Annotated in this window: 50 protein-coding genes (1 of these 50 running past the window's edge); 29 read left to right on the forward strand and 21 right to left on the reverse strand. The window is 60.5% G+C overall.

The features are described 5' to 3' along the window. Positions 1-930 precede the first annotated feature (930 nt). Positions 931-1455: a hypothetical protein gene (locus tag AC07UR_RS08795; RefSeq protein WP_209791766.1), complete on the forward strand. Its 525-nt coding sequence runs from the start codon at positions 931-933 to the stop codon at positions 1453-1455. A gap of 577 nt (positions 1456-2032) precedes the next feature. Then, the gene (locus AC07UR_RS08800) at positions 2033-2455 is read left to right on the forward strand and encodes a DUF4864 domain-containing protein (RefSeq protein WP_209791768.1); all 423 of its coding nucleotides are present in this window, start codon (positions 2033-2035) and stop codon (positions 2453-2455) included. Positions 2456-2468: 13 nt separating this feature from the next. Here the strand turns inward: AC07UR_RS08800 and tgt are convergent, their stop codons facing one another. The 5 genes from tgt to coaD form a co-directional block, all read right to left on the reverse strand. Continuing rightward, positions 2469-3599 (reverse strand): tRNA guanosine(34) transglycosylase Tgt, encoded by a 1131-nt coding sequence (tgt, locus tag AC07UR_RS08805; RefSeq protein ID WP_173419984.1) that lies wholly within the window; start codon positions 3597-3599, stop codon positions 2469-2471. Further along, positions 3600-4682, reverse strand: a complete 1083-nt coding sequence (gene queA / locus AC07UR_RS08810; RefSeq protein ID WP_209791771.1) for a tRNA preQ1(34) S-adenosylmethionine ribosyltransferase-isomerase QueA — start codon at positions 4680-4682, stop codon at positions 3600-3602. It lies immediately after the preceding gene. An 80-nt stretch (positions 4683-4762) separates the two neighbouring features. Next, positions 4763-5272 (reverse strand): peptidylprolyl isomerase, encoded by a 510-nt coding sequence (locus AC07UR_RS08815; RefSeq protein WP_173419986.1) that lies wholly within the window; start codon positions 5270-5272, stop codon positions 4763-4765. 23 nt (positions 5273-5295) lie between these two features. Then, positions 5296-5868: a peptidylprolyl isomerase gene (locus AC07UR_RS08820; protein WP_209791773.1), complete on the reverse strand. Its 573-nt coding sequence runs from the start codon at positions 5866-5868 to the stop codon at positions 5296-5298. A 36-nt stretch (positions 5869-5904) separates the two neighbouring features. After that, a complete protein-coding gene (gene coaD, locus AC07UR_RS08825) occupies positions 5905-6399 on the reverse strand; it encodes a pantetheine-phosphate adenylyltransferase (protein ID WP_077503546.1) in 495 nt (164 codons plus the stop codon). A 361-nt stretch (positions 6400-6760) separates the two neighbouring features. Here coaD and AC07UR_RS08830 point away from each other — a divergent pair, with 361 nt between their 5' ends. Then, positions 6761-6889: a hypothetical protein gene (locus AC07UR_RS08830; RefSeq protein ID WP_268833757.1), complete on the forward strand. Its 129-nt coding sequence runs from the start codon at positions 6761-6763 to the stop codon at positions 6887-6889. 133 nt (positions 6890-7022) lie between these two features. On the opposite strand, the gene AC07UR_RS08835 is transcribed toward AC07UR_RS08830, so the two are convergent. From AC07UR_RS08835 to AC07UR_RS08850, 4 genes are all read right to left on the reverse strand, one after another. Continuing rightward, positions 7023-8420: an MATE family efflux transporter gene (locus tag AC07UR_RS08835; protein WP_209791775.1), complete on the reverse strand. Its 1398-nt coding sequence runs from the start codon at positions 8418-8420 to the stop codon at positions 7023-7025. A gap of 143 nt (positions 8421-8563) precedes the next feature. Next, entirely contained in the window at positions 8564-9862 is a 1299-nt protein-coding gene (locus tag AC07UR_RS08840; protein ID WP_209791777.1) for a TCR/Tet family MFS transporter, read from the reverse strand. A 440-nt stretch (positions 9863-10302) separates the two neighbouring features. Next, on the reverse strand, positions 10303-11247 hold the full coding sequence (gene ypfJ / locus AC07UR_RS08845) for a KPN_02809 family neutral zinc metallopeptidase (protein ID WP_173419990.1): 945 nt from the start codon (positions 11245-11247) through the stop codon (positions 10303-10305). Positions 11248-11349: 102 nt separating this feature from the next. Continuing rightward, a complete protein-coding gene (locus tag AC07UR_RS08850; RefSeq protein WP_209791780.1) occupies positions 11350-11871 on the reverse strand; it encodes a DUF2306 domain-containing protein in 522 nt (173 codons plus the stop codon). Between the two features lie 89 nt (positions 11872-11960). Between AC07UR_RS08850 and AC07UR_RS08855 the strand changes: the two genes are divergently transcribed. The 4 genes from AC07UR_RS08855 to AC07UR_RS08870 all read left to right on the forward strand — a co-directional run bounded on the left by AC07UR_RS08855 (position 11961) and on the right by AC07UR_RS08870 (position 18191). Then, positions 11961-12803, forward strand: coding sequence for a LytTR family DNA-binding domain-containing protein (locus AC07UR_RS08855; RefSeq protein ID WP_209791782.1), 843 nt, complete (start codon positions 11961-11963; stop codon positions 12801-12803). Between the two features lie 82 nt (positions 12804-12885). Continuing rightward, positions 12886-13914, forward strand: a complete 1029-nt coding sequence (locus tag AC07UR_RS08860) for a zinc-dependent alcohol dehydrogenase family protein (protein ID WP_209791784.1) — start codon at positions 12886-12888, stop codon at positions 13912-13914. Positions 13915-14132: 218 nt separating this feature from the next. Next, complete coding sequence (carB, locus tag AC07UR_RS08865) at positions 14133-17624, forward strand: carbamoyl-phosphate synthase large subunit (protein ID WP_209791792.1); 3492 nt, start codon at positions 14133-14135, stop codon at positions 17622-17624. 246 nt (positions 17625-17870) lie between these two features. Further along, positions 17871-18191 (forward strand): hypothetical protein, encoded by a 321-nt coding sequence (locus tag AC07UR_RS08870; RefSeq protein ID WP_209791794.1) that lies wholly within the window; start codon positions 17871-17873, stop codon positions 18189-18191. Here AC07UR_RS08870 and AC07UR_RS08875 read toward each other — a convergent pair whose 3' ends face one another. After that, positions 18192-19682: an MFS transporter gene (locus AC07UR_RS08875; RefSeq protein ID WP_209791796.1), complete on the reverse strand. Its 1491-nt coding sequence runs from the start codon at positions 19680-19682 to the stop codon at positions 18192-18194. It abuts the gene before it with no gap. 294 nt (positions 19683-19976) lie between these two features. Between AC07UR_RS08875 and greA the strand changes: the two genes are divergently transcribed. Further along, positions 19977-20453: a transcription elongation factor GreA gene (greA, locus tag AC07UR_RS08880; RefSeq protein ID WP_025427081.1), complete on the forward strand. Its 477-nt coding sequence runs from the start codon at positions 19977-19979 to the stop codon at positions 20451-20453. An 85-nt stretch (positions 20454-20538) separates the two neighbouring features. Further along, positions 20539-21594 carry a glycosyltransferase family 4 protein gene (locus AC07UR_RS08885; protein ID WP_209791798.1) on the forward strand — a complete coding sequence of 352 codons (1056 nt, stop codon included), beginning with the start codon at positions 20539-20541 and terminating at the stop codon, positions 21592-21594. A gap of 20 nt (positions 21595-21614) precedes the next feature. Here AC07UR_RS08885 and AC07UR_RS08890 read toward each other — a convergent pair whose 3' ends face one another. From AC07UR_RS08890 to AC07UR_RS08900, 3 genes are all read right to left on the reverse strand, one after another. Continuing rightward, on the reverse strand, positions 21615-22637 hold the full coding sequence (locus AC07UR_RS08890; RefSeq protein ID WP_209791800.1) for a glycosyltransferase: 1023 nt from the start codon (positions 22635-22637) through the stop codon (positions 21615-21617). Between the two features lie 7 nt (positions 22638-22644). Then, positions 22645-23466: a glycosyltransferase family 2 protein gene (locus tag AC07UR_RS08895; protein WP_209791802.1), complete on the reverse strand. Its 822-nt coding sequence runs from the start codon at positions 23464-23466 to the stop codon at positions 22645-22647. An 83-nt stretch (positions 23467-23549) separates the two neighbouring features. After that, the gene (locus AC07UR_RS08900) at positions 23550-24020 is read right to left on the reverse strand and encodes an Lrp/AsnC family transcriptional regulator (RefSeq protein WP_053247447.1); all 471 of its coding nucleotides are present in this window, start codon (positions 24018-24020) and stop codon (positions 23550-23552) included. Between the two features lie 619 nt (positions 24021-24639). Here AC07UR_RS08900 and AC07UR_RS08905 point away from each other — a divergent pair. Further along, positions 24640-25518, forward strand: coding sequence for a class I SAM-dependent methyltransferase (locus tag AC07UR_RS08905; protein WP_209791804.1), 879 nt, complete (start codon positions 24640-24642; stop codon positions 25516-25518). A 12-nt stretch (positions 25519-25530) separates the two neighbouring features. Here AC07UR_RS08905 and AC07UR_RS08910 read toward each other — a convergent pair whose 3' ends face one another. Further along, a complete protein-coding gene (locus AC07UR_RS08910; RefSeq protein WP_209791806.1) occupies positions 25531-26505 on the reverse strand; it encodes a polysaccharide pyruvyl transferase family protein in 975 nt (324 codons plus the stop codon). Positions 26506-26732: 227 nt separating this feature from the next. Here AC07UR_RS08910 and trxB point away from each other — a divergent pair, with 227 nt between their 5' ends. The 5 genes from trxB (at position 26733) to AC07UR_RS08935 (ending at position 31664) form a co-directional block, all read left to right on the forward strand. Beyond that, positions 26733-27707 (forward strand): thioredoxin-disulfide reductase, encoded by a 975-nt coding sequence (gene trxB, locus AC07UR_RS08915; RefSeq protein WP_173420002.1) that lies wholly within the window; start codon positions 26733-26735, stop codon positions 27705-27707. Positions 27708-27823: 116 nt separating this feature from the next. Further along, entirely contained in the window at positions 27824-28720 is an 897-nt protein-coding gene (locus AC07UR_RS08920; protein ID WP_038577011.1) for a LysR family transcriptional regulator VtlR, read from the forward strand. Between the two features lie 618 nt (positions 28721-29338). After that, positions 29339-29629, forward strand: a complete 291-nt coding sequence (locus tag AC07UR_RS08925) for an ArsR/SmtB family transcription factor (RefSeq protein WP_173420003.1) — start codon at positions 29339-29341, stop codon at positions 29627-29629. A 43-nt stretch (positions 29630-29672) separates the two neighbouring features. Next, the gene (locus AC07UR_RS08930; protein WP_209791809.1) at positions 29673-30794 is read left to right on the forward strand and encodes an alkene reductase; all 1122 of its coding nucleotides are present in this window, start codon (positions 29673-29675) and stop codon (positions 30792-30794) included. A gap of 66 nt (positions 30795-30860) precedes the next feature. Then, positions 30861-31664, forward strand: coding sequence for an aminoglycoside phosphotransferase family protein (locus AC07UR_RS08935; protein WP_209792000.1), 804 nt, complete (start codon positions 30861-30863; stop codon positions 31662-31664). On the opposite strand, the gene AC07UR_RS08940 is transcribed toward AC07UR_RS08935, so the two are convergent. Beyond that, positions 31661-32236, reverse strand: coding sequence for a helix-turn-helix domain-containing protein (locus AC07UR_RS08940; RefSeq protein WP_209791811.1), 576 nt, complete (start codon positions 32234-32236; stop codon positions 31661-31663). The genes AC07UR_RS08935 and AC07UR_RS08940 overlap by 4 nt on opposite strands. A 36-nt stretch (positions 32237-32272) precedes the next feature. Between AC07UR_RS08940 and AC07UR_RS08945 the strand changes: the two genes are divergently transcribed. Together AC07UR_RS08945 and AC07UR_RS08950 are read left to right on the forward strand one after the other, a co-directional pair. Next, entirely contained in the window at positions 32273-32782 is a 510-nt protein-coding gene (locus AC07UR_RS08945; protein WP_209791819.1) for a GNAT family N-acetyltransferase, read from the forward strand. A 139-nt stretch (positions 32783-32921) separates the two neighbouring features. Then, the gene (locus tag AC07UR_RS08950) at positions 32922-33815 is read left to right on the forward strand and encodes a lytic transglycosylase domain-containing protein (RefSeq protein ID WP_234941998.1); all 894 of its coding nucleotides are present in this window, start codon (positions 32922-32924) and stop codon (positions 33813-33815) included. On the opposite strand, the gene AC07UR_RS08955 is transcribed toward AC07UR_RS08950, so the two are convergent. After that, complete coding sequence (locus AC07UR_RS08955; protein WP_209791823.1) at positions 33805-34839, reverse strand: SDR family NAD(P)-dependent oxidoreductase; 1035 nt, start codon at positions 34837-34839, stop codon at positions 33805-33807. The genes AC07UR_RS08950 and AC07UR_RS08955 overlap by 11 nt on opposite strands. A gap of 138 nt (positions 34840-34977) precedes the next feature. Here AC07UR_RS08955 and AC07UR_RS08960 point away from each other — a divergent pair, with 138 nt between their 5' ends. Next, positions 34978-35829 carry a LysR family transcriptional regulator gene (locus AC07UR_RS08960; RefSeq protein WP_412728402.1) on the forward strand — a complete coding sequence of 284 codons (852 nt, stop codon included), beginning with the start codon at positions 34978-34980 and terminating at the stop codon, positions 35827-35829. 64 nt (positions 35830-35893) lie between these two features. Here the strand turns inward: AC07UR_RS08960 and gyrA are convergent, their stop codons facing one another. Then, entirely contained in the window at positions 35894-38671 is a 2778-nt protein-coding gene (gene gyrA, locus AC07UR_RS08965) for a DNA gyrase subunit A (RefSeq protein WP_173420009.1), read from the reverse strand. Between the two features lie 324 nt (positions 38672-38995). On the opposite strand from gyrA, the gene AC07UR_RS08970 reads away from it, so the two are divergent. Continuing rightward, positions 38996-39625: a MarC family protein gene (locus AC07UR_RS08970; RefSeq protein ID WP_173420010.1), complete on the forward strand. Its 630-nt coding sequence runs from the start codon at positions 38996-38998 to the stop codon at positions 39623-39625. Between the two features lie 197 nt (positions 39626-39822). Here AC07UR_RS08970 and AC07UR_RS08975 read toward each other — a convergent pair whose 3' ends face one another. Continuing rightward, a complete protein-coding gene (locus AC07UR_RS08975; RefSeq protein ID WP_077503570.1) occupies positions 39823-40374 on the reverse strand; it encodes a single-stranded DNA-binding protein in 552 nt (183 codons plus the stop codon). 281 nt (positions 40375-40655) lie between these two features. Here AC07UR_RS08975 and uvrA point away from each other — a divergent pair, with 281 nt between their 5' ends. The 6 genes from uvrA (at position 40656) to AC07UR_RS09005 (ending at position 50917) form a co-directional block, all read left to right on the forward strand. Continuing rightward, entirely contained in the window at positions 40656-43577 is a 2922-nt protein-coding gene (uvrA, locus tag AC07UR_RS08980; RefSeq protein WP_209791828.1) for an excinuclease ABC subunit UvrA, read from the forward strand. A 6-nt stretch (positions 43578-43583) separates the two neighbouring features. Continuing rightward, the gene (locus AC07UR_RS08985) at positions 43584-44240 is read left to right on the forward strand and encodes a hypothetical protein (protein ID WP_209791829.1); all 657 of its coding nucleotides are present in this window, start codon (positions 43584-43586) and stop codon (positions 44238-44240) included. Positions 44241-44373: 133 nt separating this feature from the next. Next, on the forward strand, positions 44374-45177 hold the full coding sequence (locus AC07UR_RS08990; RefSeq protein ID WP_209791830.1) for a DUF72 domain-containing protein: 804 nt from the start codon (positions 44374-44376) through the stop codon (positions 45175-45177). A 788-nt stretch (positions 45178-45965) separates the two neighbouring features. Continuing rightward, positions 45966-49769 (forward strand): vitamin B12-dependent ribonucleotide reductase, encoded by a 3804-nt coding sequence (locus AC07UR_RS08995; RefSeq protein WP_209791831.1) that lies wholly within the window; start codon positions 45966-45968, stop codon positions 49767-49769. A 175-nt stretch (positions 49770-49944) separates the two neighbouring features. Beyond that, positions 49945-50364 carry a carboxypeptidase-like regulatory domain-containing protein gene (locus tag AC07UR_RS09000; RefSeq protein WP_209791832.1) on the forward strand — a complete coding sequence of 140 codons (420 nt, stop codon included), beginning with the start codon at positions 49945-49947 and terminating at the stop codon, positions 50362-50364. A 124-nt stretch (positions 50365-50488) separates the two neighbouring features. Continuing rightward, positions 50489-50917, forward strand: a complete 429-nt coding sequence (locus tag AC07UR_RS09005; protein ID WP_209791833.1) for a GNAT family N-acetyltransferase — start codon at positions 50489-50491, stop codon at positions 50915-50917. Positions 50918-51111: 194 nt separating this feature from the next. Here AC07UR_RS09005 and AC07UR_RS09010 read toward each other — a convergent pair whose 3' ends face one another. After that, complete coding sequence (locus AC07UR_RS09010; protein ID WP_209791834.1) at positions 51112-52281, reverse strand: extracellular catalytic domain type 1 short-chain-length polyhydroxyalkanoate depolymerase; 1170 nt, start codon at positions 52279-52281, stop codon at positions 51112-51114. Positions 52282-52702: 421 nt separating this feature from the next. Here AC07UR_RS09010 and AC07UR_RS09015 point away from each other — a divergent pair, with 421 nt between their 5' ends. Further along, complete coding sequence (locus AC07UR_RS09015; protein ID WP_209791836.1) at positions 52703-54802, forward strand: catalase; 2100 nt, start codon at positions 52703-52705, stop codon at positions 54800-54802. A gap of 218 nt (positions 54803-55020) precedes the next feature. Here AC07UR_RS09015 and AC07UR_RS09020 read toward each other — a convergent pair whose 3' ends face one another. Both AC07UR_RS09020 and AC07UR_RS09025 read right to left on the reverse strand, forming a co-directional pair. Then, positions 55021-55149, reverse strand: coding sequence for a hypothetical protein (locus AC07UR_RS09020; RefSeq protein WP_268833758.1), 129 nt, complete (start codon positions 55147-55149; stop codon positions 55021-55023). Positions 55150-55445: 296 nt separating this feature from the next. Beyond that, on the reverse strand, positions 55446-55688 hold the full coding sequence (locus tag AC07UR_RS09025) for a hypothetical protein (protein ID WP_173420017.1): 243 nt from the start codon (positions 55686-55688) through the stop codon (positions 55446-55448). Between the two features lie 254 nt (positions 55689-55942). Here AC07UR_RS09025 and AC07UR_RS09030 point away from each other — a divergent pair, with 254 nt between their 5' ends. The 3 genes from AC07UR_RS09030 to AC07UR_RS09040 all read left to right on the forward strand — a co-directional run. Further along, complete coding sequence (locus AC07UR_RS09030) at positions 55943-56863, forward strand: DnaJ C-terminal domain-containing protein (RefSeq protein WP_209791838.1); 921 nt, start codon at positions 55943-55945, stop codon at positions 56861-56863. Continuing rightward, positions 56860-57174: a chaperone modulator CbpM gene (locus AC07UR_RS09035; protein WP_173420019.1), complete on the forward strand. Its 315-nt coding sequence runs from the start codon at positions 56860-56862 to the stop codon at positions 57172-57174. The genes AC07UR_RS09030 and AC07UR_RS09035 overlap by 4 nt, the downstream gene beginning before the upstream one ends. Before the next feature lie 411 nt (positions 57175-57585). Further along, positions 57586-57671: the beginning of a hypothetical protein gene (locus AC07UR_RS09040; RefSeq protein WP_173420020.1), read on the forward strand. It continues 274 nt past the right edge of the window; only the first 86 of its 360 coding nucleotides appear in the window; its start codon is at positions 57586-57588; its stop codon lies beyond the right edge, outside the window.

The raw sequence follows: 57671 nt of genomic DNA on the forward strand, positions 1-57671 counted from the left end.
GTCGGCGCCGGCAGAGGTGCTGAGTGTCGCATTTCTAACTGGCTGGCAACGTCGCGCCTCTAATCAGCTTTGACATTGTATGCAGCCGCAAAGTTAGAATGTCCTGATCCTGCAAAGTTGGAATGTCACTCTCCCCGGGCCTGAACGATGCCTGGGAGATTGCGGATCGGCATGCGATCAAGCTCGGCGGCATCTGCCGAAGCACCCGCCCAAGACCTCGGCCGCGTCATGGCCGGCGGGACGCAATCCAGCAGAGACGATCACCCTAAAACGATGTTCGGCGGATCACCCGCCCATCGCTACCATTGATCTGAATCTCGTAACGAGCGCCAGCTCTGACAAATCTATATGTGTAGACCTGATTTTGGCAACTTACAGTTTCGACCTGTCGAAGACCCAGGTCCTCAAGGTGGCGCTTGCCGTCATCGCAGGAAACAGGCTGCGTCCCCGCTAGATAGCTGCCCACCCTAAGTTCGATATCGGCGGTGTCGTGGGTTTGGGATGCTGCCGGACTGCCGAAAGCCGCGAGCACAATGAGCCAGATTACTTTCCTCGTCATCTGCAAAGCGCGGCCTCCACTCCAGGTTACCAATATTGGACCAATGGATTTCCGTCGTCAAAATGTGCTCGAAATCTCGGCTTTCGGTGGGAAGAAGCCGACGCCGTCGAGAGCATCTTACTTTCCGAAAGAGATGTCCAGAACGGCAAGCTCTCCAAATATGGCGATCCTCTCGTCCCAACGCTCAGACTTGCATCTCCTAGGACTTGAGATCAAAATCTGAACGCCGATACGGCTAACTCCAGACAAACTACCTCACGTTTCCTATGCAATACCAGAATTGCTTCAGCAATCTCAGCGCACATCGCCTTTTTTTGGCGGCGACGAGTGAACTCATTCATTTGGGAAGATAACTGGGAGGAGTATTTTGAATGGCAATTTCGCGAAAACAAGAGGAGCGCCTGCTCACTGAGGACGAGTGGCATCTGGTGCGCCAATCACACCATCCCGCGATACAGGGCGTTTCCGACGAAGATCTGCTGAAGCTCGTGAAGCAAGTGCGCGAAAGGCGCGACAGATCACAAGCCGAAGCTCATCGCCAACGACGTGAGATCCGAGGGAAGTCCGCCCCGAAAGGCGTGGAACCCACTCGAAAGGATATCGGCACAAGGGCCAAGCTCGAAATACTGGCCATGAGCATGCGCCGGCTCAACGGAGAGCATGCAAGGCGTTGTAAAATGCACGGAAAAGCCCAGTTGGTCTCCAACATGCGCGCGGCGCTTGCGGCCAAGCAGGCATCCAAGACAGAACGGGATGAAACGTACAATTCGCGTCATGCGTTGGAAGGAATGCAATCCATAGAAAGTTCGAGGCGCAAAAGCCTCATGCGGCCCATGGAACGAGGACGGCTGAGAAAGGCCGGTGCGGTCGCCCAGGCGACGCGAGATTCACGGTAACATCATCGCTGGCGGGGCGCGGAATGTGACCTGCGGGAAAGCTTGCACGGAACGTTTCCCAGTCCCGCTCAGCAGTGCTCGGCGACGAGGCGCGACGCCGAGTTTGACAAGCCCCATCTCCCCTGCCGCCCATGCGCAAGTCCGCTGAAGGCGGAGCCGGAATTTCGGGGACGAGCAGATTTCGGTGTGAATTGATCAGAAACCCAAAGACGCCTCCGCAAGCTGGCAGTGAAGAAGGATCTCAGGTCCCGGAGCAGCCACAGGAAGCAGGAGTGATAGCAGCTATGGATTGCGTTCGCTTGCGCGTGACGAACCGGATGATTTCAGAACGCGCCGCCGCCCGCGGCATCGATCGTGATCGCCGTAATGTGCTCTCGAGGCTCAATTGCGAATATCACCAAGTTATGATGTTTAAAGTCGTTTGTATGGAAGCACGAACTAACACATTGAATGGACGTGGTTTGGGACCCTAGAGACCAAATGGAAATGCAATTGGCGGCCGTTCGCCCCATTTCCAGAGCCCACAAACGTCCTATGCTTTCTGAGGTCGGCAGAAAACGTCTGGCGGAGATCGATCATGATCAGGACATTTGCCATTGCCCTCGGTGTCGCAGTGCAACTAGCAAGTGCGGGCTTGTGCCGGGCCGACGAACCTGTCGATACGGCGCGTTCGATCATCCAGGATCAGATCGCGGCTTTCCTGAATGACGATGCCGACGCCGCCTACTCCTTTGCTTCGCCGGCGATACGCGACAAGTTCCCTGACAAGACCGTGTTTTTCGACATGGTCAGGCGCGGTTACCAGCCGGTCTATCGACCGGGCAATTTTGCCTTCGGTCGCTCCAAGGTGGTGGGCGACCAGGTCATTCAGGAGGTGCTGATCTCGGCACCTGATGGCAAGGACTGGACGGCGGTCTACCAGCTGATGAAGCAGCCTGACGGCAGCTACAAGATCAATGGCGTGATGATGCTGCAGGCGGTGCCAGGGCCGGAGATCTGAACTGTCAGGGGCCTCAAAGAGGGGCTAGGTCCCCTCGCCGCCAGGTTTCCTGGGTCTCGGCCATGAAGTCGGCAAAGCGGCCCTCTTCGATCGCCAGCCGAATGCCCGCCATCAGTTCCTGGTAATAGGCCAGATTGTTCCAGCTGAGCAGCATGCCGCCGAGCGATTCGTTCGAGCGGATCAGGTGATGCAGATAGGCGCGCGAATAGTCGCGCGTCGCAGGGCAAGACGATTGCTCGTCCAGCGGCCGCATGTCCTCGGCGTGGCGGGCGTTGCGTAGATTTATGCGACCATGGCGGGTAAATGCCAGGCCGTGGCGTCCGGATCTGGTCGGCATGACGCAGTCGAACATGTCGATGCCTTGGGCGACCGATCTCAGGATATCGTCGGGGGTGCCGACGCCCATGAGATAACGCGGCTTTTCCACCGGCAGCTCGGGGCATGTGATGTCGAGCATTCTCAGCATCACCTCCTGCGGTTCGCCGACCGCAAGCCCGCCAACGGCATAACCCTTAAGGTCAAGGCCCTTGAGCGCCTCTGCCGAACGCACGCGCAATTCAGGAATGTCGCCACCCTGAACGATGCCGAACATCGCCTTGCCCGGCTGGTCGCCGAAGGCGACCTTGCAGCGCTCGGCCCAGCGTAGCGACATTTCCATCGCTCGCTCGATTTCCTTGGGCTCGGCTGGCAGTGCCACGCACTCGTCGAGCTGCATCTGGATATCGCTGTCGAGCAAGCCTTGAATCTCGATCGACCGTTCCGGCGACATGTGGAAGAGTGCGCCGTCGACATGGCTCTTGAAGGTAACGCCCTGCTCATCGAGCTTGCGCAGGCCGGCAAGCGACATCACCTGGAAACCGCCGCTGTCGGTGAGGATCGGGCCTTGCCAGCGGATGAGATTGTGCAGGCCGCCAAGTCGCGCCACCCGTTCGGCGCCGGGGCGCAGCATCAGGTGGTAAGTGTTGCCGAGAATGATGTCGGCGCCGAGATCCTTGACCTGGTCGAGATACATCGCCTTGACCGTGCCGACGGTGCCAACCGGCATGAAGGCCGGCGTGCGGATCGTGCCGCGCGGCATGGAAACCTCGCCGCGGCGCGCCTTGCCGTCGGTTGCGTGCAGCTTGAACTGGAAGGTTTCGGTCATCTAGTCTTTCCGGAAAAGCAGGCTGGAATCGCCATAGGAATAGAAGCGGTAGCCGGTCTCGATCGCATGGGCATAGGCCGCGCGCATCGTCTCCAGCCCACAGAAGGCCGAAACCAGCATGAACAGCGTCGATTTCGGCAGATGGAAATTGGTCATCAGCATGTCGACAGCGCGGAAGCGGTAGCCGGGCGTGATGAAGATACCTGTCGGCCCCGACCAAGGCTGGATCGTGCCGTTTTCGTCGGCCGCACTTTCGATCAGCCGCAGCGACGTGGTGCCGACACAGACGATCCTGCCACCCCTCGCCTTGACGGCATTGAGGCGCTCGGCGGTTGCCGCGTCGACGTGGCCGATTTCCTGGTGCATCACGTGGTCATCGGTATCGTCGGCCTTGACGGGCAGGAATGTCCCTGCTCCGACATGCAGGGTCACGAAATGGCGCTCGATGCCGAGGTCGTTCAGCTTGGAAAACAGCCGTTCCGTGAAATGCAGGCCGGCTGTCGGCGCAGCAACGGCGCCCTCCTCGCGGGCATAAACAGTCTGGTAGTCGGTACGATCCTGCGCATCCTCGGCGCGCTTCGAGGCGATGTAAGGCGGCAGCGGAATGTGGCCGGTCGCCATGATCGCTTCGTCGAGCAGCGGCCCGGAGAGATCGAAGCGCAGCGTGACTTCGCCAGCGTCGCCCTTTTCCTCGACGGTCGCGTCGAGCGTGCCGAGCATGCAACTGTTACCGCCATGGCCAAAGGCGACGCGGTCGCCAACTTTAAGGCGGCGCGCCGGCCGAGCGAAAGCCTTCCAGCGGTCGGGAGCGACCCGCATGTGCAGCGTCAGCGAGACCGGCGTCGTGATCTCCTCGCCGCGACGGCGAATGCCTTCGAGCTGCGCCGGGATGACCTTGGTGTCGTTGAACACCAACGCGTCGCCAGGACGCAGGAAGGAAGTCAGGTCTAGGACGCCGTAATCCGTGAGGCGTTGCGGCGCCTTGGGGTCGACGACGAGCATGCGGGCGCTGTCGCGCGGGCTGACGGGCCTGAGCGCAATGGAGGTTTCCGGAAGGTCGAAGTCGAACAAGTCTACGCGCATGATCGTTTCTGAAAGAAAAAAGCAAAACCCGCCCCGGGGCCATCAGGCGCGGCCGGGACGGGTTTGTGCATTAGCGCAAATCAGGCGTCGGCGGCAACCCGCAGCGACACGATGGTATCGGGATCACGCACCGGCTCGCCGCGCTTGATCTTGTCGATGTTGTCCATGCCCTCGATGACTTGGCCCCAGACGGAGTACTGCTTGTTCAGCCACGGGGCATCGGTGAAGCAGATGAAGAACTGCGAATTGGCCGAGTTGGGCGCCTGGCTGCGAGCCATCGAGCACGTGCCGCGGATGTGGCTGACGTTCGAGAATTCTGCGTTCAGGTCCGGCTTGGAAGAACCGCCCATGCCGGCGCGCGACGGGTTGAAATGCTCGCCGCCGGTCTTGCCGTACTGGACGTCGCCGGTCTGTGCCATGAAGTCCTCGATGACGCGGTGAAACACCACGCCGTCATAGGCGCCTTCGCGTGCCAGTTCCTTGATGCGCGCGACATGACCCGGGGCCACATCAGGCCGAAGCTCGATGATGACCTGGCCCTTGGTGGTCTCCATGATGATGGTGTTTTCCGGATCTTTGATCTCGGCCATGGGTTTTCTCCTTGTGTTTAACTTTACTTGCCGACCTTGACGCTGATCATGCGGTCGGGATCGGTGACGGAGCCGTTGTTGGCATCGTCGCCGAGTTTGATCTTGTCGACGTTCTCCATGCCGGAGATGACCTTGCCGACGACCGTGTATTGGCCGTTGAGGAAGTCGCCCGGGGCAAACATGATGAAGAACTGCGAGTTGGCGCTGTTGGGATCCTGCGAACGCGCCATGCCGACCGTGCCGCGCTCGAACGGGACGTCCGAGAACTCGGCCGGCAGGTCCGGCTTTGAGGAGCCGCCTGTGCCAGCAGCCTGGGGCTGGAAGCCGTCTTCCATGTCGCCGTACTGGACGTCACCGGTCTGGGCCATGAAGCCCTTGATAACGCGGTGGAAGGCGACGTTGTTGTATTCGCCGGCCGTTGCCAGCGCCTTGATCTGCTCGACGTGCTTAGGTGCGATATCAGGGCGAAGCTCGACGACGACAGGGCCGTCCTTCAGCGTGATGGTGAGGAAGTTGTCAGCCGACTGCGCAAATGCGGTTCCCGCAAAGGAAGCAAGCGTGAGGGCACCGGCGAAAGCGAGGTGGAGGATTTTCATGGTTTCTCCCTGAGTGGTGAATGGAGTGTGGCGGCTCTAGGCCTTGCGTTTGGCCTGCAGCGCCGCGTGGACCGCTTTGGGCACGAACGCGCTGACGTCACCGCCCATGGCCGCGATCTGACGGACCAATGTGGCCGTAATGGGCCGCGATGCGGTGCCTGCCGGCAGAAACAGGGTCTGAACGTCAGGCGCCATTTGACGATTCATGCCCGCCATCTGCATCTCGTAGTCGAGGTCCGTGCCGTCGCGAAGACCACGCACAAGCAGCTTTGCGCCGCTTTGCCGCGCGGCATCGACCACGAGGTTGTCGAAGGAGACAACATCGATGTCGGCGGCGCGCTCGGGCAGAAATTCGAGCAGCGACTCGCGAATAAGGTCCGCGCGCTGGTCGAACGAAAAGAGCGGTGCCTTGCCCGGATGGATACCGATCGCCACGATAACTTTGCGCGCCACGTTCAGCGCCTGCACAAGTACGTCGAGATGCCCGTTCGTCATCGGATCGAAAGAGCCGGGGTAGAATGCCGTCGTCATCGCACCTGTTTCCGTTTGGTGAAGCCTTTTGTCACGGACGGCGACGGATCGCAAGAGTTGTGCAGGGGAGCAACCCTGTTCCCTGGGAAACAGCGGCACCAAAGAAATGAATGCTAGATGAATGCCATGTTCAAGAGCGTTTCACATCGCAGACTGTAATGTGAAGCAAGAAAGAACGGAACCTTTTTGAAGATACTGCCGTTTAGCACCTGAAAGGATGACGGCTATGGGACTTGCTCTGTTTTCGATGACGATGTTTTTCGCAATGATCTTTGCGACGATACATGCACTCCGGGACGAATCCCGTGAGCAGCGCGACCGTTCAGGCAACCGTAAGATCTTCGGCTAAAGGTAAAATGTTATGGCGACAGTCTTTATGACCTCCGCGGCGGTAATCAGTTTCGTCTTTCTCGTCGACTTTGCCCGCACGATACGCGACCTCCAGCGCGATCGACTGGGCTCGAGCGAGACCGGCGGCTTCAACGTTTAGTAATCTGCAGAAACTTTCCTCCAGAAGTTTCAAAATGAGCGCCCGCCATTCTTCCCCTGAAGCGGTCGCTTTCTAAAGCCGGACGGCATCCCCTGCCCGTCCGGCTTTTTCTTTGTCCGGGATTTGAAGCTGCCTAAGCCGCCGACACCTTATGCGTCCGGATCATGCGGAAGAACCGCCAGTTCAGGAGCAGCGCTGCGGCGGCAAGGCCGAGCACGAATCCGAACCAGACGCCTGTTCCGCCGAAGTTGAGCGGAAACGCGAAGGCCCAGGCGCAAACGAAACCGATAGGCCAGTAGGAAATCATCGCCAGGATCATAGGCACCTTTGTGTCCTTGAGGCCGCGAAGCATGCCGGCGGCAATCGCCTGCAACCCGTCGACCAGCTGGAATGCGCCGGCAATCACGATGAGCGGAGCGGCAAAGGCTAACACCTGGGCTGCATCCGGCCTGCTGGTGTCCAGGTAAAGTGCTGCCAGCTGGCTTGGGAAGAGTGCGAAGATCGCGCTGCCGATGGTCGCGAAGACGGATCCGAGCACCAGTGCCGAAATCGCTGCGCGCCGGACGCCGAGCATGTCGCCGCGGCCGTAGGAAAGGCCGACGCGCACTGTTGCCGCTTGGGCAATTCCAAGCGGGATCATGAAGGCGAGCGAAGCGAACTGCAGCGCGATGCCATGCGCGGCTAGTTCGATCGTACCGATTGTTCCCATCAACAACGAGGCGACGGTGAACAGGCTGACTTCAGCAAGTATGGTCAGCGAGATCGGTATTCCGAGATAAACCACTTCCCTGAACGCCGGCCAGTCCGGGCGCCAGAAACGCACGAACAGCTCATACTGGTTCAGTTCCGGTTTGCTCTTGATATAGGCGACCGTCAGCACCGTGCCGAGGACCGCCACGCCAAGGGCGGCGACGGCTGCACCGAAGATGCCGAGTTGCGGGAAGCCGAAATGGCCGTAGATCAGCACGTAGCAAAGGGCTGCATTGAGGACGAGCGTTGCCAGGGTGACATAGAGAATGATCCCTGCCCGCTCCAGGCCGCTCAGGAACGCACGCAGCACCATGAAGATCAGCCCCGGGAAGATCGCCCATTGTGCAATGTGCAGATACTCGGCGGCAAGGGCCGCCACCTCCGGCTGCTGGCCGGCAAGCAGCAGGATCGGTTCGGCAAGCCAGAGTACCGGCGCCGTCAGTACGCCGTAACAAAGCACAACCCAGAGCCCCATGCGCACGGAGCGGCGGACCGAAACCCTGTCGCCCCTGCCCTGGGCTTGCGCAGCCATCGGCACCACGGCGTTGGCGAAGCCGCTGCCGAAGATGTAGACGGTGAAGTACATCTGCGTTGCCAGAATGATCGCGGCGAGCTGGGTGGCACCGAGCTTGCCCACCATCAACACGTCGGTCGTGTTGATCGCAAGTTGTGCCAGCTGCGCGCCGATGAAGGGTACTCCGAGATAGAGGCTTGCCCGATAATGGGTGCGCCATGAATTGTCGGTTTGCACCGGGGTCGGGCTCGCATTGGCGGTCAGCATGACGGATTCCTGGATGTCGACGCGGCCGAGATACCGCAGGTCAGAACGGAGGGAAGGATGACGGAAATAGAACACGGCCGTCGAAAGAACCAGTGACAAAGCTTCGGCTGCTCAATTTTTCATCGAAGGATCAAGAAAATTGATCAATTTCGGTGCATGGCGCCGTGGTCGGCATAGCGCGGTTCTACCGACGGCTCCGCAGGCTCGACATCTTCGGCCGCAACGGCGAGCCGCTTCGGTACCTTGAACCAGAAGACAAGGAGCGCGCCCACCACGAAACAACTGGCAAGTGCATAGGGTGCACCGGCGAAAGTGATTTTGGCGGTTGGCGCTGTGAAATAGGCAAAGATCTGGGTGAAGATCAGCGGGCCGATGATCGTCGTGATGCTGCCGATGCTGGTGAGCGCGCCCTGCAGCTCGCCTTGGGCCGACGGAGGCACATGACCTGCGGCGATGCTGCGCAGAGGCGGATCGGCGAGGCTCTCGAGTGCGGTGGCGATAATCACGGCATAGATCATCCATCCCTGCCATGCAGCGGCATAGCCGACGGCACCGAGTGCCGTGAAAGTCAGGCCAAGGACGGCCGTTCTCCATTCGCCGAGCCGTGGCACGACGCGCGGCAGCACGAACGCCATCACCAGGGCGCCACCGATACCGAAGATGCCGAGCGAAAGACCGATTTCGCCCTCGCTCCAACCGTACCGGTAGGAAGAGACGAACGACCAGACGGACGGATAGACTGCATGCGCCATCCAGAACAGGAAGAAGACCAGCCCGACCCAGCCGATGCCGGGATAGTTGCGCATCTGCCGGAGCGCACCGAGCGGATTGGCGCGCTTCCATTCGAAGCGGCGACGGTTCGCCCTGTCCAGCGTTTCCGGCAGCAGGAAAACACCCAGCACGAAGTTGATGAAAGATAGGGCCGCGGCACCATAGAACGGTACGCGCGGTCCCAGTTCGCCCAGCAGCCCGCCAATGACGGGCCCCAACGCAAAGCCGGATCCGAACGCGATGCCGATCAGGCCGAAATTCTTGGCGCGGTTTCCATCGTTGCTGATGTCGGCAATGTAGGCTGAGGCAGTGCCGAAGCTGGCGCCGCTGATGCCGGCGAGAACGCGGCCGACGAACAACATCCAGTAGCTGGTCGCTAGCGCGCAGATCAGATTGTCGATGGCGAAGGTGAGCACTGAGGCAAGCAGGATCGGCCGGCGCCCAAAACGGTCGCTGAGATTGCCCATGAAGGGCGCAAAGAGGAACTGCATCGCAGCGTAGACCAGCAGCAGCCACCCGCCGTCGATGGCCGCATCGCTCACATTGGCGCCGGTCAGTTCCTCCAGATAGGTTGGCAGCACCGGCACGATGATCGCGATACCGATGATGTCGAGAAACAGGATGAGGAAGACGAGGAACAGGCCACGTCGCACGAACTTCTCGTCGAGCATCAAACTCTCCCCGCGCTATCCGTCGCCAGCGCGGAGACAGAACGTGAACAACGTTACCAATTTAGGTGTAACGCATGATTTCAATCGAAACAATACGTGAACATCTCAAAGTTTTTTATGGAAACGATCGCGTTCGTTGATCCATTGCTCTGCGGAAACGCGGCCCGTCTGGGCAACCGTGTCCGTTGCTCCGCCTTGAGGATGTCGACGAAAGCTCTAAGCGGCGTCGGCAGGGGAAAGAACACGGATGCAAAGGGTGCCCCTCGAAGCAGAATGAGTATGGAGCAGGTTTCCCTCGGAAAGGCAGGCCCGACTGTGTCGTGCTTCGCGTCGATGCACGCCGGCGCGACCGGTTTGGTAGCGCCACTAAAGTAAAAACGACAAAAGGGGCCGGCAGAATGAGCCGACCCCTTCTGATCTTTGGTTATGCAGTCTCTGGATCAGACCTGACCGGAGAATGTGTCGCAGGCGGACATCTTGCCACTGTCGAAGCCGCGCTTGAACCAGCGCATGCGTTGTTCTGATGTGCCATGGTTGAAGCTTTCCGGAACGACATAGCCCTGCATGCGTTTCTGCAGCGTGTCGTCGCCGATCTGGGTGGCGGCATTCAGCGCCTCTTCCAGGTCGCCTTGTTCCAGCAGACCCTTCTGTTGCGTGTACTTGCCCCAGACTCCGGCGAAGCAATCGGCTTGAAGCTCGACGCGTACCGACATCTGGTTGGCTTCGGTCTCGCTCATCGACTGGCGCATCTGATTGAACTTCGGCAGCACGCCGATCAAGTTTTGCACATGGTGACCGACTTCGTGGGCAACGACATAGGCCTGCGCGAAGTCGCCGGACGCGCCGAACTTCTGTTCAAGCTCGTCGAAGAAGCTCATGTCGAGATAGACCTTGCGGTCACCGGGGCAATAGAACGGGCCGGATGCCGCAGAGGCGAAGCCGCAAGCCGAGCGTACGGAGCCGCTGAACAGCACCATCTTCGGCTCCTGATATTGTTCGCCGCTCGCCTGGAAGATGCCGTTCCAGGTGTCCTCGGTTTCGGCCAGCACCGTCGACATGAAGGCTTTCATCTCTTCTTCCTGCGCCGATCCACGCGGTGCGGGCGAGCCGTCGCTCTGCTCAAAGCCCGGTTGCGCGACCGGGCCGCCGCCGCCCAGGACTTGCAGCATATCAATGCCCATGGCCCTCAGGATGAAGTAGAGCACGACGAGGAAGATGATGGTGCCAAAGCTCATGCCGCCGCCGGCGCCACGCATGCCTCCGCCCCCTCCGGGCATGCGAAACCCGCCACCCCGACCGAATGGATTACCGCCCAGACCGCCTCCGGGGCTTGCCCCGCGCTGGTCTTCAACGTTTCCGGATTGGCGGCGGCCTTTCCATTCCATGATCTGTCCTCCCGGCGTGGGTCGATACGCAATATCGGTCAGATCATTTATATGTCGGGCCGAATGCAGTTGTAAAACGCAATCGGGCCCGCAAGGTTGCGATCATGCCAATCTTTTCGAGGACTTGCCGCGATTGAAGAGGCGACCTTGGCGGATCGACAGAACGGCTGCCGCGGTCAGCAGCCCAGTCAATGGCACCGCCACCACCGCTGCTTGCCAGTTCGATAGGCCGCAGAACAGGCTGGCATGCATCAGCCGTCCCGGTAGCATCGTAAAGAGGCCGGCAACGACGATGCCGCCGAGATACATGCCGGCGACATGGCCGCGATGCGCGGCGATGTCGTGCCGCCGGGCAGCTGCAATCGCTTGCCAGCTTCCAAAGAGCACGTAGATCGACAGCATGTGAATGGGGCTGAAACCGCCAACCAGTCTGATTTCATGAATGAAAAACGTGGAGGATGCGGTCACGACCATGAGTACGATCCAGATCTTGCCGAGCATCCTGTGCCAGCGCGTGCCTTTCGGACGGGCAAGCAGAAAAGCGCCAAGGATCGCCGCCGGAATGACGGTCGCGACGTGCAACTGGATTGCGAACGGTGCGTGGAGAAGGGGTGCAAATGTCATCGCGGATTTCTATGCTGTTGATTTCCCCGAACGTGCGGCAGTCTCCTTGCTGCATTCAAATGCTTTGACTGGAACTGACGGAAAACTTCGTGAAACGCCCATTTCTGCAATCCACGCTTCGTGAACTGCATCTTGTCCTGAAGGCGCCGCGCCTCTGGGCAACCTTTGCAGCAGTTGTGCTGATCTTCTGGGTCACGGGGCCATACAGCACCGCTGAGCGCCTTGCCCTGGTACCGCGTCTCGGGTTCTGGCTGGTGTTGCACGCCCTCACCTGGGCGATCGCCATCGTTTCGGCTGTGTTTGCCAATGGCATCATGCGCGAAAGGGTCACCTCCGGCTTCGTTCGCATGATGATCGGTGCTGCCGTCGCCAGCATTCCGATCGGTCTCGTGACCACCGCAATCGGTTCGGTGACCTTTTCTGTTGCACCAACTGCGGCAGGTGTCCTCACTGACATCGCCACCGGCCTGCTGCTGTCGCTCTCTTTCTGTGCCTTGACCTGGATGACGATAAATGGGGACGCCGCGTCGGAGTTGGACGACACCGGCACCTTTGCAGCGACGCCCGACACGCGCGGGCATCAGGCTTCCATTGGGCCGACGACGTTCCAGGAGAATACGGGCCAGGTACCGCTGCTGTTGCGGCTGAAACACGCCAATCGCGGCGTGCCGCTACATCTGACGGTCAGCGACCACTACACGGAAGTCACGACTACCGCTGGGCGCGAACTCATTCTGTTGCGCTTCGCCGATGCACTCGGTGAACTCGGTCCGGTCCAGGGCTTGCAGGTGCACCGTTCCCACTGGGTGGCGGACGCGCACGTCGCGCGGCTCGTACGGGATAACGGCCGCATGACGATCCAGCTTGGGGACGGAACCGAGGTGCCGGTCAGTCGCACCTATGCCGCGGCCGTGCGCCAACGGTGGGGTTGACCGGCTGCTGATCGGGTCCTTGACCGTGTCCCGCTTTGACGATCCTATTCGCCCCAGGGAAACTGGCGAGGGAGGCATGGTCATGAAGGCGTTGCGGCTGGAGGCTATCGGCGACCTTTTCGTGCGCGAGGTGGACACGCCCTCGCCCGGCCCCGGTGACCTGCTGGTCCGCGTCGAAGCTTGCGGCATCTGCGGTACGGACAGGCACCTCCTGCATGGCGAGTTTCCGTCGATGCCGCCTGTCACGCTCGGCCACGAATTCTGTGGTATCGTCGAAGCGGTCGGCAAGGACGTGAGCGATATCGCCATCGGCGCGCGCATCACCGGCGACCCGAACATTTCCTGTGGTCGTTGCCCGCAATGCCGTGCCGGGCGGGTCAACCTTTGTCCCGCCTTGCGCGCGATCGGTATCCACCGCGACGGCGGTTTTGCCGATTATGTGATCGTTCCGCGAATACAGGCGCATGAAATCCCGCTCAGTCTCGATCCGGTGCATGGCGCCTTCTGCGAGCCCCTCGCGTGCTGCCTGCATGGCATCGACCTCTCCGGCATCCGTGCCGGATCGTCCGTCGTCGTTCTCGGCGGTGGGGTGATCGGCCTTCTGACGGTGCAGCTTGCGCGGTTGGCGGGTGCGACGACCGTTATCCTCTCGACGCGGCAGGCGGTCAAACGCAGGCTCGCCGAAGACGTTGGCGCAACGGCGACCGTCGATCCCTCCGCGAGCGACATCATCGAAGCCATTGCCGGTCCGGCAGGCCTTGTGCCCGGCGGCGTCGATGTGGTGATCGAATGCGCGGGTGTTGCCGAGACCGTGCGCCAGTCGACGCGGCTCGCCAGATCGGGCGGCACCGTCGTCATTCTCGGCGTCATGCCGCAGGGAGAGAAGGTCGAAATCGAGCCGTTCGACATTCTCTTCAGGGAGCTGCGCGTGCTTGGATCCTTCATCAACCCGTTCGTTCACCGCCGCGCCGCAGACCTCGTCGCCTCGGGGGCAATCGAGATCGACAAGCTGATCTCGCGGCGTGTCTCGCTCGATGAGGCGGTCGGCGTCATTGCACATCCGCCTGCTGCCGGCGAGGTCAAGGTTCTGGTGGTGCCGGACCAGGCTTGATGCTTTCGATACGGCTTTCAGGCGGCCATCTAACCCCTTGCGAAAGCGGATGCCGAAATATGTCGGGTTTCCTGTCGATTCCGGAATTTTCGGGGTTTCGCTTGCGGATACATTTGCCTATAAGCCGCTTCTAGCCTGAAAAGACCATCAATGCGTGCCCGGCCGGTGACCTCCCACCTTGGCCGGTTTTTCGCGCAGCTAGAAACGGATGACCGACCATGCCGAAGCGCCAAGATATCAAATCGATCCTCATCATCGGCGCGGGGCCGATCGTCATCGGTCAGGCATGCGAATTCGATTATTCCGGGACACAGGCCTGCAAGGCGCTGAAGGAGGAAGGCTACCGCGTCATCCTCGTCAACTCCAACCCGGCAACGATCATGACCGACCCGGGCCTGGCGGACGCGACCTACGTCGAGCCGATCACACCAGAAGTCGTTGCAAAGATCATCGCCAAGGAGCGCCCCGACGCGCTGTTGCCGACCATGGGCGGCCAGACCGCGCTCAACACCGCCCTGTCGCTGCGCCGCATGGGCGTTCTCGACCGCTACAATGTCGAGATGATCGGCGCCAAGCCGGATGCGATCGACAAGGCGGAAGACCGCGCGCTCTTCCGCGAGGCGATGGCGAAGATCGGTCTTGAGACGCCGAAGTCGCGGCTCGCCAACGCCACCGACATCAAGGATCACGACCGCAAGGTTCACGAGGCCGAGCGCGCCGAACTGAAGAGCCGCCTTTCCGGCCCGGATCTCGACAAGGCGCTCGACGAACTGGAAAACCAGTGGAACCTCGGCGAAGGCGACCGCAAGCAGCGCTACATGAACCACGCGATGGCGATCGCCGCGCAGGCGCTTGATGACGTCGGCCTACCGGCCATCATCCGCCCGTCCTTCACGCTTGGCGGCACCGGCGGCGGCATCGCCTACAACCGCACCGAATTCTTCGACATCGTCGGCAGCGGCCTAGATGCCTCGCCGACCACAGAAGTGCTGATCGAAGAATCGGTTCTCGGCTGGAAGGAATACGAGATGGAAGTGGTCCGCGACACCGCGGACAACTGCATCATCATCTGCTCGATCGAAAACATCGACCCGATGGGCGTCCACACGGGCGATTCGATCACCGTTGCTCCGGCGCTGACGCTGACGGACAAGGAATACCAGATCATGCGCAACGCCTCGATCGCGGTTCTGCGCGAGATCGGCGTTGAGACCGGCGGCTCGAACGTGCAGTTCGCCGTCAACCCGAAGGACGGCCGTCTGGTCGTCATCGAAATGAACCCGCGCGTTTCGCGCTCGTCGGCGCTCGCCTCCAAGGCAACGGGCTTCCCGATCGCCAAGATCGCGGCGAAGCTCGCGATCGGCTACACGCTGGACGAGCTTGAAAACGACATCACCGGCGGTGCGACGCCGGCATCCTTCGAGCCTTCGATCGACTACGTCGTTACCAAGATCCCGCGTTTTGCCTTCGAGAAATTCCCGGGCGCCTCGCCGGTCCTCACGACCGCGATGAAGTCGGTCGGCGAAGTCATGGCGATCGGCCGCACATTTGCCGAATCGCTGCAGAAGGCACTGCGCGGCATGGAGACCGGCCTCACCGGTCTCGACGAAATCGAAATTCCCGACATGGACGAGAACGGCGATGGCCGCAACGCCATTCGCGCCGCAATCGGTACACCGACCCCGGACCGTCTGCGCATGGTCGCCCAGGCGCTGCGCCTCGGCATGAGCGAAGCCGAAGTTCATGAGGCGAGCAAGATCGATCCTTGGTTCATCGCCCAGTTCAAGGCGATCGTCGACATGGAAGCGCGCGTCCGCGAGCACGGTCTGCCGCAGGATGCGGAAAACCTGCGCATGCTGAAGGCCATGGGCTTCTCCGACGCCCGGCTTGCAACCCTCGGCGGCAAGCGCCCTAAGGAAGTGGCCGAACTGCGCAACGCGCTGAATGTCCGCCCCGTCTACAAGCGCATCGATACCTGCGCGGCCGAGTTCGCCTCGCCGACCGCCTACATGTACTCGACCTACGAGACGCCCTTCGTTGGCGCTGCCCGTTCCGAAGCTGATGTCTCCGACCGCAAGAAGGTCGTCATTCTCGGCGGCGGCCCGAACCGCATCGGTCAGGGCATCGAGTTCGACTATTGCTGCTGCCATGCCTCCTTCGCCCTGAAGGACGCCGGTTATGAAGCGATCATGATCAACTGCAACCCCGAGACTGTTTCGACCGACTACGACACCTCTGACCGTCTCTATTTCGAGTCGCTCACGGCAGAAGATGTGATCGAGATCATGCGCGCCGAACAGGAAAAAGGTGAACTGGTCGGTGTCATCGTGCAGTTTGGTGGCCAGACGCCGCTGAAGCTGGCCGAAGCGCTGGAAAAGAACGGCATCCCGATCCTAGGCACCGCACCCGACATGATCGATCTTGCCGAGGATCGTGACCGCTTCCAGAAGCTTCTGATGAAGCTCGACCTCAACCAGCCGAACAACGGCATCGCCTACTCGGTCGAGCAGGCGCGCCTCGTTGCCGCCGAAATCGGCTTCCCGCTGGTCGTGCGTCCGTCCTACGTTCTCGGTGGCCGGGCGATGCAGATCATCCATTCGGAAAGCATGCTGCAGACCTACCTGCTCGATACGGTTCCGGGCCTCGTTCCGGAAGACATCAAGCAGCGCTACCCGAACGACAAGACCGGTCAGATCAACACGCTGCTCGGCAAGAACCCGCTGCTGTTCGACAGCTACCTGACCAACGCCACGGAAGTGGACGTCGATTGCCTCTGCGACGGCAAGGACGTGTTTGTCTCCGGCATCATGGAGCACATCGAGGAAGCCGGCATTCACTCCGGCGACAGTGCCTGCTCCCTGCCGGTTCACACGCTCGACTCGGCGATGGTCGATGAACTGGAGCGCCAGACGACGGCGTTGGCCAAGGCGCTCAATGTCGGCGGCCTGATGAACGTGCAGTTCGCGATCAAGGACGGCACGATCTACGTGCTCGAAGTCAACCCGCGCGCCTCGCGCACGGTGCCCTTCGTCGCCAAGACCATCGGTGCGCCGATTGCCAAGATCGCCGCCCGCGTCATGGCCGGTGAAGCGCTGGATGCGGCGATTGCCGCCTATGGCGAAAAGCCGGATCCGCGCAACCTGAAGCACATTGCCGTCAAGGAAGCGGTCTTCCCGTTTGCCCGCTTCCCCGGTGTCGACACGCTGCTCGGCCCGGAAATGCGCTCGACCGGTGAAGTCATCGGCCTTGACACCGATTACGCACTGGCCTTCGCCAAGTCGCAGCTCGGCGCTGGCGTCGACCTGCCGCGCGACGGAACGGTGTTCGTATCGGTCCGCGACGAGGACAAGACCCGCGTTCTGCCGGCAATCCGCATTCTCGTCGATATCGGCTTCAAGGTAATGGCGACAGGCGGTACCGCCCGGTTCCTCGGTGAAAACGGCATTGCCGCGATCAAGGTCAACAAGGTCCAGGAAGGCCGTCCGCATGTCGAGGACGCGATCCGCAACCGCCAGGTCCAGCTCGTCATCAACACCACTGACGGCAACAAGGCGATCTCGGACTCCAAGTCGCTTCGCCGTGCAACGCTGATGCAGAAGGTGCCCTACTACACCACCATGTCGGGCGCTGAGGCAGCAGCACGCGCCATCAAGGCGTTGAAGGCCGGCAACCTCGAGGTTCGCCCGCTTCAGAGCTACTTCAAGGCCTGATCGAACAACGACTGCGCGCATGTCTGTATGCGCGCAGTCCCGTGCTTTGGCCGATGGGCCGAACACAGCCCCCCAAAATGCGTCAACACGCGTGCCGACATGTGCTCCCGTCGAAGTCGCGTCGAGCGCGCAATATCTCCTTCATGGTTGTGAACGCCACGTGAATGCCGGGTTCAGCCTGCATTCGGTCGGCAGATGGTTAGATGTGCACATGCGCTCCCAAGCCGGAAACATCCGGCACTGCGCATGGGACGGGGCAACATCGTGCAGGTCTACTTCTTCGATTTGTATTGGGGCGACGAGCGCTTTGTCGACGAGGATGGCATAAGCCATTTCGATGACGGTTCCGCGTTGTATTACGGCCAGAGAATTGCCGACAAGATTGGCCGCGATGCCGATTACGGATCTCTGAAGGTTCATGTGCGCTCGGGAAACGGCGCGTTGCTGGCGGTGATCGCGCCGTCCGATGGCCGTCGCCGTGAACAGGACGCTCTGATCGGCCGCCACGGGCTGGGCATATTGCGCCGCCCCGTCGAAGCCGCCATCGCCCTGTCCACGGCCTGGTGATCAGTCAACCGCCACGGGCCGTCGTGTCCGGACCTTGGAACGCTCTGACCTTCGGCTGCGCGCAAGCCGGACGGTCCTGATCCCGAAGAACAGCGATGCGACCGAAATCACGCAAGCGATGACGAAGACCGCCAGCAGCGCGTCGCGCATGACCGCCACCCGTGCACCTTCATCGAAGCCGCGCAGGTTGGCCGCCAGCCCGAAGACAGCCGCACCGATTGCATAGCCAGCCGATTGCAGCGTCGGCAGCAGCGCCGATGTTTTGTCTCTTTCAGCCGTTGGCGAAACATCCATCAGCAATTGGCTGAGTGTGCCCCAGCAGACGCCGAAACCAGCTCCGATGGCAATCTGCCCTGCAAAGACCAGCCGAGGTTCGCCTGTTGCGATCGCCACCGTTAGTCCGATGAGACCGAGGCAAAGAAGGAGGGGGCCCGCCGAGATCAGTCGCACACGCGCTTCATGCGAGCGAAGGCTGGCAACCAGGATCGCTGTCAAGCTCCACGACATCGCCATCAACGCGCTGGAAAAGCCGGCTGCCGTTGGGCTGAAGTCCCACAGGTGCTGCAGGCCGTAAACAAGGTAGACGGAACCGGAAGCCTGCGCCAACGGCATCAGCAGGATGATCCAGAGGCCGGTGCCGAGCGGACGTCCGATCGCAAAGGCACCAAGCGGCAGGATTGAATGTTCGGAGCGACGGTCGAGGTGGACGGTGTTGATGAGAATAGCAATCGCCACGACCAGCAGGGCGGCCATGGCAAAACCGTTCTGAAGCATGTTCGAGACCGAGATCAGCAAAATGCCGAGCCCGAATGCCATCAGTCGAAAAAGGGGAATAGATTGTGCGCTGCGCACTGAAGTCGACTGCCTCGGCACGATGGCGACGACGAGCGCGATGAAGATGGCGGCGGCGGGAATATTCACGAAGAACGCCGCGCGCCACGACCAATGTTCGGTGAGAAATCCTGAAATGAGCGGGCCGCTAAATGCCGCACTTGCCCAGACGATCGCTTCGGCGCCGAAGACTTTCGGGACGAGCCTCGGCGGAAAGAGTTCAGGGATCAACGCATAACAAATGGCGGCGATGACGCCCTCGCCCAACCCCTGAAACAACCGTCCGGCCAGGACTTGCGGCATGCTCGTTGCCAGCGTTGCCAGCACGGTGCCAAAGACGAAGATTAGTGCTGCGGCGATCAGCGTGTTACGGGCGCCGAAGCGCGCCTTGAGGTTGGCCGCCAATGCACCGCCGATGATCGCAAAGACAAGATAGAGCGTGAACGCCCAGGAGAGCAGTGCCGCTCCGCCAAACTCCTCGACCGCCGTTGGCAGCGCGGTCGAGATGAAGAACTCGTTGAAGGCAAAGAGCGCGACACCGAGGCAAAGCGTCACGGTTGCCGCCAGATGGTTGGGTTGCAACAGCTCGCCCCAACGCCCCTCCGCTTCTGAATGCGGGCCGGATTGTCCGGCGTCGCGGCCATCCTTTGTCGTGCTCATCCTGTCATTTCCGTCCGTTTATCGTTTCGGAAATGGAACTGTTACGACCTCAACCGCGGTTGAGGTAAAGCCCATTTCTTGACGATGACGATTTTTAAGGAGCGTCTACAGGTTGCGTCCTGCGCGAAGGGGGCGGTGGATCATGGCGAAAAATCTGGCATTGGCTGTTTCCTTTCTGCTATAAGAACGGTTCGGATATTTCGGACGGTTCCGGCGCTTGCGTGCCGGAGACCGTTTTCTTTTGCGTTGGCGCCGCCCCCAAGCGGCGCCTCGTTCTTGATGAAGGACATTGAAATGGTCGACAAAGTGCCGATGACACAGGGTGGATTCGTCAACCTGCAGGAGGAGCTGCGCTGGCGCCAGCAGGAAGAGCGACCACGAATCATCGAGGCCATCGCCGAAGCGCGCGCACACGGTGACCTGTCGGAAAATGCGGAATACCACGCGGCCAAGGAAGCGCAGAGCCACAACGAGGGTCGCGTCGGCGAACTCGAGGACCTGATCGCGCGCGCCGAGGTCATCGATCTCTCGAAGATGTCCGGCTCGAAGATCAAGTTCGGCGCCAAGGTGAAGCTCGTGGACGAGGACACCGAGGAAGAAAAGACGTACCAGATCGTTGGCGATCAGGAAGCCGACGTGAAGGCAGGGCGCATCTCGATTTCGTCGCCGATCGCCCGCGCGCTGATCGGCAAGGAAGTCGGTGATTCCATCGAAGTGAACGCGCCGGGTGGTTCAAAGGCATACGAAATCCTCGCGGTAAACTGGGGCTGACGGCCCCTTGGGGCGACGGTTCCGCCTCGCCCCAATCCGCTTCTTTCAAGACATTGTTTGTCGCATGCCCAAGGAGAGCGCTTCCGTGGCCGATATCCGGGACGTCGAGGTCATCGCTCCCAATTTCAAGCGGCGCCTCTCGGGCGTTACCTCGACCATCATCCAGCTGATTCCGATCCAGCGCGCTCTGGGTCAGAAGATTGCGGTGCTCGGCCCGGGCCTTCCCGAGAGCCTGCCGTCGATCCGGTTTCTCGATCTCCTGCATCTCTGGAAAGCGCCTCCGGGCCGGCGTTATCGCGTCTGGCACGCGCGCCGCAATGTGGAGATGTTGCCGGCGATCATCATGCGCGATCTGTTGCGCATGAAGTTGAAGATCGCCTTCACCTCGGCATCGCAACGCCGCCACACGGGCTGGAGCAAGTTTCTGATCGGGCGGATGGACGCGGTGATCGCGACCAGTGGCAAGACCGCCGCCTATCTCGAAGTGCCGAACGACGTCATCCTCCACGGCATCGATACCAAACGGTTCCACCCTGCGGTCGATCCGGCTCAAGCAAAAGCGGCGCGTGGCGTCGACCCGGCCCAGAAGTTCGTCGGCTGCTTCGGGCGGGTGCGTCGTCAAAAGGGCACGGATCTTTTCGTCGACAGCATGATTGCCCTCCTGCCCTGCCGCCCAGGCTGGAGCGCGATCGTTGCCGGCCGTGCCACTGGGCCGCACGTGGCGTTTGAAAACGAGCTCAAAGAGCGCGTCGCGAAAGCCGGGCTTGCCGAGCGTATCCTGTTCGTCGGTGAGCACACAAACATTCCGGACTGGTACCGGGCGCTTGATCTTTTCGTTGCGCCGCAGCGCTGGGAGGGTTTCGGCCTGACGCCGCTTGAGGCGATGGCAACGGGTGTTCCCGTCGTCGCGACGGATGTCGGCGCATTTTCCGAGCTGGTCGCGAGCGGCACCATGCAAACCGGCACGATCGTGCCGGCCGACAACCTTCAGGCCATGGTCGAGGCGACGGCCGCGTTCATGGACGATGACCGGCGGCGCACAGCGGCGGGCGTGAATGGCCTTGCGCGCACCGCCGCCTCGTTTGCGATCGAAGGTGAAGCCGGCGCCATCAACCGGGTGTACGAACGGCTGATGCGCTGACCGCCGGCGCGGTCAGGCAGCTATTTCCTTGAGGCGAACAGCTTCATATACGCGTCGGTGATTGCCTGCTTCGAGAACTGATTCATCAGCGTTTCGTGGCCGCGTTCTGCCAGGCGCAAGCCGAGTTGACGGTCGTTTGCTATGCGCTCGATGGCGCGGCTGAAGCCCTCGGCATCGCCGATATCGACCATCAGGCCGTTTTCACCGTCGCGCATGAACCATTGCGGACCTTCGGAGCGGCTGGAAACAACCGGCGTACCCTGGGCCCAGGCTTCGAGAACGACGTTGCCAAGCGGTTCGTGGCTCGACGCCATGACAAAGATGTCGGCGGCGGCAAGGAACGGACGGACATCTTTCTGCCACCCGGCGAAACGAACACGGTTTGCAACACCAAGGTCGGCGGCAAGCTTTTCCAGGTTTTCGCGCTGCTCGCCATCGCCGATCAGCCAGAGATGCACGTCCGGCACCTTTGCGATCGCCTCGATCAAGGTATGGAAACCTTTGCGCGGAACGAAACGCCCCATCGACATCACCACCGGAACATTCTCCGGCGTGTCGAGCGCCGCGCGGTCGACGGCGGCGACACGTTCGGTGTTGGTGAAGTTGGAGATCACCTCGACATCGCGCTTCCAGCCGATGTTGCGCACATGGTCGGCGATACCCGGCGTGTTGCAGACGAGGCAGTCGGTGTTGCGGAAATAGTCGAGACGGAGCGGATAGTCGCCGAGCCGCGAGATCTTGATGCATCCCTTGTAGTTCGGCATCAGCCGGCTCGCGCGCGGCATCCACGCGAACAATGCGTCCGGTTTCTCGCGCCGCGCCATGCTGCTGACCTTCATCGGCAGCAGGATGCGGTCGAGCGAGAGGTTGCGGAAATTGCTTTCGACAATGCGGGTCGCACTTTCGATGTCCTTGCGCCAGCTCCGCCCCGGACGAATCACCGCAGTCTGCTCGACGCCGCGCTCAGCCAGGGAGTTGACGAGGTGGACGAAAAAGCGCTCAGCGCCGCCGTCCTTACCGAAGTGGTAGTGCATAACTTTCATGGGAACCTCACGGCTGCCGGCGCTGCCGATCCATGTCGTCATGGTTCGGATGGCGCTTCAGCGCGTGCCTCTGATAAATCTTGGCGGCGGTCAAAAATGCGTAGACGGCGCCGGTCATGGCCTCGATGAAGCCGGGGAATCCACAGCGCCAAAGCCCGTTGCGGAAATAAAGACGATAGAAATAGAGTGGTGGGCTTGCCAGCATCTTGTAGGGTCGCGGCGGTTTGCCCGCCGCAAACTGCTGGTCTGCCTTCAGAGTCGAATATTTGTTTTCCTTCAGGATCTGCTCGTCGATGACGAGCGGACGGTAGTGGAGCAGGCTGCCCTTGCGCGCGACGCCCACCTGGCCATCCGGCACGATACCCTCGTGAACCTTCTGGTTGAGATCATAGCGTCCCCTGCCCTTGCGGATTAGACGCAAATTGCGCCGCTCATGCACACGCTCTGGTGTGTATCCGTAGCCGATCAGGTATGGGCGGCGCGCCACGCGCCAGCCGACCGTCTCAGGCACGGCATCGAGAAGCGAGGGCAGAAGTGCCTTCAGCGGTTCGTCGAGACGCTCGTCTGAATCGATGTTGAAGCACCAGGGCTGCGTGCACTGATCGAGCGCGAACTGCTTCTGGCCCGCATAACCTCGCCACGACTCGTGCATGAAGCGTATCGGCCAGCCCCTGTCGATGAAGGATTGCACGAGGGCGGGGGTGCCATCCGTCGACCCCGAGTCGACGATGACGATCTCGGCACACTGCTCGAGGCTCTCGATGCAATTGCCGAGATAGGCTTCTTCATTCTGGCAGATGATGAAGGCGGAAAGCGGAAGTTTGCTCATGGATGACGCCACTCAACTCCGGTCGTGTCTGCGTTCTCCAAGGGAGCCTCGCTGCCGTTGCGGATCCTCAAGTCTTCTGGATCCTAGATCTGGACCAGCCCGATATCCTTGACCTGACGAATGGTCAACATCGTGCGCACCGTATCGACCCGCTCGTTGGCCGTCAAAACTTCAATGACGAAATCCTGGAACGCCGTCAGGTTCTCTGCGACGCAATGGAGCAGAAAGTCACTTTCCCCCGAGACGGTCCATGCCTGGCGCACGATCTGCCATTCGGCTGTTGCCGCGGCGAACGCCTTGAGGTCCGCCTCCGACTGCCTCTTCAGGCCGACCATGCAGAACGCTACGAGATCGAAGCCGAGCGCCGGCGCGTTCAGAAGCGCGTGATAGCCCTTGATGACGCCGGTTTCCTCAAGTTTGCGCACCCGTCGCAGACAGGGCGGCGCCGAAATGCCGACACGTTGCGCGAGGTCCACATTGGTCATCCTGCCGTCACGCTGGAGCTCGCGAAGGATCTTGAGATCGATTGCGTCGAGCTCGACTTGTTTCGTCATGAAGGTTCGTCCTTTTCACACGGCGACTTTTGCGCACAAGGCTAAGTCGAAACAGGAGTATTCTTGTCTTTGCGCCCGGCGCATCGTCGCCGCCGAGCCTATGATTTCAGGATGGGCATATGGCCGATTGGCCGGAGACCGCCTGCCCCACCGACAGGTTGTGGCCGGTGCCGCGTCTGCTTCCTGGCTCAGCCTGCGCGAGCCCGGCGCTTTCGCACCGCAATTTTGCAGAAATGGGGGCATGCATATGCGATCCGTCGCTCACATCAGGGAGAAGACTATTCTCTAATCGTGAACTGCCGCATGCGGCGAGTTCTCGGTCGAGCCAAACGCGGCTTGCATTCAACCCCATATGCCTCTCCAGCAAAGTGAATCCGCGTGAAATATCGCCAAACAGGTCCGACAACAAGCATCAGCACCCACTATTCGCGGGAAAACCAGCGTTTAGCTAGGGTCGGGCCGGCTTAACCGCGTTTCGCCAGCACGCGTAGAGAAAAACCGCCTGCGATCCGGAGCCGCGCGTCGCTCACAGTCTTTCCGTCTCGTACATGAAGGAGTACTGATTTTTGATTGGCGGCGTCGCTCGGCGAGCTGTCTCGACCGACATGATCTGCAGGAATTGGGGGCGTGGCAGGTGTCGATAATCGACCACATCGACGGCAAGGCCTTCGAGCGAATCGAAACGGTTCCGTGCTTGCTGTGCGGTCGCTCCCACCCGTCACGGGTTATCCGCGCGCGTTTCGGAATGACAGCTATGGTCGCTGAGTGCATCGACTGTCGCCTCGCCTACCAGACGCCGCGCCCATCGCAGGAAGCTTGCATCGCCTATATGGATTGGCGGTGGTCTTCTGCGGGCGGCTACGTCACCGACAATGCCCAGAAACGTGACGTTGCATGCAGCCAGATGGCGATCGTTTCGGCCCTGCATCCTTCGCGCGGGCATTTGCTGGATTTCGGCGCCGGATCGGGAACCTTTGTCAAAGCAGCGCTTGACGCCGGCTGGCAAGCCGCGGGGGTCGAACACAGCCCAGTCGCCGTGCAGAAGGCCAGCGACTATTATGGCGTGAACCTCTCGATGGATATTCCGGACGGTAGCTTCGACGTCATAACCCTCTGGGACGTTGTCGAGCACCTCAAGGATCCGCTCCCGCTCCTCGCGCGCCTCAACGGCTGCCTGAATCCGGGCGGTACGTTGATCGTTGAGACCGGAAACTACGAAAGCTGGATGCGAATCGCTCAGGGCGACCAATGGGGGCTGTATCTGCTCGACCACCACTACTACTTTTCACCAGCAAGCCTTGAGGAGACGCTTCGTCGCGCCGGTTTCGCGGATTTCCAGCTGCTGCCGGCAAAGTCCATCAGGCCGAGATGGCGGGGTCTTCTTCGGCGGCCGCTGAAAGCGGTTCGTTCATGGCGTATCTGGAAGGAAGCGAGACGGACCTGGCCCGATCATGCCGGCATGCACGAGATGATAGCGGCAGCGAAGAGACCGTCCTGAACGTTGTGGCCGTCAAGCGAACGGGAACGCCTTGAGCAGCTTGTCGAGCGTTTCCGTGGAAGGCACTGCCGGCACGTAGTCCGCCTCTTGCAGCACGGCCTCGGGAGAGGCGACAAAGTCCCTGAAGTCGATCGGACCTACAAGGTCGCGACCGCGGAAACTGGAATAATCCGCGAATTTGAAACCATCGCCCTTGATCTCGCCATGCGGCTCCATCCAGCACGACGGCACGCCATAGTCGTCGGCAACGATCAAGCCGTGGAGGCTGCTTGAGACGACAAGGTCGGACGCTGATATCTCATTCGCAATCGTCTCGGGATCGCCAAGCAGATTGAGAATGCTCCAATGTCGCGGAAGACAGTTTGCGAATTCATCGACGAAGGTTTGATGGGTTGCAAAATGAGGAATGACCGTCACGCGGTGGCGGGCCTGCATCTTCGGCCACATCAGCGGCAACAGGATTGCCGGATCGCCGAGAGCGATGTCGTCGTCCGGCGCCGCTTTCGCCTGGCTCAGCTTGCCGCGCACCGCATCGAACTTGAGCCGCTGCGGCCAGAGCGCCGGCGCATCCGAGTTCATGAAACCAGAACCCCAAACATGCAATGTCCGCCACGGCTTCCTTCGCAGGAACGTATACCGCCCCGTCCGGTGCCTGCGGTAATAGGCATCAATGATGCTTCCGATCCCGATGAGTTCCGCGGACGAAGGCTTCACGTATTCGGGTTCTATCGCGAAGAATTGACGGAGTATGTCCGTCATGAGGTTGTCGCCGAAGTTCTCCGTTGACTGCCCGAATTGTCCTGTGACCGAGGCCGAGAACACCTTGATCTTACGCACTGCCCTTTTCCTTGCACACCTGTTGAAGCAGCGCCCGTCAGGGGGGGCGTTGAAGCCGACAACGACGATCGATTTCGGCGTCACTCGCCCGGAAAATTGCGCTCGTTCAATTGGAGAAGTGTAACATTGTCCATCGCCAGATCCGGCCATTGCCTGGGGCCATCACGTGCTTGTGACTTGTGCGGTTGCGGTGCAAGCGGTGCAAAAATGCCCGATCTGGTGTCAAATCGGTTCGACGGGCTCAAGCACTTGTGTGTATTGCCTCTGCCGCCCTTGAAACTCCCCGGGGGGAATCCCTAAAGTATGGAACTATTTCCCTATGATGAAACGGAACCGGATATGGCCCCTCGGCCGCCCGGCGAGCGAAGGACAAGACCATGACTGCCCGCCATGTAAAAGTGCTGATCATCGGCTCCGGCCCCGCCGGCTACACCGCTGCCATCTACACGGCGCGTGCGATGTTGGAACCGGTCCTGATCGCCGGCATGGAACAGGGCGGCCAGTTGATGATCACCACCGACGTGGAGAACTATCCTGGTTATGCCGATCCGGTCCAGGGTCCCTGGATGATGGAGCAGATGCTGAAGCAGGCGACCCATGTCGGTGCCGAGATCGTCAACGATCTGGTGACTGACGTCGACCTTTCCGTTCGTCCGTTCCGGGTCAAGACCGACAGCGGCAACGACTGGACGGCCGACGCGCTCATCATCGCCACCGGCGCCAAGGCGAAGTGGCTCGGCATCGAAACCGAGCCGACCTTCATGGGATTCGGCGTTTCGGCCTGCGCCACCTGCGACGGGTTCTTCTATCGCAACAAGGACGTGATCGTCGTCGGCGGCGGCAATTCGGCTGTCGAAGAGGCGCTCTACCTCTCCAACCTTGCAAAGACGGTGACGGTCGTCCATCGCCGCGATTCGTTCCGTGCCGAAAAGATCCTGCAGGAGCGCCTGTTCGCCAAGCCCAATGTCAAGATCATCTGGGATCACGAAGTCGTCGAGTATCTGGGCGCTGCCCCCAAGCCGCCGATGCCGGCATCGGTCAACGGCGTCAAGCTGCGCAACACCAAGACGGGCGAAACGAGCGACATGGTGACCGACGGCGTCTTTGTGGCGATCGGTCACGCGCCTGCCGTCGAATTGTTCAAGGGCAAGCTTCGGCAAAAGTCGAACGGCTATCTCTGGACGGCAGCCGATTCGACGGCAACGGACGTGCCCGGCGTTTTTGCCGCAGGCGACGTCACGGACGATATCTATCGCCAGGCGGTGACCGCTGCCGGCATGGGCTGCATGGCAGCGCTCGAGGCCGAGAAATACCTGGCGGGTCATATGCCCGTCGCAATTGCAGCCGAATAGAAGCTGCGAATCGGGGGGTATCCCGCAAGGAGCCTTTCCCGTGTGGGAACAGATACATCAGCCGCACCCGGAGGACATGATCCCGTCCCCCGGGGTGGTTTCATATGGGGGACTTCATGTCGCTGGATTGGGACAAACTGCGCATCTTTCACGCGGCGGCCGAGGCTGGGTCGTTCACGCATGCGGCAGACAAGCTCCATCTCTCTCAGTCGGCGATCAGCCGTCAGGTGAGTTCGCTCGAACAGGATGTGGGCATCAAGCTGTTCCACCGGCATGCACGCGGCCTGATCCTGACAGAACAGGGCGAGATCCTTTACCGCACCGCGCACGAAGTGCTGATGAAGCTCGAGAGCGTCAAGGTGCAGCTGAGCGAAACGACGGACAAGCCGAGCGGCAAGCTACGCATCACGACAACGGTCGGCCTCGGCCAGGGATGGCTCACCGACAAGATCCAGGAGTTCATGTCGCTGCATCCGGACGTGCAGGTTCAGCTGATCCTCGACAACGAGGAGCTGGATGTGAACATGCGGCATGCCGATTGCGCCATTCGGCTGCGCCAGCCGCAGCAGTCCGACCTGATCCAGCGCAAGCTCTTCACCGTGCACATGCACGTCTACGCCGCGCCCTCCTACATCAACAAGCACGGCGAACCGCAGTCGCTCGACGACTTGGACAATCACCGCATCATTACCTTCGGTGAGCCCGCGCCGAACTACCTTCTCGATGTCAACTGGCTCGAAATCGCCGGTCGCGATTCCGACAACCCGCGGACGTCGCATCTGCAGATCAACAGCCAGACCTCGATCAAGCGTGCCTGCCTTCTCGGCATCGGCATCGCGATGCTGCCCGACTACATTGTCGGCCGCGACCCGGGCCTCATACAACTTCCGATTAGTGCCGATATCCCGTCTTTCGACACGTATTTCTGCTATCCGGACGAGATGAAGAATGCCGCCAAGCTCAAAGTCTTCCGCGATTACATCGTGGCAAAAGCCAGGAACTGGAGCTTCTGACGCCGATTGCGGCATTGCTCATTTTGTGAGCGTTTGCCAAGTGTAAGTGTATCTATCTGAATTTTCGATGTATTTTCTATGGTGCGGCGCATTCTGTGTGCCGCACTTTGCTTTTTCGATGCAGAATTGGGCAGTGATGCGCACATGACATGGCTGACATGCATATTAAATGATTGCTGCCCGCTCAAAAAAGCAGCATACCACACTCAGCTGATGCATCTTTGGTGGCTTCTCCTCCCAGTGCCACCGCAGCAGCTGTTCCCCTCTGGAGGTTTAATTACCTTCACAACTATAAGGGCCCAAGTCATCTTGTGGCCCTCTTTTTTTGTCTACTGTAAGGACACGGGCGATCCGTGACGAAATTCACAGCCGGCTATTGAAAGCTGGTACTTCGCTTCCCATATCAAAATGCAGCTGATGCATTCTTGGTGGCTTTCTCCTCCCCCGCCACCGCAGCAGCTGTTCCCCTCTGGAGGTTTTAATTACCTTCACAACTACAAGGGCCCAAGTTTTCTTGAGGCCCTCTTTTTTTGCCCTTTTCCCTGTTCACGGTCTTGTGATTTGTATATCGATCATTGCCGATACACTTATCGATAAACCACGATATGGCGATGTACGATGGATCGAGACGAAATCTTCAAGGCCCTGGCGCACCCAGCAAGAGTGAACATCCTTGCCTGGTTGAAAGAGCCGCAGGCGCATTTCCCGACACAGGAGCATCCGTTCGAAATGGGCGTTTGCGCCGGTCAGTTCGAGCGCTGCGGCCTGTCGCAATCCACCGTATCCTCGCATCTCGCGATCCTTCAGCGCGCCGGCCTGGTGACGACCAAGCGTCTCGGTCAGTGGGTCTTCTACAAGCGCAACGAAGAAACAATTGCCGAGTTCCTCAAGGATATCGGCAGCCTGTGACTATCTCCTCCCAAAGACCAAACTGAAACCGAAAGGACCTGCAATGGCTACCCTCTTCGATCCTATTACAGTCGGCGAAATCGCCTTGAAGAACCGCATCGTCATGGCGCCGCTGACGCGCAATCGTTCGCCGAAGGCCGTGCCCAACACGCTCAACGCGACCTATTACGAACAGCGCGCATCGGCAGGCCTGTTGATCACGGAGGCAACCGCGATTACCCAGCAGGGTCAAGGCTATGCCGACGTGCCCGGCCTCTACACGCCGGAAGCGCTGGATGGCTGGCGCAAGGTCACTGATGCCGTTCATGCCAAGGGTGGTCGCATCGTCGTGCAGATGTGGCACGTCGGTCGCATCTCGCATGACACGCTGCAGCCGGGCGGCGGCAAGCCGGTGGCGCCTTCGGCGATCCGCGCAAAGTCGAAGACGTACCTGATCAATGCTGACGGGACCGGCTCGTTTGCTGAAACCTCGGAGCCACGTGCGCTCGAAATCTCCGAGCTTGATGGGATCGTCGAGGACTACCGCAAGGCGGCCCGGGCAGCCATCGATGCCGGCTTCGACGGCGTCGAAATCCACGCCGCCAATGGCTATCTCATCGACCAGTTCCTTCGTTCCGGCTCGAACGAGCGCACCGACGCCTATGGCGGCTCGATCGAGAACCGTGCCCGCTTCCTTTTCCAGGTCGTCGACGCCATCACGTCGGAAATCGGGGCCGGTCGTGTGGGTATTCGGCTTTCGCCGGTGACGCCCGCCAACGATGCCTTCGATCCGGAACCGCAGCCGCTGTTCAGCTATGTCGTCAAGAACCTGGCCCGCTATCCCCTCGCCTATATCCATATCATCGAGGGTGCGACCGGCGGCCCGCGCGACCATCAGCAGGGTGAACGTCCGTTCGATTATGACGCGCTGCGTGCCGTCTACGCTGCCGCCGGCGGCAAGGCCGCCTGGATGACGAACAACGGCTATGACCGCGAACTCGCGGCAGAAGCGGTCAAAAACGGCGAGGCCGATCTGGTCGCCTTCGGTAAGCCGTTCATTGCCAATCCGGACCTCGTCGAGCGGCTGAAGGAGAACGCTCCCCTGAACACGCCGGACCAGGCGACGTTCTACGGTGGTGGCGCCAAGGGGTATACCGACTACCCCGCCCTTGAACAGGTTGCCTGACGCTCCCACATGGCCACATGCCCCGCCATTCGGCGGGGCATGTTTCCCCGGGGAACTCTCTCGTTTATGTCTTCTTCCTATTTTGAGAAATGGTCATTGCAGCCTGATGGTGAGGTGATCGTTACCCCCTCCAGCCATCTTTATCCCGTTCGCTATCGGAACCGCTCGGCGATGCTGAAAATCGCCCACGACCCCGAAGAGAAGTTCGGCCGTCTGCCGCTGGTTTATTGGAGCGGGCAAGGTGCTGCGAGCGTGTATGAAGCGGACACGGATGCCGTCCTGATGGAGCGCACGGACAGCCGGAGAAATCTTTTTCATATGGCGATGACGGGAAGCGATGTCGACGTGACGCGCATCATCTGCCGTACCGTTGCCAGGCTTCATGCGCCGCGTGCCGGCCCAATTCCTTCGGATCTGGTCCCTCTCGACCGGTGGTTCAACTCGCTTGAGGCGGCTGCTCCTGTTCAAGGAGGTCTTTTCGCGCGGGCACTCGATGCGGCGAAAACCCTGTTTGCCGATCCTGAACCGCCGGTCGTGCTGCACGGTGACGTTCACCACGCCAACATCCTCGATTTCGGCGATCGCGGCTGGCTGGCGATCGATCCGAAGCGCGTTGTTGGCGACCGCGGCTACGACTATGCCAACCTGTTCTGCAACCCAGAGCTGCCCGTGGTGACGGCGCCGGGCCGGCTGCAGCGGCACCTGCCCGTTGTTGCCGCGGAGACGGGGCTCGCGCCGCGCCGGATCCTGCTTTGGGTTCTGGCCTATGCGGGGCTATCCGCCGCCTGGTTCATTGAAGATGGTGACGATCTCGGCGTTGAAAGCGATCTGACCATGGCGCGGATCGCCATTGCTGAGCTCAACCGCTAGGTTGCGCTCGTTTTCAACAGGATCACCGCATAGGTGCAAGGCTCGCCCGACGCATTGCGGAAGACGCAATCTTGCGGCGAGCCGAGCTCCAGGCAGTCTCCCTCGCCAAGGATATGTGTCTCGCTGCCTTCCACGAAAGTGAGGCTGCCCTGTGTTACCCATATCCATCGGCGATGAAAGGCATAGGCTGCGGCCGGAATTGGCACCTCGGTTCCGGCAGGAAGTTCGACCTCGACGAGGTCGAGCGGCTGCTCCGACATTGGCGAGATATGGCGACGAAGGTAACCGCTCTGAGGGTCGCGCCACACCGGCTGGTCCTCGCGTCGCGACAGCCTGCCCTGGCTCATCTCGGCGCGTGCAATCAGGCTCGACATCGTCAGGCCGAACGCCCCTGCAAGCCGGGCCAGCAGCGTCGCCGTCGGACTGCTGTCTGCACGCTCGATCTTGTGGATCATCGTGCGGGAGACGCCGGAGCGCTCGGCCAGCTCGCTCAGAGACCAACCGCGGATTTCCCGTTCGAGGCGAATGCGATCACTGATGCGTCGATCGAGGCTGTACACTTTAGTATCCATCGCGTAGTCATATAGTGTACGAACATGCGGGGCAACATGCTGATCAGGCTAGCAAGAGAAGATGATCTCCCGGTCATCTGCGACATCTACAACGACGCGGTGGCCAACACGACCGCCATCTGGAACGAGACGATTGTCGACGTTGCCAATCGATCTGCATGGTTCAAGGCGCGACGCGAAGCCGGATACCCTGTGCTGACAGCAGTATCCGATGCTGGCAACATCGTCGGCTACGCCTCCTTCGGCGACTGGCGGGCGTTTGACGGCTACCGGCACACGGTCGAGCATTCCGTCTATGTCCATCGCGACAGCCGTGGCGGCGGCATCGGCCGTAAGTTGATGGTCGCCCTGATTGCAGAGGCCGAACGTCTGGACAAGCATGTGATGGTGGCGGGGATAGAATCGGAGAATGCCGCATCGATACGGCTTCACCAACAGCTGGGCTTCACCGAAACCGGTCGAATGCGCGAGGTCGGGACGAAGTTCGGACGCTGGCTGGATCTGACCTTCATGCAGCTGGTGCTGACGACCGGTTCACCCGCCTGACGCGCCTGTTTTTCCGAGCCCCACAAGATGCTATGTAGGAAGCTTGGCAGTTTCGGCGAGGCGTTGCGGGCGACACGATATGGGGAACGGCAGCTCAGAAGGTGTTGCGTATGCTGTCAGAGGTCTGCTCGCGCTGCTGATGACGGTGAGTATTGGGCGCCCGAATGCTGCCCATGCCCGCATCGACGAGTTGCCGGTGCGCGCCAAATGTATCTATGTCGGTCGGTCCGCCACGGACCCTGCCAAATCGCTGTGCGTCAGCAAGGAGCGCTTCGAGCGCGACGTTTGCGGCGTCATCGATCACTACGCCACTGCCAATGACCTGCCACCGGCGTTCTTCGCGCGCCTGATCTGGCGTGAAAGCCTGTTTCGGCCGAATGCGGTCAGCCCGAAAGGGGCCGAGGGCATCGCGCAATTCATGCCGGGTACAGCAAAAATGCGTGGCCTTGCCAACAGCTTCGACGTCGTTGCCGCCCTGGGCAAGTCTGCCGAGTATCTCGGCGAACTGAAGACGCGCTACGGCAATCTGGGTTTTGCTGCCGCCGCCTACAATGCCGGCGAGAACGGGCTCGAGCGTTTTCTCGAGGTGGATTGGCTGCCGGCCGAGACGCGCAACTATGTGCTGGCGATCACCGCCTATAGCGTCGAGGACTGGCGGGACAATCCGCCCAAGACCCTCGATCTGACGCTCGACAAGAACAAGAATTTCCTCGAAGGCTGCGTGGCGCTGGCAAGCACGCGCCAGCTGCGCGAGATCGACGTGATCGACGAGGCGGAGTGGGCGCCCTGGGGCGTGCAGCTCGCAGCCCATTTCCAGAAGTCGCTTGCGCAGCGACTGTTCGTCAACGCCGTCAAGCGGTTGCCGGATCCCATCCGCAGCGAGAAAGCGCTGCTGCTTCGTGAGCGCAACGCCAGTTTCGGTCGCCGTATTCGATATGCCGCCCGCATCGGCCGCGACAGCCAGGCGGAAGCCAATGCGCTTTGCGCCACCATCCGAAAGAATGGTGGCGCCTGTCTCGTTTTCAGGAACTGACTGCCATCGTGGCAGGTGCTAACGCCTCGTCGGCTCCGACGCGTCCCGCAGCCTGCGGCAGGCAGCCAAGCGACTTCAGGGTTTTGGCCACGGCTTCATCGATCGGCGTATGCGGCTCCTCACCGAGTAGGGCCAGCAGCCGGTCGTTCGGCATTTGCAGCGGCTGACCCCAGAGGTAGCGCATCTTGCGCAACTCGCGAAACAGCGGCACGACGGGAGACGCCAAAGTCACCAGCCACCATGGAAAAGCGCGTGCCGGAAGGTTTGTCGATCCCGCAGCCCGCGCGATGGCGGCAACCATCTTCGTGCCGTCGTCGTCGACGAAACCGCGCATGTGGTAGACGGCAAAGGCCGGCAGATCCTTCGCGCGCTCGACCAGGCGGATCATCGTCTCGGCCACGTCGGGCAAATAGGCCCATTGATGCGCAATTCCCTTCTTTCCGGGGTAGCTGACAGCGCTCAGTGGTTTTCCAGGCTTCACCAGCCCTTGCGAGAACCAGTTGTTGGCGGCGTCGGGCCCGAAGAAATCCCCTGCCCGCAGGATGATCACGCCGACACCGGCGTCCGACGCAGCCTTGAGCCGAAGCTCCATCTCCTTGCGGATCATGCCCTTGTCCGTGTGTGGGTTCTGGGGGCTGTTCTCGCTCAGGACTGGAAAAGCATCGGGGCCGAAATTGTAGATCGTGCCCGGCAGGAGAATGCGAGCACCTTCCGCTTTTGCAGCGGCAATGGTGTTGTCGAGCATCGGCAGGACCAGCTGACCCCAGTTGCGGTAGCCGGGTGGATTGACGGCGTGCACGATCAGTTGGACGCCTTCGGCGGCGGCGCGTACGTCCAGTCGCTTCATCGCGTCACCCTCGATCCAATCGTACGCGGGTGCCATCTGGGCGGCCTTGGCGACATTGCGGCTGAGTGCGCGCACTTTCCATCCGCGCTGGCTGAGGCCGCGAGCAACGGCACTACCGATGCCACCGGTCGCGCCCAATACCAGAACTGTTCTTGCCTCTTCCAGATTGTCGGTCATTGCGTGTCTCCATCGGTTTTGATGGCGGCAGTGTCCCGCAATGCGCTGATAAACGGAATTGTCGTTTTCTGTTTCGTTGTTATACGTTTATGTATGAGCAAAATCGAACCCAGCTGGGACTTATACCGGACATTCCTGATGGTGCTGAAGGAGGGCTCGCTGTCGGCGGCCGCACGCGAGCTCGGCCTGACGCAGCCGACGGTCGGGCGCCATGTCGATGCGATGGAGGAGATGCTCGGGTTTCCGCTCTTCACTCGCTCGCCCCAGGGCCTGATGCCAACCGATGCCGCCCGCGCGCTGCAACCCTATGCGGAAACGCTGGCGGCGACGTCAGCCGCCCTGCTTCGTGCCGCCTCCGGCCAGCAAGACACCGTCAGCGGAACGGTGCGCATCAGTGCAAGCGAGGTGATCGGTATCGAGGTGCTGCCGCCGATCCTTGCAGAACTGCACGCGAAATATCCGGACCTGACCATCGAGCTGTCGGCGTCCGATGCGATCGAGGATATTCTGCGACAGGAAGCGGACATTGCGGTGCGCATGGCGGTGCCCAGCCAGGATGCGCTGGTAGCGCTTCACGTCGGTGCGGTGCCACTCGGTTTTCACGCCCACCGGCGCTATCTCGACCGGCGCGGGATGCCGGAGACGCTTGCCGACCTGAGTGGGCACAGCCTGATCGGCTACGACCGTGAGACGGCGGCAATCCGTGCCATCATCGCCCGCACACCTGAGTTGCCCGACGTACGCTTTGCGCTGAAGGCTGACAGCAACCTCGCGCAGCTTGCGGCCATTCGCGCCGGTTTCGGCATCGGCATCTGTCAGAACGCGCTTGCCGCCCGCGATCCCGATATTCTTCCGGTTCTGGCGGGCAGTTTTGCAATGAAGCTCGAGACCTGGCTCGTCATGCATGAAAACTTGAAGACCGCGCCCCGTTGCCGCGTGGTCTTCGATGCGTTGGCCAAGGGCCTGAGAACCTATATCCGCCAGCCGTGATGTGTCGTGCTTCAATAGAAAAGCCCGCCAATTGGCGGGCTTTTCAGTCGATTGAAGCAGTCTATCAGGCTTCGGTTTCAGGTGTTTCCGGTGCGCCGCTTTCTGCCGCCACCAGCTCCTCACCCTCTTCGTCACCTTCCGGTTCGCTGATGCGCTCGACCGAGACGACCTTTTCGTCCTTGGCCGTCGAGAAGATCGTCACGCCCTTGGTGGCGCGGCTCGCAAGCCGGACGCCATTGATCGGCACGCGGATCAGCTGGCCACCGTCTGAAACGAGCATGATCTGGTCGTTGTCTTCGATCGGGAAGGTCGCGACCAGTTGGCCGATCTCTGCCGTCTTCGAGGTGTCGGTGGCGCGGATGCCCTTGCCGCCGCGACCCGAGGTGCGGAAATCGTAGGAGGACGAACGCTTGCCGAAGCCCTTCTCCGAAACCGTCAGCACGAACTGCTCGCGTGCCTTCAGCTCTTCGTAGCGCTCATTGCTGAGTTCGCCACCTTCGGTGACTTCTTCACCGACCAGTGCGATTTCTTCCTCATCGCCATTCGTCGCGCGCCGCTCGGCGGCTGCACGTTTCAGATAGGCCGCCCGTTCCCATGGCTCGGCATCGACATGGCCGAGGATCGCCATCGAGATGATACGGTCGCCATCGCCGAGGTTGATGCCGCGAACGCCGATCGAGTTACGGCCCGCAAAGACGCGCACGTCGTCGACGGGGAAGCGGATGCACTGGCCCAGCGCCGTCGTCAGCATGACGTCGTCATGCTCGGTGCAGGTATCGACAGAGAGGATCTCGTCGCCATCTTCCTCGAGCTTCATCGCAATCTTGCCGTTGCGGTTGACCTGGACGAAGTCGGACAGCTTGTTGCGACGAACCGTGCCGCGGGTCGTCGAGAACATGACGTCGAGGTTTTCCCACGTCGTTTCATCCTCGGGCAGCGGCATGATCGTGGTGATGCGTTCGCCAGGCTCCAGCGGCAGCATGTTGATCAGTGCCTTGCCGCGCGACTGCGGCGTGCCGATCGGCAGACGCCAGACCTTCTCCTTGTAGACGATGCCACGCGAAGAGAAGAACAGAATTGGCGTGTGCGTGTTGGCAACGAATAGCCGGGTAACGAAATCCTCGTCTCTCGTCGCCATGCCGGAGCGGCCCTTGCCGCCGCGACGCTGCGCACGATAGGTCGTCAGCGGCACGCGCTTGATGTAGCCGAGATGCGAGACGGTCACGACCATGTCTTCGCGGGCGATCAGGTCCTCGTCGTCCATATCGGGACCGCCTTCGGCGATCTCGCTGCGGCGCGGCGTGCCGAACTCCTGGCTGATGGCCGTGAGTTCGTCCTTGACGATGGTCATGATGCGCAGGCGCGACGACAGGATATCGAGGTAATCCTTGATTTCCTCGCCGATCTTGTTGAGTTCGTCGCCGATTTCGTCGCGACCGAGCGCGGTCAGGCGCTGCAGACGCAGGTCGAGAATGGCGCGCGCCTGCTCTTCCGAGAGGTTGTAGGTGTTGTCTTCGTTGATCCGGTGACGCGGATCGTCGATCAGCCGGATGAGGCTGTCGACGTCATGCGCCGGCCAGCGGCGTTCCATCAACTGCTCGCGCGCGGTCTGCGGATCGGGCGCCTGCCGGATCAGCTTGATCACTTCGTCGATGTTGGCAACCGCAATGGCAAGACCAACGAGCACGTGGGCGCGGTCGCGCGCCTTGCGCAGCAGGTACTTCGTTCTCCGGCTAACGACTTCCTCGCGGAAGGAGACGAAAGCCCTGAGCATGTCGAGCAGCGTCATCTGTTCCGGCTTGCCGCCGTTGAGCGCCACCATGTTGCAGCCGAAGGACGACTGCAGCGGCGTGTAACGGTAGAGCTGGTTCAGGATGACGTCGGCATTGGCGTCGCGCTTGAGCTCGACGACGACACGGTAGCCCTGACGGTCGGATTCGTCGCGCAGGTCCGAGATGCCCTCGATGCGCTTGTCGCGCACAAGTTCGGCCATCTTCTCGATCATCGTTGCCTTGTTCACCTGGAAAGGGATCTCGGTGATGATGATCTGCTCGCGGTCTCCGCGCATCGGCTCGATGTGGGCACGGCCGCGCATGATGACCGAGCCGCGGCCGGTCTCATAGGCCGAGCGGATGCCCGAACGGCCGAGAATGAGCGCACCGGTCGGGAAGTCCGGCCCCGGGATGATTTCCATCAGTTCCGGCAGTTCGATCGCCGGATTGTCGATCAGCGCCATACAGCCTTTGATGACTTCGACGAGGTTGTGCGGCGGAATGTTGGTTGCCATGCCGACCGCGATGCCGCCGGCGCCGTTGACGAGCAGGTTCGGGAACTTCGCGGGCACAACCACCGGCTCGCTCAGCGTGCCGTCGTAGTTGTCGCGGAAATCGACCGTTTCCTTGTCGAGGTCGTCGAGCAGCGAGTGCGCGGCCTTTTGCAGGCGGCATTCGGTGTAGCGTTCTGCCGCCGGCGGGTCGCCGTCGACGGAGCCGAAGTTGCCCTGACCGTCGATCAGAGGCAGCCGCAGTGACCAGTCCTGCGCCATGCGCGCCAGCGCGTCGTAGATCGCCGAGTTGCCGTGCGGGTGGTACTTACCCATCACGTCCCCGGTCACGCGGGCGCATTTGACGTACTTCTTGTTCCAGTCGATGCCGAGCTCGCTCATCCCGTAGAGGATGCGGCGGTGAACGGGTTTCAGACCGTCACGCACGTCTGGAAGCGCGCGGCTGACGATGACGCTCATGGCGTAATCGAGATAGGACCGCTGCATTTCCTCGATGATGGAAATCGGCTCGATGCCTGGCGGAGTCTTTCCGCCGCCGGGAGTGCTTTGCTCAGTCAATTGTGATCACGATCTTTGTTCAGAATCAGTCGGATATTTATAGCGGAATGCGCCTGGAAGCGCCAATTTTGGCCCGTGGTTGTGAACAGTCTTTTGCCGTCGGAATAGGCTTTTCTAGGGCATTGCAGCGGAAATCGGAAGTGCTGGCGACAAAGTCGGCTGCCGGGCCTGAACGGCTGTGAAAAGGTTCCGTCACATCCTCATTAAGCTATTGCTCAAGCTTTGGCCACCGCCCCCTTCCCAAGCCCGCCCTGCTTGCCTAACAATGCTGTCCTGCCACCGAGAAAACTCGGGGCGCGCATGATAATCCGGAAGGGGAAACGGATGTTCAATGTCGACCTCTTGGTCAACGCACTCACCACGCTGCTCGTTACGCTCGATCCGCCGGGTCTTGCTCCGATCTTTCTGAGCCTCACGGTCGGCCTCAGCCGGCAGGAGCGCTTTCAGGTGGCCACGCGCGGCTCGCTGATCGCCTTCTTCATCCTTGCCGCCTTCGCCGTCTTCGGTAACGGCATTCTCGGATTGCTCGGGATCTCTATCGGCGCGTTCCGCATCGCCGGCGGCCTGCTCTTGTTCTGGATCGCCTTCGAGATGATCTTCGAAAAGCGTCAGGAGCGGAAGGAAAAGACCGGTGAGAACGCCACGGTGAAAGATCACATCCATAACATTGCCGTGTTTCCTCTGGCTCTGCCATTGATTGCCGGACCGGGCGCGATCTCCGCGACGATCCTGCTCGCGGGTTCGTTCCCGACCGCGATCGAGCGCACGCAGCTCTTGATCGTCATCGCGCTGTCGATGTTCAGCCTGTTCCTGGCGCTTGTCATCGCCGAACGCATCGACCGCTTTCTCGGCGTCACCGGCCGGGCGATCCTCACTCGGCTGCTCGGCGTGATCCTGGCCGCACTTGCGGTCCAGTTCGTCGTCGACGGCGTGAAATCGGCGATGGCGATCTGAGACGATCGTGATGTTCCAGCGCTTCCGCCTTGGAGGGCATCGCGGCAGCGTTCCATCTCCTTGCCTTATGCACTCACACGCAAGAAGGGCCGGTTTCCCGGCCCTTCTTGCGTGTGATGATTTAGCCTGCAGATGGCTGCTCGGACCGGTTACGGTCGCCAAGGGCGCCCCGTAGGTCGCTGCGCCCGAGGCGTGGCTCAGAACGGGATGTCGTCGTCGAGATCGCGCGAGAAGTTGCCACCGCCCTGGCTGCCCTGACCACCCTGGCCGCCGCCGGAGCGACCGCCGCCGGAGGACTGGCGCGGCTGCTGGTCGTAATCGTCGTAACCACCACCACTGCTGGCGCCACCGAAGTCGCTACCGCCGCCACGGCTGACGCCACCACCACCGCCCTCGCCGCGACCATCAAGCATGGTCAGCGTGGAGTTGAAGCCTTGCAGCACGATTTCCGTCGAGTAGCGGTCGTTGCCGGTCTGGTCCTGCCATTTGCGGGTCTGCAGCGCACCTTCGATATAGAGCTTGGCGCCCTTCTTGACGTATTGCTCGACGACCTTGCACAGGCCCTCGTTGAAGACGACGACGGTGTGCCATTCGGTCTTTTCCTTGCGCTCGCCGCTGTTGCGGTCGCGCCAGGTTTCGGATGTGGCAATGCGCAGGTTGGCGATCGGCCGGCCATCCTGCGTGCGCCGGATTTCCGGGTCTGCCCCGACGTTTCCGACCAAGATCACCTTGTTGACGCTACCAGCCATAGTTGCTTTTCCCGTGGTTTTGCCGCGCCACCGGCGCTGCTTTAGAATTTCAAGAGCGCGCATCTTAGCGGTCTGTTGCGGCGGATACGCCCCGCATCATGCATAATCCACAACAGATTTAGTCGATTTGCACGATGTTTGTTCTTTCTTTGTTCTAGTATTTCCCTATGATCCTGTCAACCGAATCGAAATGGCCACCAGTTTTGCCGATTGCGCCTCGACATGGGCGTTAGCGTCATTACATAGGGGGCTTTCAACAGACATGCAAAAGCTGGCTTCCGATGAGCGAACTCAAGACCATCTCCATTCGTGGCGCGCGCGAGCACAATCTCAAGGGCATCGATCTCGATCTGCCGCGCAACAAGCTGATCGTGATGACGGGGCTTTCCGGCTCCGGCAAGTCGTCGCTCGCCTTCGATACCATTTATGCCGAAGGCCAGCGTCGCTACGTCGAGAGCCTCTCGGCCTATGCGCGCCAGTTCCTCGAGATGATGCAGAAGCCGGACGTCGACCAGATCGACGGCCTGTCGCCGGCGATTTCGATCGAACAGAAGACGACCTCGCGCAACCCGCGCTCGACGGTCGGCACGGTCACCGAGATCTACGACTACATGCGTCTGCTGTTCGCGCGTGTCGGCGTGCCCTATTCGCCGGCGACCGGGCTTCCGATCGAAAGCCAGACTGTCAGCCAGATGGTCGATCGGGTTCTCGCCTTCGGTGAAGGCACCCGCCTTTATATCCTCGCGCCGCTCGTGCGCGGCCGCAAGGGCGAGTACAAGAAGGAACTCGCCGAGCTGATGAAGAAGGGCTTTCAGCGCGTCAAGGTCGACGGCACCTTCTACGAGATCGCCGAGGTTCCCGCCCTCGACAAGAAGTACAAACATGATATCGACGTCGTCGTCGATCGCGTCGTCGTGCGACCCGACCTGGCTTCGCGCCTGGCCGACAGCCTGGAGACCTGCCTGACGCTCGCCGACGGTCTCGCGGTTGCCGAATTCGCCGACAAGCCGTTGCCGCCGGAAGAAACCGCTGCGGGGGGCTCGGCCAACAAGTCGCTGAACGAAACGCACGAGCGCGTGCTGTTTTCGGAAAAATTCGCCTGCCCGGTCTCAGGTTTCACCATTTCCGAGATCGAGCCGCGGCTGTTCTCGTTCAACAATCCCTTCGGCGCCTGCCCGACCTGCGACGGTCTCGGCAGCCAGCAGAAGATCGACACGGCGCTGATCGTGCCGGAGGAGCACCGGACGCTGCGCGACGGTGCCATCGCTCCCTGGGCCAAGTCGTCGTCGCCTTATTACAACCAGACGCTGGAAGCGCTCGGCAAGGTTTTCGGCTTCAAGCTCGGCAACCGCTGGAACGAGCTGTCCGCCGATGCGCAGAAGGCTATTCTGCATGGCACGGAAGAAAAGATCATCTTTCATTATGAAGACGGTGCGCGCTCCTACAACACCACCAAGAATTTCGAGGGCATCGTGCCCAACCTCGAGCGCCGCTGGAAGGAAACCGACAGTGCCTGGGCGCGCGAGGAGATCGAGCGCTATATGTCGGCAGCACCCTGCCCGGCCTGCGCCGGCTTCCGCCTGAAGCCGGAAGCGCTCGCCGTCAAGATCGACACGCTGCATATCGGCCAGATCACCGAGATGTCGATCCGCGTCGCCCGTGACTGGTTCGAGGTGCTGCCTTCGCACCTCAACACCAAGCAGAACGAGATCGCAGTTCGCATCCTCAAGGAGATCCGCGACCGCCTGCGCTTCCTCAACGATGTCGGTCTCGAATATCTGAGCCTGTCGCGCAACTCCGGTACGCTGTCGGGCGGTGAAAGCCAGCGCATCCGGCTGGCGTCGCAGATCGGTTCCGGTCTGACGGGCGTGCTCTACGTGCTCGACGAACCATCGATCGGCCTGCATCAGCGCGACAACGCCCGCCTGCTGGAGACGCTGCGCCATCTGCGTGATATCGGCAACACGGTGATCGTGGTCGAACACGACGAGGACGCCATCCTGACGGCCGACTATGTCGTCGACATCGGCCCGGCCGCCGGCATCCATGGCGGCGAAGTGATCGCGCAAGGCTCGCCCGCCGACGTCATGTCCAATCCGAAGTCGCTGACCGGCAAGTATCTCTCCGGCGAACTGTCGGTTGCCGTTCCGAGCGAGCGCCGCAAGCCGAAGAAGAAGAAGGAAATCACCGTCGTCGGCGCCCGCGCCAACAACCTGAAGAACGTCACGGCGTCGATCCCGCTCGGCATCTTCACGGCGGTGACGGGTGTTTCCGGTGGCGGCAAGTCCACCTTCCTGATCGAAACGCTCTATAAGGCTGCTGCCCGCCGCATCATGGGCGCGCGTGAAAACCCGGCTGAACACGACCGTATCGACGGTTTCGAGCATATCGACAAGGTGATCGACATCGACCAGTCGCCGATCGGACGCACGCCGCGCTCGAACCCGGCGACCTACACAGGTGCCTTCACTCCGATCCGCGACTGGTTCGCCGGACTGCCGGAAGCAAAGGCCCGCGGTTACCAGCCCGGTCGCTTCTCGTTCAACGTCAAGGGCGGGCGCTGCGAAGCCTGCCAGGGCGACGGCGTCATCAAGATCGAGATGCACTTCCTGCCGGATGTCTACGTCACCTGCGACGTCTGCCACGGCAAGCGCTACAACCGCGAAACGCTCGACGTGCACTTCAAGGGCAAGTCGATCGCCGACGTGCTCGACATGACCGTCGAGGAAGGCGTCGAGTTCTTCGCCGCCGTTCCGGCTGTTCGCGACAAGCTGATAACCCTGAACCAGGTGGGCCTCGGCTACATCAAGGTCGGCCAGCAGGCAAACACGCTCTCGGGCGGTGAAGCCCAACGCGTCAAACTCGCCAAGGAGCTGTCGAAGCGCTCGACGGGACGCACGCTTTATATCCTTGACGAGCCGACGACAGGCTTGCATTTCCATGACGTAGCGAAGCTTCTTGAAGTTCTGCATGAACTCGTCAACCAGGGCAATTCGGTCGTGGTCATCGAGCACAATCTCGAAGTCATCAAGACCGCCGACTGGGTCATCGATTTCGGTCCGGAAGGCGGCGACGGCGGCGGAGAGGTCATTGCCAAGGGAACACCGGAAGAGGTGGTCAAGGAGCCGCGCTCCTACACCGGCCAGTTCCTGAAGGAGCTCCTGGAGCGTCGGCCGATGAAAAAGGTCGAGGCGGCTGAGTGAGCCGGTATGATTAGTTCCGGCGGTTCTGATGGGGCGGAGATTTCTGATCGTCAGCTGTTCGGTGAGGTGAAACTCGCTCTTTCGCGGCTGTCCGGTCGGAGATTGTCAAAAATTGAAGTTGAAGGCCCGTTCCTCCGTTCGAAGCTGGCGTGGAAGATTGCTGTGTATCAGCAAGCGATATTGTACCGGATTGTTGCACTGGGAACGGGAACAATTCGAGCATGCGATGCTGATGACACAATTGTGGGAATACTTACCGCGCGCGCATTTATTGAAACTGTTGCTGTACTTCAGGACGTTGCAACGAGAATCGAGCGACATCTTGGACGCGAAGATTTGGAAGAAATCGATGCTATCATAATGGCAAAGATATTCGCTACGCGTGATACGGAAATGGTTCGGGAGGAGGCGAAACTTAAATCGACAAACGTTCTGACTTCGATTGAGGCTCTGGATCAAGCTTTTCCCGGTGTACTTCAACACTACAACTTACTTTCGGAACGGTGCCATCCAAACACCATGGGGCACCATCAATTATTTGCGACAACTGACAGGGTTACTGGAACGGTAATCTTCTCAGAAGGAAAACGCATTGGACGTGAGCGCGACAGTGCTCTTACCGGCGTCATGCTTGCCATCTTTGTAGCAACCATTGATGGATAAGGTTGACGGTTTGATCTTGCGAACGGCTGAGTTGCAGCACCGCATTTCTCCGGTCGCGCAGGACATTTAGTCCGTTTTCTTCGGTTTTCAGCGCGACAATCGTACAATTTTTGAAGCAATGAGGAGGGATGGCATGACGAAATCCGGAAAGATCCGCGTTGGTATCGGCGGTTGGACGTTTGAGCCCTGGGAGGGCTCGTTCTATCCCGAGACCCTGTCGAAGAAGCGTCAGCTCGAATTTGCGGGCAAGGAACTGCGGGCGATCGAGGTCAACGGCACCTATTATTCGTCGCAGAAGCCCGAGACCTTCGCCCGGTGGGCTTCCGAAGTGCCGGAGGATTTTGTCTTCTCGCTGAAGGCCAGCCGCTTCGTCACCAACCGCAAGGTTTTGGCCGAAGCCGGTGAATCCATGCAGAAATTCCTGACGCAGGGGCTGACGGAGCTCGGCCCCCATCTCGGGCCGATCCTGTGGCAGTTCGCACCGACCAAGAAGTTCGAGCCGGAGGATTTTGAAGGCTTCCTCAAGCTCCTGCCGGAAAAGCAGGACGGCCTGCCGCTTCGTCACGTCGTCGAGGTGCGCAACCCGACGTTCCAGGCGCCTGACTTCGTGGAACTGCTTGAAAAATACAAGGTTGCCGTCGTGTTGGCAGAACACGCTGACTATCCGATGATCGCCGATGTTACCGCCGATTTCGTCTATCTGCGCCTGCAAAAGGGTAGCGACGATATCAAGACCTGCTACGCCCCGGAACAACTCGACCTCTGGGCGGATCGCGCCAGGACGTTTGCCGCCGGGGGAGAGCCGGAGGGACTTGCCAAGAGCGCGCCCGCTCGCAAGGCGAAGAAGGAGCCGCGTGATGTCTTTGCCTTCTTCATCACCGAAGGCAAGGTGAACGCACCGAACGGTGCGCGCGAGTTGCAGAAGCGCGTCGACTAAAGCGTGCCGCACAAGAAGTGCGGCGCGGTTTGGCGGTAGCCTTGCGCCCGACCGCAAGACGCGATTCACGGCAAGTGGAGTCAAGGCTTGCCACGCTGTTTGGGCCATCGTTTCAGGTGCGGGGACAGCCCCGCGCCTCCCCGACAAGGCGCTATATGGGCGCCTCCATATCGGCAAACGAATCAATTTGCGCTGCCCGTCACATCGCCGCCGCTTGTGCAACCGCGACTGCCCCTGGGGGTACCATTTATATGCTTTTTTACCCTTCAAAATTTTGATTTTTCGCCTGCCGCTGCGGCAGCGTCGCAGGCAAACTGTCGAAGTGCCTGATTTTCAAGGCATTGGCCGCTTTCCCCGTTTTCCACAGTCGATCCACACAACATCTAGCGCTCAAACTTCCGTCACAAACCACCCCTTGACGCCCTAGGACGATTCACGGTTAATGGATTTCACGTTGCGACGGCGGCGGACCGGAATGTTTTGAGCCCGGTTCATTTCTCGAAATCGTCGGTTCTGACATGCGGCAAACGCGGGTTCCCCGCTTGAGCCGCAGCGAGGAATTCTGTGCGTCATTTCGGGCCCGCTTGAGCAACATTTGGCTGGCATCAGGAAGCTGTTAATACTATATTTAGTGCTTGCAGCCAGCCTATCTCACAAGATACAGGGTCACCCAAATCTGGGTTTCCCTTCAAGGACGGAAGCTGAGGCTGGCTGCGGAATGGCTCCGCGGCTGGGCGGGGACAATTGCGCCTGTGGCGGGCGCATGGCAACACGAAGGACACGGGACAATGCTGATCGAACGTCGTTTCACCAAGGCCGGGCAATCCGCCTATGCGGAGATAGAGTTCCGCAAAGCTACGAGTGAAATCAAGAATCCCGACGGCTCGATCGTCTTCCGTCTCGCAGATATCGATGTGCCGGCGCAGTTCAGCCAGGTTGCCGCCGATATTCTCGCCCAGAAGTATTTCCGCAAGGCTGGCGTGCCAGCGAAGCTGAAGCGCGTCGAGGAGAACGATGTCCCCTCCTTCCTCTGGCGCTCGGTTCCCGACACGGAAGCGCTGAAGGCGCTGCCGAAGGACGAACAGTACGGTTCCGAAACCGATGCCCGCCAGGTTTTCGATCGCCTGGCCGGAACCTGGGCCTATTGGGGCTGGAAGGGCGGCTATTTCGCCAGCGAAGAAGACGCCTCCGCCTTCCGTGACGAACTTGCCTACATGCTCGCCACCCAGCGCGTTGCGCCTAACTCGCCGCAATGGTTCAACACCGGCCTGCATTGGGCCTATGGCATCGATGGCCCCGGCCAGGGCCACTTCTATGTCGACCCCTTCACCGGCAAGCTGACCAAGTCCAAGTCCGCCTACGAGCACCCGCAGCCGCACGCCTGCTTCATCCAGTCGGTTGCCGACGACCTCGTTAACGAGGGCGGCATCATGGATCTGTGGGTGCGTGAAGCGCGCCTGTTCAAGTATGGTTCCGGCACCGGCTCCAACTTCTCGCACCTGCGCAGCGAAGGCGAAAAGCTTTCGGGCGGCGGCAAGTCTTCGGGCCTGATGTCGTTCCTGAAGATCGGCGACCGCGCAGCCGGCGCCATCAAGTCGGGTGGCACCACCCGTCGCGCCGCCAAGATGGTCGTCGTCGATATCGATCACCCGGATATCGAGGAATACATCAACTGGAAGGTCAAGGAAGAGCAGAAGGTTGCAGCGCTCGTCACCGGCTCGAAGGTCGTCGCCAAGCATCTGAAGGCGATCATGAAGGCCTGCGTCAACTGTGACGGCACCGACGACGCCTGCTACGACCCGAAGCAGAACCCGGCGCTGAAGCGCGAGATCCGCGCTGCCAAGCAGTCGCTGGTTCCTGAAAACTATGTCCAGCGCGTCATCCAGTTTGCCAAGCAGGGCTACAAGGACCTCGAGTTCAAGACCTACGATACCGACTGGGATTCGGAAGCCTACCTCACGGTTTCGGGCCAGAACTCCAACAACTCTGTCTCGATCAAGGACGACTTCCTGCGCGCCGTGGAAGCCGATGGCGACTGGCACCTGACCGCCCGCAAGGACGGCCGCGTGATGAAGACGCTGAAGGCGCGCGATCTCTGGGAATCGATCTCCTACGCCGCCTGGGCGTCGGCCGATCCGGGTCTGCACTTCAACACGACGATGAACGACTGGCACACCAGCCCCGCCGCCGGCCCGATCCGCGCGTCGAACCCGTGCTCGGAGTATATGTTCCTCGACGACACCGCCTGCAACCTCGCTTCGCTGAACCTGATGATGTTCAAGGATGCGGCGACGAAGCGCATCAACATTGCCGATTACGAACACGCCGTGCGGCTGTGGACGGTCGTTCTCGAAGTCTCGGTGATGATGGCGCAGTTCCCGTCCCGCGAGATCGCGGAACTCTCCTACGAATACCGCACGCTCGGCCTTGGCTATGCCAATATCGGCGGCCTCCTGATGTCGTCGGGCATCCCCTATGACTCGACCGAAGGCCGCGCCATTGCCGGCGCGCTGACGGCGATCATGACCGGCGTTTCCTATGCCACCTCGGCTGAAATGGCCGCCAAGCTTGGCCCGTTCCCGGGCTTTGCCCCGAACCGCGACAACATGCTGCGCGTCATCCGCAACCATCGCCGCGCCGCTTACGGCGAGACGACGGGCTATGAGGGCCTCTCGGTCAACCCGGTCGCGCTCATCCACGGCGAAAATCCCGACCAGGACCTCGTCATCCACGCCATGAGTGCTTGGGACAAGGCGCTGGAACTCGGCGAGCAGCACGGCTACCGCAACGCCCAGTCGACCGTCATCGCGCCGACCGGCACGATCGGCCTTGTCATGGACTGCGACACGACCGGCATCGAGCCTGATTTCGCGCTGGTCAAGTTCAAGAAGCTCGCCGGCGGCGGCTACTTCAAGATCATCAACCGCGCCGTTCCGGAAGCCCTGCGCTCGCTTGGCTACTCCGAAAGCCAGCTTGCCGAGATGGAAGCCTATGCCGTCGGCCATGGCAACCTCAACCAGGCGCCTGCCATCAACCCCTCGACGCTGAAGGCCAAGGGCTTCACCGACGAGAAGGTCGAGGCCGTCAACGCTGCCCTGAAGTCGGCCTTCGATATCAAGTTCGTCTTCAACCAGTGGACGCTGGGTGCTGACTTCCTGAAGAGCGCTCTGAAGGTTTCCGACGAGCAGCTCGCGCAGATGGACTTCAACCTGCTCGAGCACATGGGCTTCTCGAAGAAGGACATCGAAGCGGCCAACATCCACGTCTGCGGTGCGATGACGCTCGAAGGTGCGCCGTTCCTCAAGAACGAACACCTGCCGGTCTTTGATTGCGCCAACCCATGCGGCAAGATCGGCAAGCGCTACCTCTCGGTCGAAAGCCACATCCGCATGATGGCGGCCGCCCAGCCGTTCATCTCGGGCGCCATCTCCAAGACGATCAACATGCCGAACGAGGCGACCGTCGAGGATTGCAAGAACGCCTACATGCTTTCCTGGAAGTTGGCGCTGAAGGCCAACGCCCTTTATCGCGATGGTTCGAAGCTCTCGCAGCCGCTGAACGCCTCGCTGATCGAAGACGAGAACGATGAGGATGCGCTGGAGGATCTGATCCAGGCACCGGCCGCAGCCCAGGCCGTGACCATCACGGAAAAGATCGTCGAGCGCGTCATCGAGAAGGTGATCCGCGCCCGCGAAAAGCTGCCGAACCGTCGTCAGGGCTACACCCAGAAGGCCGTTGTCGGCGGCCACAAGGTCTACCTGCGCACCGGCGAATTCGGCGATGGCCGTCTCGGTGAGATTTTCATCGACATGCACAAGGAAGGCGCCGCCTTCCGTGCGATGATGAACAACTTCGCCATCGCAATCTCGCTCGGCCTGCAATACGGCGTGCCGCTGGAAGAATATGTGGAGGCCTTCACCTTCACCAAGTTCGAACCGGCCGGCATGGTCCAGGGCAATGACGCGATCAAGAACGCGACGTCGATCCTCGACTACGTCTTCCGTGAACTGGCCGTGTCCTACCTCGGCCGTCATGATCTGGCCCATGTCGACACGTCCGACTTCAGCAACACGGCGCTTGGCAAGGGTATCCAGGAAGGCAAGACCAACCTGATCTCCACCGGCTGGACCCGTGGCTACAAGCCGACGATCGTCGGCGGCACGGCCGACCGCGCCGGGGAGCCGAAGGGATCGGCGACGTCAGCCCCTGCCCGCGCTTCATCCGGTGCAACGGTCACTTCGATCGCCGGCAACACGGTCCGCAAGATCGAGCAGACGACGTCGATCGCAACCTCCGAAATCGTCGCCTTCAAGCGCGACTATGAGGAGCGTGCGGCGGAACTTGCCGAAGAGATCGCCGAGGAAACGACCGAGATGGTCACGGAAGTGACGGCCCTTTTCTCCGACAAGGCCGCGGCCGAAGCGGCATCGGCGAAGTCGGATGCCAAGAAGCTCGAAGCCGAACGCCGCGCCCGCTCGATCATGCAGGGCTACACCGGCAATATGTGCTCCGAGTGCCAGAACTTCACCATGGTGCGCAACGGCACCTGCGAGAAGTGCGACACCTGCGGCGCGACCAGCGGCTGCAGCTGATCATTGCTACACTCATAGCTTGAATTTGCGTGAGTGCAGTGCAAGACTAGAAACGAAAGGCGCCCTTTTGCTTGGGCGCCTTTCGCGTTTCGTCGGGCGTCTAACCTGATTGCCCCAGACGCGACGTAATGGATTGGGTCTGCTATTTCGGACAGGAACAGGATAGGCCGTTAAAATGCATGTGACGCGCCTATTGCCATTGCTGCTGCTTGTCTTGCCAGCTGGCTGCGCATACCCAATTTACAAGCAGCTGAAGCCTGCGGCGGATGTCTCTGTGCAAGACGCCAACGGGGTGCCGATCGCCGGCGCAAATGTGCATCTCTGGACTGTTGTTTATCCCCACCATCGCCGCGGACCTGCCGAGATGAAAGAGACCGACACGTCAGGTAACGCCCGCTTTCCCAGCGAGAGTGAATGGCGCGTCGAGGCACTGGTCATACATGGCTACGACGTATTCGCTTGGCGGTGGTGCGTCGCTAAACCTGGCTATGAAACGCGCCATCTGAGTTACGATGATTGGCTCAACACCAAGTCACCGATCGTCCTGCGCGAAGGCATATCGCAACCGTGTAAGGAGCCTGAGGCTTTTGGGTGACACCCTTTTCAGCGGGCACAGATCATGTATCTGTCACAGCGATTGAGACACCTGCCGACCACCGCCATGCCATGGTGCATCCGCAGCCTTACCCATTCACCCCGCTTGTCTGGTTCGATCCCAAATGACAGACCCCATCATCGACATCATTCTTGAAGATCCAAGCAAGGACGATCTGCGTGCGATCGTCGCGACGCTCGATGCCTATAACGATGCGCATAGCGGTATGGTCGACCAGCCGGGCTTTGCGGTCCTCATCCGCGACCCCGAAACGAAAGCGGCTATCGGCGGGCTCTATGCGACGGATGGCTATGGCTGGGCCTTCATCCGCTATCTCGCGATACCGGAAGATCTGCGCGGCCAGGGCCTGGGACAACGGTTGATCGAAGAGGCAGAGAAGGTCGCGCGGGACCGCGGTTACATCGGCCTTTGGCTCGATACGTTCGAGTTTCAGGCGCGGCCCTTTTACGAGAAGCTGGGCTTTGAGGTTTTCGGTCAGTTGGAAGGCGGGCCCGGTGCAATACCGCGTTACTTCCTGAAGAAACGGTTTTAGCTTCGACACCCGCATGCAGATGGCATCCGTCTCGCGACGCAGACATGGCGCTAACGGTTGGCGATTGGATCGTGCTGGCTCCCGCCAGTGGGACTGAAGAGCCGGCTCGGCCATGCCAGACAGTTGATTGACGCCATACGATTTGCTGCCGGCGGCGCCCGGATCTGAGTTGTCGCCCGGACGCCGTAGCGGGTCTATTTCATCAGCCCCGCGGCGCGCAAAGCGTCTTCGATGATCTTCTGGACGCCGGAGGTGTGTACCTTCCCCGCTCCGGTCTGACGCCGTCTCGCCCGCTCCTCCTCATTCTCGCTGACGAGCGTGCCCGGCATAAGGATGTCACCCGTATGGACGAAACCCTCCGACTTCGCGTCCTTCTCATCGTTTGGCCGATGATCAGCAGCAAGGGTCACAAGCCCCCAGAAGCTGGCAATCTGTAACGTGGACGAAATGCCGGTTTCCAGCATATAGGGGCCCACCTTGCCGTAACCATCCGGACCGGCTGTCGCCAACGGCGTGCCGTGGCCCATCCCTTGGATGGCATAGGTTTCGATGACCTGTCGTCCATCGGCATCGCGCCAGACCCGGCGCAGGTAACCTTTTTCAGGCTCGTCGGTGAAATCGGTCGTCTTGACACCGTGAAGCCCCGTCCATTGCCGAACGATCGCCTCCATGTTCGACACGTCGACCGTGCCATCGGCGGTGCCGTGCCAGACCGATATCGTCGGCCAGCGTCCCTTGTGGGGCGATGCCCTGCGAATCAGCGTCTGCAGCTGGGTTTCGCCGGGACCACCATGCCCCCGCATACGGTCGAACGCTTCCGGAATGGATGTTGCCGTGCCAAAGGGCAATCCTGCGATGATCGCTCCGCCCGCGAAAACCTCGGGGTAGCTCGCCAGCATCACCGATGACATCGCACCGCCGGCCGAAAGGCCGACAATGAAGATGCGGCTCCGGTCCAAATTGTAGGTCGAAACCATGGTCTCGATCATCTCGTGGATCGAGCGGGCTTCACCGGCGTCGCGTCGCGCATCGCCAGGTTCAAACCAGTTGAAGCAGAGGTTGGCATTGTTGGCGCGCTGCTGTTCTGGGAAAAGAAGCGCAAAATCGTATCGATCGGCCAGATTCGACCAGCCGGATCCTTCGTCGTAGGCGGCGGCGCTCTGAGTGCAGCCGTGCAGGACGACCACCAATGGAGCACCCGCGGCAAGGTTTTGTGGAACGAACATCCGGGCTTTGAGCGCCCCAGGGTTGGCGCCCGCTATGGTCATATCCTTCAGTCGGTCACGGGTGGTATGCCCGTTCGCCTCACCGTAGGCAGCTTTGAGCGCGGCAAGGCGGGCAATGGTGTCCTGCAGATTTCTCATTTCAGGCATCCCTCATGGTGCAACGGCCAAAACGGCGCTGACACCTCCCAACGCATTCACCACGGATTGGTTGCTGCACTGCACAAAATATTGCCAGCTGACATTAGAATACCAGGAGAACACCTGGCAGCTTTCTATCCGGAACCTTGAAAGCGTTTATTTCAGACGTCGGGGAACTATCCGTCCGCCGGTGGGTTGCGTCTTCGTGTTCTCGACAACAGCAGATGGAGCTTCGGTGCTCATGCCGGTCGCAGCTTTCGATGCAGAATTCGGCGGCACGCTCTAACCAATAACGTGTACGCCGGATTTTCACATCAGCGATGCTTGAGATGGGTCGGCGATCTCGCCGCACAAGCCGAATTCTAAACTTGGCTGTTGCGGGCCGCGGCGAGACATTACGCGCAAGCAAGGATGAAACCTCATGGCAAAGAATACCTTTGAAACTCGCAAGGGCGAAGGCGGAGAAACACATCAGCAGGTCTCCGAACACAACGGGGATACGGCGGATGCGGCCCATCTGACGACAAATCAAGGCATCCGCATCAGCGATAACCAGAACAGCCTTCGGTCGGGAGACCGTGGCCCGACGCTTCTGGAGGACTTCGTTCTGCGGGAGAAGATCTTTCATTTTGACCACGAGCGCATTCCCGAGCGCATCGTTCATGCCCGAGGATCCGGTGCTCACGGGTATTTCGAGCTTTTCGAATCCCTCGCCGATATAACCAAAGCTGACCTATTTCAGCGGGCGGGCGAGAAAACACCGCTGTTTGCCCGCTTTTCGACGGTGGCTGGCGGCGCAGGGTCGGTCGACACGCCAAGAGATGTTCGCGGCTTTGCGGTGAAGTTCTACACCCGGGAAGGCAATTGGGATCTGGTCGGTAACAACATCCCCGTCTTTTTCATCCAGGACGCTGTCAAGTTTCCCGATCTTGTTCATGCCGTCAAAATGGAATCCGACCGCGCCTTCCCTCAAGCCGGCAGCGCTCACGACACCTTTTGGGACTGGGCGTCCCTGATGCCGGAAACGACCCACATGCTGATGTGGGCTATGTCCGACCGTACCATTCCGCGCTCATTGCGCATGATGGAAGGTTTCGGAATCCATACCTTCCGTCTGGTCAGCGCCGAAGGCAAATCGACTTTCGTCAAGTTCCACTGGAAGCCGAAGCTCGGCATTCAATCGACCGTGTGGGATGAGGCCCTGAAGCTGCAGGCTGCTGACAACGACTATCATCGCCGCGACCTTTGGGAAGCCATTGCGACCGGCAACTTTCCCGAATGGGAACTCGGGTTGCAGCTGTTCGACCAGGAATTTGCCGACGCTCAGCCCTATGACGTGCTCGATGCGACAAAGCTCATTCCAGAAGAGCTGATCCCGATCCGGATTGTCGGTCGCATGGTTCTGGACCGAAACCCCGACAACTTCTTCGCAGAGACCGAGCAGGTCGCTTTCTGCCCAGCCAACATCGTGCCGGGGGTGGATTTTTCCAACGATCCTCTCCTGCAGGGTCGCTTGTTCAGTTATCTCGACACGCAGAAATCCAGGCTTGGAACGGCGAATTTTCATCAGATCCCGATCAATGCGCCCAAATGTCCCGTAATGAATTTTCAGCGCGACGGACAGATGCAGATGAACGTCCCGAAGGGGCGCGCGAACTATGAGCCCAACAGTCTTGCCGAGCACGGCGAAGCTGGTGGCCCGCGCGAGTGCCCGAGGACGGGGTTCAGCACATCGGAAGGCCGAGCCGACCTGCACGAACAGGGGGGCAAGTTACGCGCACGCGGTGAGCTTTTTGCCGATCATTACAGCCAGGCCCGATTGTTCTGGATATCGCAACAGCCGACCGAGCAGGCCCATATCGCCTCGTCATTCGTTTTTGAGTTGTCCAAGGTCCAACTTGCGCAAGTTCCTCCACGCATGCTCGCCAACCTGCGCAATGTCGACGAGGATCTGGGCAGGCGTGTGGCCGATGGTCTCGGTCTGGTGCTGCCGGACAAGAGCCCCACAGCGCGGGAACCTTTCGCCATGGAGCCGTCACCGGCGCTGAGTATCCATGCGAACATGAAGGCTCTCCTCACCGGCCGTAAAGTCGGAATCCTGATCGCTGATGGCACCGATGCAGCAGAGTTGAAGGAGATTGTGGCGGCGGTCGAGAAAGCGGGAGGCACTGCCTTCCTTGTTTCACCGAGGATAGGTGGAGCCAGGCTCTCCGATGAGAACATCATGAAGGCGGACGGGCAATTGGCTGGATCCCCGTCGCAGCTCTTCGACGCTGTTGCCCTCGTCCTCTCGAATGCTTCTGCCATCGATCTCGCCAAGCAGGCAGCTGCAGTTCAATGGGTTATGGATGCATTTGGCCACTTGAAGGCAATAGGCTCAAGCGAAACATCGAAGCCTCTGCTGGATAAGGCGGGCGTGGCGCCGGATGCTGGCATTGTTGGATTGGTGGGCACGAGTTTTGTCGAGGCCGCAGCGACGCGGTATTGGGATCGTGAGCCGAAGGTCCGCGCGCTGGCGTAGCTTCTAACGCCATCAGCCGTTCTCTTGGGCCGGACCAACCATCGGCATTCCCGGTTGCCAAAGCCCCCGCTCGTGTCCCATGCGGGTGCTTTGTTCTTCAACGACTGCCGCCGGCATCACCGGTTCGGTTGATCGGAGCGTGGGAGATCGTACCCGTGCAACCGAAGCCGTTTTGGCGAAATGCCCATTTCTATGGCATTTCCGTCTGCTTCGCCGGATTACTTCGGTGCGACGATGCCCTGGTAATAGTCGCCGTCGCCGCCCACATAACCCACACCCAGACTACCCGTGGTTTGCGCACAGGCAGACAGGGTGGTGAGAACGAGTAGCAACATCGCGGTTTTCATAGGCTTTTGCTCCTTCAGCGTCGTTTGACATTCGGCCGTGCGCTACCGCCGAAGCGACGCATGACGATTTGACCCAGCAATTCTATGATACTCCATGGAGTATCTATCAAGGGCGTTGATTGTTAAAAGCTAATTTGTGCCTGTCTGTGATGCTTTCAACGCCTGCGCGTACTGCAATGGCACATTTTTGGGCGCGGCTCGGTGTCACAGCTCTTGCTGAAGGCGCACGATACAAACGATACGCTGTCTCTGGCCGTTAGAGTTAAGCCAGCCCCCGGAGAGACCGAGACGAAATCTCACGTCGACAGATGCTTGCCCGATTGCTCCCGCTCTCGCCAGTAGCGCAGCCTGAGGCGTGGCGCCATCAGCCAGGCGATGAAGGGCGTCAGGATGAAACACGTGACGACCACGACAGGCAGAGCGTATTTGGCGTTGTCGGCCAGCGCCGGGATGGAGAGAACGATTACAACACCGATGCCGAAGAGCACCGCATTGATCATCAGCCCAACCATGATGGCAAGCTGCAGGCGTACGGACATGTCGGCCTCCGTTTAAAACCACCGAGCGAGAACGCTGACTTTTTCGAATGGTTCCGAAATCGGGATTGTAGCAGAAACCGTCCACGCGCGAAATGAGAGCACAAACCGGTCGCCGTTCGCTTTCGGCCTGTCGTTTCGGCGCGGCTGCCCTATGCTTGTCCTCAAGCGACCGACTACCCAAATGGATTGGGACATGTGAGCTGTATGGCCCCACCCTGATCCGCTGCCGATCGCTTCAGTCTGAAGGAGTCCGCATGCCGAGCAATCCATACGAAACCCTTGGTGTCAGCCGGGACGCCACGCAGAAAGACATTCAGAGCGCCTACCGCAAGCTCGCCAAGAAACTTCATCCTGATCTCAATCCCGGAGACAAGGGAGCGGAGGAGCGTTTCAAGGCGGTATCGGCTGCCTATGCGCTTTTGAGCGACGAGGAGAAGCGCGGCAAGTTCGATCGCGGCGAGATCGACGAGACCGGCGCGGAGACGGCGCCGCGCAACTTCTACCGCGACTATGCCGGCGCCGGCGGCACCGCCGGGCGTTATGAAAGCGCCCACGGATTTCAGGATTTCGGCGACAAGGACGATATCTTCTCCAGCTTCTTTTCTCGTCGTGGTCGGGGTCAGCAATCCATGCGCGGGCAGGATTTACATTTTTCCATGGAGATCGATCTGCTTGAGGCGGTCAATGGCGCCAAGAAGCAGATCAGCCTGCCGGGTGGCGGGCCGGCCCTTGATCTGACGATCCCGCCGGGCACGCGCGATGGGCAGACGCTGCGCCTGCGTGGCAAGGGCGAGCCTGGCCACAACGGCGCCGCCGCCGGCGACGCGCTGATCGACATCCGTGTGCGGCCGCATCCGCTGTTCCAGGTGGACGGTGAGGATGTCCGCTACGATATCCCGATTTCGCTCAGCGAAGCGGTGCTTGGCGGCAAGATCCGCGTTCCAACGATGGATGGGGCTGTCAATGTCACCATCCCGCCGCACTCCAATACCGGCAAGGTCTTGCGGCTGAAGGGCAAGGGCATGCGCAAGCCGGCTGGCGGCCACGGCGATGCCTATGTGACGCTGAAGATCACGCTTGCGCCGCATGCCGATCCGTCGCTCGCTGCCTTCGTTGAAGGATGGGCAGCCGGCAAGGCAGAGGATCCCCGCAAGAACCTGGGAGGCAACGCATGAACGATAGCGAGTTTTGCGAACACCTCGAAATCGAGGTCACGGTGCTCCAAGTCTGGGTCGAACAGCGTTGGCTGGTGCCGCGCCGGGAAGACAGCGGCTGGATCTTCGAAGAGGATGATCTTGCCCGCGCCCGCCTGATCCAGGACCTGACCGGCCCTATGGGGGTCAACAACGACGGCGTCGACGTCGCCATGCAACTTCTCGATCAGATCCACGGCCTGCGCGGCCGATTGCGCGCTTTGATGACGGCGATCCGCAGTCAGGATCCTGATGTTCAGAGGCTTATCCTGTCTCGCGTGGACGACGAATAATCGACTGCGACCACCGGAATTGCGGCAATTCCAAAGCTTTCGCCAGAAGCAGGGTGTTGGCGAACTCGAGCAGTCGTAGTCGTTGCGCATCATGGCGCCCATGGCCTGCATCCGTTCGACAAACTGCGACGCATCCGGCGCAAACGGTCTTGTTCGCAACGGACATCGGTGTCCCTTCACCTTTGCGGCCATGCCGGCGTCCGCCGCCTTCTGTATTGCCACTATCTCCGGATTAAAATCCGCATTGGCATCGTGTGCGGTCACGATCACCAGTCGCCTGGCCACATATGGCGCTGCCATTTCCGGCAATCGTTAGGATTTGACTAAAAGGCGGCTACCAGTTTTCACCGGGCTTCAAGTGAAATCGCGCAAAACGGAAAGGATTGACAACAACGAAGGCAGGTGAAGACCTTGGTACAGGTCGTTACGGTATCCGCGACTACAGCGGCCTATGCGGCTGAAGCCGTCAAGCCGAAGGCGCGCGTGTCCGGCGATGG

It is taken from the genome of Ensifer sp. GW821-FHT05G01, from assembly GCF_059419585.1.

Bases quoted from the DNA above. Each gene is read 5' to 3' on its own strand.
- AC07UR_RS08870 (WP_209791794.1), top strand. From the start codon at position 17,871: ATGGGACGGGGCAACATCGTGCAGGTCTACTTCTTCGATTTGTATTGG.
- AC07UR_RS08935 (WP_209792000.1), top strand. From the start codon at position 30,861: ATGTCTTCTTCCTATTTTGAGAAATGGTCATTGCAGCCTGATGGTGAG.
- AC07UR_RS09010 (WP_209791834.1), bottom strand. From the start codon at position 52,281: ATGAGAAATCTGCAGGACACCATTGCCCGCCTTGCCGCGCTCAAAGCT.
- AC07UR_RS09015 (WP_209791836.1), top strand. From the start codon at position 52,703: ATGGCAAAGAATACCTTTGAAACTCGCAAGGGCGAAGGCGGAGAAACA.
- AC07UR_RS08860 (WP_209791784.1), top strand. From the start codon at position 12,886: ATGAAGGCGTTGCGGCTGGAGGCTATCGGCGACCTTTTCGTGCGCGAG.
- AC07UR_RS08995 (WP_209791831.1), top strand. From the start codon at position 45,966: ATGCTGATCGAACGTCGTTTCACCAAGGCCGGGCAATCCGCCTATGCG.
- coaD (WP_077503546.1), bottom strand. From the start codon at position 6,399: ATGACGACGGCATTCTACCCCGGCTCTTTCGATCCGATGACGAACGGG.
- AC07UR_RS08890 (WP_209791800.1), bottom strand. From the start codon at position 22,637: ATGAAAGTTATGCACTACCACTTCGGTAAGGACGGCGGCGCTGAGCGC.
- AC07UR_RS09025 (WP_173420017.1), bottom strand. From the start codon at position 55,688: ATGTCCGTACGCCTGCAGCTTGCCATCATGGTTGGGCTGATGATCAAT.
- AC07UR_RS08930 (WP_209791809.1), top strand. From the start codon at position 29,673: ATGGCTACCCTCTTCGATCCTATTACAGTCGGCGAAATCGCCTTGAAG.
- AC07UR_RS09020 (WP_268833758.1), bottom strand. From the start codon at position 55,149: ATGAAAACCGCGATGTTGCTACTCGTTCTCACCACCCTGTCTGCCTGT.
- AC07UR_RS09000 (WP_209791832.1), top strand. From the start codon at position 49,945: ATGCATGTGACGCGCCTATTGCCATTGCTGCTGCTTGTCTTGCCAGCT.
- AC07UR_RS08955 (WP_209791823.1), bottom strand. From the start codon at position 34,839: ATGACCGACAATCTGGAAGAGGCAAGAACAGTTCTGGTATTGGGCGCG.
- AC07UR_RS08960 (WP_412728402.1), top strand. From the start codon at position 34,978: ATGGTGCTGAAGGAGGGCTCGCTGTCGGCGGCCGCACGCGAGCTCGGC.
- queA (WP_209791771.1), bottom strand. From the start codon at position 4,682: ATGCGCGTAGACTTGTTCGACTTCGACCTTCCGGAAACCTCCATTGCG.
- AC07UR_RS08835 (WP_209791775.1), bottom strand. From the start codon at position 8,420: ATGCTGACCGCCAATGCGAGCCCGACCCCGGTGCAAACCGACAATTCA.
- AC07UR_RS09005 (WP_209791833.1), top strand. From the start codon at position 50,489: ATGACAGACCCCATCATCGACATCATTCTTGAAGATCCAAGCAAGGAC.
- AC07UR_RS08830 (WP_268833757.1), top strand. From the start codon at position 6,761: ATGGCGACAGTCTTTATGACCTCCGCGGCGGTAATCAGTTTCGTCTTT.
- AC07UR_RS08970 (WP_173420010.1), top strand. From the start codon at position 38,996: ATGTTCAATGTCGACCTCTTGGTCAACGCACTCACCACGCTGCTCGTT.
- greA (WP_025427081.1), top strand. From the start codon at position 19,977: ATGGTCGACAAAGTGCCGATGACACAGGGTGGATTCGTCAACCTGCAG.
- AC07UR_RS08820 (WP_209791773.1), bottom strand. From the start codon at position 5,868: ATGAAAATCCTCCACCTCGCTTTCGCCGGTGCCCTCACGCTTGCTTCC.
- uvrA (WP_209791828.1), top strand. From the start codon at position 40,656: ATGAGCGAACTCAAGACCATCTCCATTCGTGGCGCGCGCGAGCACAAT.
- AC07UR_RS08795 (WP_209791766.1), top strand. From the start codon at position 931: ATGGCAATTTCGCGAAAACAAGAGGAGCGCCTGCTCACTGAGGACGAG.
- AC07UR_RS08815 (WP_173419986.1), bottom strand. From the start codon at position 5,272: ATGGCCGAGATCAAAGATCCGGAAAACACCATCATCATGGAGACCACC.
- AC07UR_RS08840 (WP_209791777.1), bottom strand. From the start codon at position 9,862: ATGCTCGACGAGAAGTTCGTGCGACGTGGCCTGTTCCTCGTCTTCCTC.
- AC07UR_RS08920 (WP_038577011.1), top strand. From the start codon at position 27,824: ATGTCGCTGGATTGGGACAAACTGCGCATCTTTCACGCGGCGGCCGAG.
- AC07UR_RS08985 (WP_209791829.1), top strand. From the start codon at position 43,584: ATGATTAGTTCCGGCGGTTCTGATGGGGCGGAGATTTCTGATCGTCAG.
- carB (WP_209791792.1), top strand. From the start codon at position 14,133: ATGCCGAAGCGCCAAGATATCAAATCGATCCTCATCATCGGCGCGGGG.
- AC07UR_RS08875 (WP_209791796.1), bottom strand. From the start codon at position 19,682: ATGAGCACGACAAAGGATGGCCGCGACGCCGGACAATCCGGCCCGCAT.
- tgt (WP_173419984.1), bottom strand. From the start codon at position 3,599: ATGACCGAAACCTTCCAGTTCAAGCTGCACGCAACCGACGGCAAGGCG.
- AC07UR_RS08945 (WP_209791819.1), top strand. From the start codon at position 32,273: ATGCTGATCAGGCTAGCAAGAGAAGATGATCTCCCGGTCATCTGCGAC.
- AC07UR_RS08900 (WP_053247447.1), bottom strand. From the start codon at position 24,020: ATGACGAAACAAGTCGAGCTCGACGCAATCGATCTCAAGATCCTTCGC.
- AC07UR_RS08800 (WP_209791768.1), top strand. From the start codon at position 2,033: ATGATCAGGACATTTGCCATTGCCCTCGGTGTCGCAGTGCAACTAGCA.
- AC07UR_RS08975 (WP_077503570.1), bottom strand. From the start codon at position 40,374: ATGGCTGGTAGCGTCAACAAGGTGATCTTGGTCGGAAACGTCGGGGCA.
- ypfJ (WP_173419990.1), bottom strand. From the start codon at position 11,247: ATGGAATGGAAAGGCCGCCGCCAATCCGGAAACGTTGAAGACCAGCGC.
- AC07UR_RS08990 (WP_209791830.1), top strand. From the start codon at position 44,374: ATGACGAAATCCGGAAAGATCCGCGTTGGTATCGGCGGTTGGACGTTT.
- AC07UR_RS09030 (WP_209791838.1), top strand. From the start codon at position 55,943: ATGCCGAGCAATCCATACGAAACCCTTGGTGTCAGCCGGGACGCCACG.
- AC07UR_RS08850 (WP_209791780.1), bottom strand. From the start codon at position 11,871: ATGACATTTGCACCCCTTCTCCACGCACCGTTCGCAATCCAGTTGCAC.
- AC07UR_RS08950 (WP_234941998.1), top strand. From the start codon at position 32,922: ATGACGGTGAGTATTGGGCGCCCGAATGCTGCCCATGCCCGCATCGAC.
- AC07UR_RS08940 (WP_209791811.1), bottom strand. From the start codon at position 32,236: ATGGATACTAAAGTGTACAGCCTCGATCGACGCATCAGTGATCGCATT.
- AC07UR_RS09035 (WP_173420019.1), top strand. From the start codon at position 56,860: ATGAACGATAGCGAGTTTTGCGAACACCTCGAAATCGAGGTCACGGTG.
- AC07UR_RS08895 (WP_209791802.1), bottom strand. From the start codon at position 23,466: ATGAGCAAACTTCCGCTTTCCGCCTTCATCATCTGCCAGAATGAAGAA.
- AC07UR_RS08925 (WP_173420003.1), top strand. From the start codon at position 29,339: ATGGATCGAGACGAAATCTTCAAGGCCCTGGCGCACCCAGCAAGAGTG.
- trxB (WP_173420002.1), top strand. From the start codon at position 26,733: ATGACTGCCCGCCATGTAAAAGTGCTGATCATCGGCTCCGGCCCCGCC.
- AC07UR_RS08910 (WP_209791806.1), bottom strand. From the start codon at position 26,505: ATGGCCGGATCTGGCGATGGACAATGTTACACTTCTCCAATTGAACGA.